This is a genomic window from Rhodococcus sp. 008, assembly GCF_001682295.1.
GTDB lineage: Bacteria > Actinomycetota > Actinomycetes > Mycobacteriales > Mycobacteriaceae > Rhodococcus_F > Rhodococcus_F qingshengii.
The window spans coordinates 2,175,819-2,233,489 of the sequence record NZ_CP012749.1 but is presented as its reverse complement, the minus strand read 5'-3'; the positions used below and the strand labels follow the sequence as shown (position 1 = coordinate 2,233,489).

51 protein-coding genes and 2 tRNA genes (2 of these 53 cut by a window edge) are annotated in these 57,671 nt (G+C 62.8%); 17 read left to right on the top strand and 36 right to left on the bottom strand.

The features are described 5' to 3' along the window. Nucleotides 1-478 carry the 3' portion of a lipoprotein LpqH gene (locus AOT96_RS10510; protein WP_064113885.1) on the top strand. Its footprint begins 50 nt before the window's first position, so 478 of the gene's 528 nt are visible here — the last part of the coding sequence; its start codon lies off the left edge, out of view; its stop codon occupies nucleotides 476-478. 31 nt (nucleotides 479-509) lie between these two features. Here the strand turns inward: AOT96_RS10510 and AOT96_RS10505 are convergent, their stop codons facing one another. Beyond that, a complete protein-coding gene (locus AOT96_RS10505) occupies nucleotides 510-1,454 on the bottom strand; it encodes a rhomboid family intramembrane serine protease (protein WP_065351693.1) in 945 nt (314 codons plus the stop codon). 17 nt (nucleotides 1,455-1,471) lie between these two features. Further along, nucleotides 1,472-1,999 (bottom strand): peptidylprolyl isomerase, encoded by a 528-nt coding sequence (locus AOT96_RS10500; RefSeq protein ID WP_007729190.1) that lies wholly within the window; start codon nucleotides 1,997-1,999, stop codon nucleotides 1,472-1,474. A 90-nt stretch (nucleotides 2,000-2,089) separates the two neighbouring features. Between AOT96_RS10500 and AOT96_RS10495 the strand changes: the two genes are divergently transcribed. After that, nucleotides 2,090-2,542, top strand: coding sequence for a hypothetical protein (locus AOT96_RS10495; RefSeq protein ID WP_042453366.1), 453 nt, complete (start codon nucleotides 2,090-2,092; stop codon nucleotides 2,540-2,542). Nucleotides 2,543-2,599: 57 nt separating this feature from the next. Here AOT96_RS10495 and AOT96_RS10490 read toward each other — a convergent pair whose 3' ends face one another. From AOT96_RS10490 to dnaA, 16 genes are all read right to left on the bottom strand, one after another. Beyond that, a complete protein-coding gene (locus AOT96_RS10490) occupies nucleotides 2,600-3,877 on the bottom strand; it encodes a lipase family protein (RefSeq protein WP_065351692.1) in 1,278 nt (425 codons plus the stop codon). A gap of 127 nt (nucleotides 3,878-4,004) precedes the next feature. Then, the gene (locus tag AOT96_RS10485; protein ID WP_007729186.1) at nucleotides 4,005-5,669 is read right to left on the bottom strand and encodes an alpha/beta hydrolase; all 1,665 of its coding nucleotides are present in this window, start codon (nucleotides 5,667-5,669) and stop codon (nucleotides 4,005-4,007) included. Between the two features lie 29 nt (nucleotides 5,670-5,698). Then, nucleotides 5,699-6,841: a baeRF11 domain-containing protein gene (locus tag AOT96_RS10480; protein ID WP_065351691.1), complete on the bottom strand. Its 1,143-nt coding sequence runs from the start codon at nucleotides 6,839-6,841 to the stop codon at nucleotides 5,699-5,701. 262 nt (nucleotides 6,842-7,103) lie between these two features. Then, nucleotides 7,104-7,176: transfer RNA gene (locus AOT96_RS10475), tRNA-Ala, on the bottom strand. Between the two features lie 176 nt (nucleotides 7,177-7,352). Beyond that, a tRNA-Ile gene (locus tag AOT96_RS10470) sits at nucleotides 7,353-7,426 on the bottom strand. Between the two features lie 75 nt (nucleotides 7,427-7,501). After that, complete coding sequence (locus AOT96_RS10465) at nucleotides 7,502-8,896, bottom strand: DUF3566 domain-containing protein (protein ID WP_065351690.1); 1,395 nt, start codon at nucleotides 8,894-8,896, stop codon at nucleotides 7,502-7,504. Further along, a complete protein-coding gene (gene gyrA / locus AOT96_RS10460; protein WP_047272672.1) occupies nucleotides 8,896-11,427 on the bottom strand; it encodes a DNA gyrase subunit A in 2,532 nt (843 codons plus the stop codon). Before gyrA ends, AOT96_RS10465 begins: the two co-directional genes overlap by 1 nt. 86 nt (nucleotides 11,428-11,513) lie before the next feature. Beyond that, the gene (gene gyrB / locus AOT96_RS10455) at nucleotides 11,514-13,550 is read right to left on the bottom strand and encodes a DNA topoisomerase (ATP-hydrolyzing) subunit B (RefSeq protein WP_003942515.1); all 2,037 of its coding nucleotides are present in this window, start codon (nucleotides 13,548-13,550) and stop codon (nucleotides 11,514-11,516) included. Nucleotides 13,551-13,747: 197 nt separating this feature from the next. Further along, a complete protein-coding gene (locus tag AOT96_RS10450; RefSeq protein ID WP_047272671.1) occupies nucleotides 13,748-14,671 on the bottom strand; it encodes an alpha/beta fold hydrolase in 924 nt (307 codons plus the stop codon). 28 nt (nucleotides 14,672-14,699) lie between these two features. Beyond that, nucleotides 14,700-15,821 (bottom strand): PDR/VanB family oxidoreductase, encoded by a 1,122-nt coding sequence (locus AOT96_RS10445; RefSeq protein WP_065352815.1) that lies wholly within the window; start codon nucleotides 15,819-15,821, stop codon nucleotides 14,700-14,702. Next, the gene (locus AOT96_RS10440) at nucleotides 15,821-16,732 is read right to left on the bottom strand and encodes a metal-dependent hydrolase (RefSeq protein WP_007729174.1); all 912 of its coding nucleotides are present in this window, start codon (nucleotides 16,730-16,732) and stop codon (nucleotides 15,821-15,823) included. The genes AOT96_RS10445 and AOT96_RS10440 overlap by 1 nt, the downstream gene beginning before the upstream one ends. A 124-nt stretch (nucleotides 16,733-16,856) precedes the next feature. Further along, complete coding sequence (locus AOT96_RS10435) at nucleotides 16,857-17,402, bottom strand: DUF721 family protein (protein ID WP_003942471.1); 546 nt, start codon at nucleotides 17,400-17,402, stop codon at nucleotides 16,857-16,859. Further along, nucleotides 17,395-18,624 (bottom strand): DNA replication/repair protein RecF, encoded by a 1,230-nt coding sequence (recF, locus tag AOT96_RS10430; protein ID WP_065351689.1) that lies wholly within the window; start codon nucleotides 18,622-18,624, stop codon nucleotides 17,395-17,397. The genes AOT96_RS10435 and recF overlap by 8 nt, the downstream gene beginning before the upstream one ends. After that, entirely contained in the window at nucleotides 18,625-19,533 is a 909-nt protein-coding gene (gene gnd / locus AOT96_RS10425; RefSeq protein WP_065351688.1) for a phosphogluconate dehydrogenase (NAD(+)-dependent, decarboxylating), read from the bottom strand. 44 nt (nucleotides 19,534-19,577) lie between these two features. Then, nucleotides 19,578-20,762, bottom strand: a complete 1,185-nt coding sequence (gene dnaN / locus AOT96_RS10420; RefSeq protein WP_007729165.1) for a DNA polymerase III subunit beta — start codon at nucleotides 20,760-20,762, stop codon at nucleotides 19,578-19,580. 584 nt (nucleotides 20,763-21,346) lie between these two features. After that, complete coding sequence (gene dnaA, locus AOT96_RS10415) at nucleotides 21,347-22,909, bottom strand: chromosomal replication initiator protein DnaA (RefSeq protein WP_003942491.1); 1,563 nt, start codon at nucleotides 22,907-22,909, stop codon at nucleotides 21,347-21,349. Between the two features lie 780 nt (nucleotides 22,910-23,689). On the opposite strand from dnaA, the gene rpmH reads away from it, so the two are divergent. The 6 genes from rpmH (at nucleotide 23,690) to AOT96_RS10395 (ending at nucleotide 27,421) form a co-directional block, all read left to right on the top strand. Further along, on the top strand, nucleotides 23,690-23,833 hold the full coding sequence (gene rpmH / locus AOT96_RS34610) for a 50S ribosomal protein L34 (protein WP_003942540.1): 144 nt from the start codon (nucleotides 23,690-23,692) through the stop codon (nucleotides 23,831-23,833). A gap of 26 nt (nucleotides 23,834-23,859) precedes the next feature. Beyond that, a complete protein-coding gene (gene rnpA / locus AOT96_RS10410) occupies nucleotides 23,860-24,240 on the top strand; it encodes a ribonuclease P protein component (RefSeq protein WP_019746209.1) in 381 nt (126 codons plus the stop codon). Then, nucleotides 24,237-24,617 carry a membrane protein insertion efficiency factor YidD gene (yidD, locus tag AOT96_RS34605; RefSeq protein WP_007729147.1) on the top strand — a complete coding sequence of 127 codons (381 nt, stop codon included), beginning with the start codon at nucleotides 24,237-24,239 and terminating at the stop codon, nucleotides 24,615-24,617. Before rnpA ends, yidD begins: the two co-directional genes overlap by 4 nt. 4 nt (nucleotides 24,618-24,621) lie before the next feature. Next, nucleotides 24,622-25,728, top strand: coding sequence for a membrane protein insertase YidC (gene yidC / locus AOT96_RS10405; protein WP_003942570.1), 1,107 nt, complete (start codon nucleotides 24,622-24,624; stop codon nucleotides 25,726-25,728). 20 nt (nucleotides 25,729-25,748) lie between these two features. Next, nucleotides 25,749-26,312 (top strand): Jag family protein, encoded by a 564-nt coding sequence (locus AOT96_RS10400; RefSeq protein WP_003942504.1) that lies wholly within the window; start codon nucleotides 25,749-25,751, stop codon nucleotides 26,310-26,312. Between the two features lie 233 nt (nucleotides 26,313-26,545). Beyond that, nucleotides 26,546-27,421 (top strand): GNAT family N-acetyltransferase, encoded by an 876-nt coding sequence (locus AOT96_RS10395; RefSeq protein ID WP_065352814.1) that lies wholly within the window; start codon nucleotides 26,546-26,548, stop codon nucleotides 27,419-27,421. A gap of 586 nt (nucleotides 27,422-28,007) precedes the next feature. Here AOT96_RS10395 and AOT96_RS10390 read toward each other — a convergent pair. Then, nucleotides 28,008-28,406 (bottom strand): hypothetical protein, encoded by a 399-nt coding sequence (locus AOT96_RS10390; RefSeq protein ID WP_065351687.1) that lies wholly within the window; start codon nucleotides 28,404-28,406, stop codon nucleotides 28,008-28,010. A gap of 576 nt (nucleotides 28,407-28,982) precedes the next feature. Here AOT96_RS10390 and rsmG point away from each other — a divergent pair. The 4 genes from rsmG (at nucleotide 28,983) to AOT96_RS10370 (ending at nucleotide 32,727) form a co-directional block, all read left to right on the top strand. Beyond that, the gene (gene rsmG, locus AOT96_RS10385) at nucleotides 28,983-29,663 is read left to right on the top strand and encodes a 16S rRNA (guanine(527)-N(7))-methyltransferase RsmG (RefSeq protein WP_039973059.1); all 681 of its coding nucleotides are present in this window, start codon (nucleotides 28,983-28,985) and stop codon (nucleotides 29,661-29,663) included. Nucleotides 29,664-29,744: 81 nt separating this feature from the next. Further along, nucleotides 29,745-30,746 (top strand): ParA family protein, encoded by a 1,002-nt coding sequence (locus AOT96_RS10380; RefSeq protein WP_003942510.1) that lies wholly within the window; start codon nucleotides 29,745-29,747, stop codon nucleotides 30,744-30,746. A 1-nt stretch (nucleotide 30,747) separates the two neighbouring features. After that, nucleotides 30,748-31,788: a ParB/RepB/Spo0J family partition protein gene (locus AOT96_RS10375; protein ID WP_003942563.1), complete on the top strand. Its 1,041-nt coding sequence runs from the start codon at nucleotides 30,748-30,750 to the stop codon at nucleotides 31,786-31,788. 255 nt (nucleotides 31,789-32,043) lie between these two features. Further along, nucleotides 32,044-32,727, top strand: coding sequence for a hypothetical protein (locus tag AOT96_RS10370; RefSeq protein WP_007729135.1), 684 nt, complete (start codon nucleotides 32,044-32,046; stop codon nucleotides 32,725-32,727). A 20-nt stretch (nucleotides 32,728-32,747) separates the two neighbouring features. Here AOT96_RS10370 and AOT96_RS10365 read toward each other — a convergent pair whose 3' ends face one another. The 4 genes from AOT96_RS10365 to nox all read right to left on the bottom strand — a co-directional run bounded on the left by AOT96_RS10365 (nucleotide 32,748) and on the right by nox (nucleotide 36,779). After that, nucleotides 32,748-33,938, bottom strand: coding sequence for an N-acetylmuramoyl-L-alanine amidase (locus AOT96_RS10365; protein ID WP_003942558.1), 1,191 nt, complete (start codon nucleotides 33,936-33,938; stop codon nucleotides 32,748-32,750). A gap of 128 nt (nucleotides 33,939-34,066) precedes the next feature. Then, the gene (gene trxA / locus AOT96_RS10360) at nucleotides 34,067-34,390 is read right to left on the bottom strand and encodes a thioredoxin (protein WP_003942530.1); all 324 of its coding nucleotides are present in this window, start codon (nucleotides 34,388-34,390) and stop codon (nucleotides 34,067-34,069) included. 38 nt (nucleotides 34,391-34,428) lie between these two features. Then, nucleotides 34,429-35,436 carry a thioredoxin-disulfide reductase gene (gene trxB, locus AOT96_RS10355; protein ID WP_003942521.1) on the bottom strand — a complete coding sequence of 336 codons (1,008 nt, stop codon included), beginning with the start codon at nucleotides 35,434-35,436 and terminating at the stop codon, nucleotides 34,429-34,431. Between the two features lie 131 nt (nucleotides 35,437-35,567). Continuing rightward, a complete protein-coding gene (gene nox / locus AOT96_RS10350; RefSeq protein WP_007729131.1) occupies nucleotides 35,568-36,779 on the bottom strand; it encodes a 4,4'-dithiodibutanoate disulfide reductase in 1,212 nt (403 codons plus the stop codon). 98 nt (nucleotides 36,780-36,877) lie between these two features. On the opposite strand from nox, the gene AOT96_RS10345 reads away from it, so the two are divergent. Continuing rightward, the gene (locus tag AOT96_RS10345; RefSeq protein WP_042920755.1) at nucleotides 36,878-37,444 is read left to right on the top strand and encodes a helix-turn-helix domain-containing protein; all 567 of its coding nucleotides are present in this window, start codon (nucleotides 36,878-36,880) and stop codon (nucleotides 37,442-37,444) included. Nucleotides 37,445-37,453: 9 nt separating this feature from the next. Here the strand turns inward: AOT96_RS10345 and AOT96_RS10340 are convergent, their stop codons facing one another. The 5 genes from AOT96_RS10340 to AOT96_RS10320 are packed head-to-tail and all read right to left on the bottom strand — an operon-like array spanning nucleotide 37,454 to nucleotide 45,840. Next, the gene (locus AOT96_RS10340; RefSeq protein ID WP_058227427.1) at nucleotides 37,454-38,170 is read right to left on the bottom strand and encodes a hypothetical protein; all 717 of its coding nucleotides are present in this window, start codon (nucleotides 38,168-38,170) and stop codon (nucleotides 37,454-37,456) included. A gap of 53 nt (nucleotides 38,171-38,223) precedes the next feature. Further along, nucleotides 38,224-38,850, bottom strand: coding sequence for an RNA polymerase sigma factor SigM (gene sigM / locus AOT96_RS10335; RefSeq protein WP_074447119.1), 627 nt, complete (start codon nucleotides 38,848-38,850; stop codon nucleotides 38,224-38,226). A gap of 47 nt (nucleotides 38,851-38,897) precedes the next feature. Continuing rightward, nucleotides 38,898-42,920 carry a lipid II flippase MurJ gene (locus AOT96_RS10330; protein ID WP_065351686.1) on the bottom strand — a complete coding sequence of 1,341 codons (4,023 nt, stop codon included), beginning with the start codon at nucleotides 42,918-42,920 and terminating at the stop codon, nucleotides 38,898-38,900. Then, nucleotides 42,917-45,271 carry a DUF6049 family protein gene (locus AOT96_RS10325; RefSeq protein ID WP_058037556.1) on the bottom strand — a complete coding sequence of 785 codons (2,355 nt, stop codon included), beginning with the start codon at nucleotides 45,269-45,271 and terminating at the stop codon, nucleotides 42,917-42,919. The genes AOT96_RS10330 and AOT96_RS10325 overlap by 4 nt, the downstream gene beginning before the upstream one ends. Then, nucleotides 45,268-45,840 carry an NUDIX hydrolase gene (locus AOT96_RS10320; protein WP_030537486.1) on the bottom strand — a complete coding sequence of 191 codons (573 nt, stop codon included), beginning with the start codon at nucleotides 45,838-45,840 and terminating at the stop codon, nucleotides 45,268-45,270. Before AOT96_RS10320 ends, AOT96_RS10325 begins: the two co-directional genes overlap by 4 nt. 111 nt (nucleotides 45,841-45,951) lie before the next feature. On the opposite strand from AOT96_RS10320, the gene AOT96_RS10315 reads away from it, so the two are divergent. Continuing rightward, nucleotides 45,952-47,403, top strand: a complete 1,452-nt coding sequence (locus tag AOT96_RS10315; RefSeq protein ID WP_003942535.1) for a CCA tRNA nucleotidyltransferase — start codon at nucleotides 45,952-45,954, stop codon at nucleotides 47,401-47,403. Here AOT96_RS10315 and AOT96_RS10310 read toward each other — a convergent pair. From AOT96_RS10310 to AOT96_RS10295, 4 genes are read right to left on the bottom strand one after another with little or no spacing between them, the layout of a single operon-like run. Next, nucleotides 47,387-48,694 carry an MFS transporter gene (locus tag AOT96_RS10310; RefSeq protein WP_065351685.1) on the bottom strand — a complete coding sequence of 436 codons (1,308 nt, stop codon included), beginning with the start codon at nucleotides 48,692-48,694 and terminating at the stop codon, nucleotides 47,387-47,389. The two genes, AOT96_RS10315 and AOT96_RS10310, sit on opposite strands and share 17 nt — an antisense overlap. A 23-nt stretch (nucleotides 48,695-48,717) precedes the next feature. After that, nucleotides 48,718-50,355, bottom strand: coding sequence for an acyl-CoA dehydrogenase family protein (locus AOT96_RS10305; protein WP_065351684.1), 1,638 nt, complete (start codon nucleotides 50,353-50,355; stop codon nucleotides 48,718-48,720). Further along, on the bottom strand, nucleotides 50,339-50,962 hold the full coding sequence (locus AOT96_RS10300; RefSeq protein WP_042924289.1) for a TetR/AcrR family transcriptional regulator: 624 nt from the start codon (nucleotides 50,960-50,962) through the stop codon (nucleotides 50,339-50,341). The genes AOT96_RS10305 and AOT96_RS10300 overlap by 17 nt, the downstream gene beginning before the upstream one ends. Before the next feature lie 54 nt (nucleotides 50,963-51,016). After that, nucleotides 51,017-51,958 carry an NAD-dependent epimerase/dehydratase family protein gene (locus AOT96_RS10295; RefSeq protein WP_054827742.1) on the bottom strand — a complete coding sequence of 314 codons (942 nt, stop codon included), beginning with the start codon at nucleotides 51,956-51,958 and terminating at the stop codon, nucleotides 51,017-51,019. A 134-nt stretch (nucleotides 51,959-52,092) separates the two neighbouring features. Here AOT96_RS10295 and AOT96_RS10290 point away from each other — a divergent pair, with 134 nt between their 5' ends. Together AOT96_RS10290 and AOT96_RS10285 are read left to right on the top strand one after the other, a co-directional pair. Then, nucleotides 52,093-52,788: a TetR/AcrR family transcriptional regulator gene (locus AOT96_RS10290; RefSeq protein WP_003942494.1), complete on the top strand. Its 696-nt coding sequence runs from the start codon at nucleotides 52,093-52,095 to the stop codon at nucleotides 52,786-52,788. Nucleotides 52,789-52,841: 53 nt separating this feature from the next. Next, entirely contained in the window at nucleotides 52,842-53,447 is a 606-nt protein-coding gene (locus AOT96_RS10285) for a YqgE/AlgH family protein (protein ID WP_003942572.1), read from the top strand. 266 nt (nucleotides 53,448-53,713) lie between these two features. On the opposite strand, the gene AOT96_RS10275 is transcribed toward AOT96_RS10285, so the two are convergent. Beyond that, on the bottom strand, nucleotides 53,714-54,694 hold the full coding sequence (locus AOT96_RS10275) for a bile acid:sodium symporter family protein (protein ID WP_003942582.1): 981 nt from the start codon (nucleotides 54,692-54,694) through the stop codon (nucleotides 53,714-53,716). Between the two features lie 4 nt (nucleotides 54,695-54,698). Further along, on the bottom strand, nucleotides 54,699-55,868 hold the full coding sequence (locus AOT96_RS10270) for an MFS transporter (protein WP_065351682.1): 1,170 nt from the start codon (nucleotides 55,866-55,868) through the stop codon (nucleotides 54,699-54,701). Between the two features lie 162 nt (nucleotides 55,869-56,030). Between AOT96_RS10270 and AOT96_RS10265 the strand changes: the two genes are divergently transcribed. Beyond that, entirely contained in the window at nucleotides 56,031-56,726 is a 696-nt protein-coding gene (locus AOT96_RS10265; RefSeq protein WP_007729102.1) for a FadR/GntR family transcriptional regulator, read from the top strand. Here AOT96_RS10265 and AOT96_RS10260 read toward each other — a convergent pair. Next, a complete protein-coding gene (locus AOT96_RS10260) occupies nucleotides 56,695-57,654 on the bottom strand; it encodes a DUF1648 domain-containing protein (protein WP_231917427.1) in 960 nt (319 codons plus the stop codon). The two genes, AOT96_RS10265 and AOT96_RS10260, sit on opposite strands and share 32 nt — an antisense overlap. Before the next feature lie 5 nt (nucleotides 57,655-57,659). Then, a protein-coding gene (locus tag AOT96_RS10255; RefSeq protein ID WP_065351680.1) for an SdpI family protein crosses the window boundary here: on the bottom strand, nucleotides 57,660-57,671 show its final stretch. The gene runs 480 nt beyond the window's last position; 12 of the gene's 492 nt are visible here — the last part of the coding sequence; its start codon lies beyond the right edge, outside the window; the stop codon is at nucleotides 57,660-57,662.

The following is a 57,671-nucleotide window of genomic DNA, read 5'->3' as shown; positions in this document are numbered from 1 at the left end:
CGCTGCCACCCTCGCGGCGGTCGCTCTATTCGCCTCCGCCTGCGGCAGCGACTCCGACAAGACCAACTCCGACAAGAGCGCTGCCGGCGCCTCGTCCGCTACATCCTCGGCCACCGTCGGCGGGAAGACGCTCGACGCCAAATTCGAGACGAAGTGCGCAAAGGACGGCGGCACGACAGTTATGACACTGCTCGACGCGGAAAATGCCACCTACGGCATGTTGACCGTCTCAGCCATCGTCGATGAATCGGGCACGGTTCAGACTGCTGGAATCGCCGGAAGCGAGGGTGGATCGAACGGTCTGCCGTACACCGCCGGATACGCACCGGGACTGCCCGGCGGATCTGCCAGTGCCAAGCAGAACGGCAATACCTTCGTGGTGACGGGCGAGGGAATCGGCGCCCGGGACAAGGGCAACCCGACGGAGACGTCGAGCTTCGAGATCACGTTCGCCTGCGAGTCCATCATCGGCGGCTGAGCCATAGAACGGCTGGGCCCTAGGATTCTTGCTAGCTGATTCCCAACTGTTCGCGCAGTTGGACGACGCGGAGCACGATGACTCCCAACGTCACCACAGTGACGGCACCAAAAGCGATCCAGCCGATCCGCACTGCTTTCACGCGGTTCTCACCGGCGCCCAACCACTGTGGGGCGTACAGGAATGCAGCGGCCGTTGCGGCACCTGCCACCAGACCTCCCGCGTGACCCCAGAACGAGATCCCGGGCAGCGAAATGCTGATGATCACATTGATCGCGATCACCGAGATGATCGGGACCGGGCTTCGACGCAAACGCAATAGAAGGACGGCCTGTGCGCCCATGATGCCGAAGATCGCACCCGACGCCCCAGCAGTCCAGGACAGGGCCGTGAGCGAAGAGAACACCGGCTGGAATGCCATCACCGAGGCGGAACCGCCGAGAAGCGAAACCAGGTAGATGCCGATGTACCTCGAGCGGCCCATCACGATTTCGGTGTCGCGGCCCAGGATGTAGAGGGCGTACATATTGACCGCGAGGTGCAAGATGCCGAAGTGCAAGAACCCGGAGCCGATGAGCCGGAACCAGTCACCGCTGGCGACGAGCCCCGGATTGAGTGCCCAGTTCGCGAAGATCGACGAGCCGACCTGATTGTTCATGATGCTTCGCGACTGCGCGAAGGTGGCGAGGAACGCCAGGACGTTGAGCCCCATCAAGGTGTACGTCACGACCGGGACCGCACGGGTGGGGCTCACGGTGTTTCCGGCGACGCCCCGAACGGGGCGGACATCACGCTGACCGGCAGCTACACAGTCAACACATTGGTATCCCACCGCCGCCTCGCGGAGACAGTCCGGGCACGCCGGTCGTCCACAACGATTGCAGGAAAGTGCGGTAGGTCGATCTGGATGGCGGACGCACCGCGGTTGGGGCGGGATGCCCTCACTCGCACCGCCGCCCCAACCGGGGTTCGTCATCTGCTTGTTTTACCTGTTCAGGAGATGGTGATGCTGTTGATCACGACGGGCTCGACCGGACGATCGCCACGATCGACGGCGGTGGAGGAGATAGCGTCGACAACCTTCTTGGAATCGTCGTCGAGAACCTCACCGAAGATGGTGTGGCGACGGTTCAGGTGCGGCGTCGGGCCGGTGGTGATGAAGAACTGCGAGCCGTTGGTTCCCGGGCCTGCGTTGGCCATGGCCAGCAGGTAGGAGCGGTCGAACTGCAGTTCCGGGTGGAACTCGTCACCGAACTTGTAGCCCGGGCCGCCGGTGCCGGTTCCGGTGGGGTCGCCACCCTGGATCATGAAGCCGTCGATGACGCGGTGGAAGATGGCACCGTCGTAGAACGGGCCGGTCTTGGTGCCGGCGGCGTTTGCGGTGGTGTACTCCTTCGAGCCGTCGGCGAGGCCGACGAAGTTTTCGACGGTCTTCGGCGCATGGTTGCCGAACAGAGCGATCTTGATGTCGCCGCGGTTCGTGTGCAGCGTTGCGGTTGCGGTCTGATGAGTTGAAGTCACACCACCATCGTGCCATTGCCGGCGTTCTCGCGGATGTCGCCCCGCAAAAGTCTCCCTGTCCTCGCCCCACTGTTATGGCACAGTGAAGTCATGACACGAGTGACCGAGTCCCTCAGCACGCAGTTGCCCGACACCTTCGATCACGCGCGCGCCCGCGTCGAGGACACCTTCGACGAGACTGCCGCCTACCTCGAAGAGACAGCGGCTCGCATCAAGGAGTCCGAGGCAGCCGACAACGCTCGCCGTATCGCCGCGGTGGTCGCGACGTCGGTCGCTCGCGGCGCTGGGCAGGTCGGGTTGTTCCTGGGCCGTCAGGGCAAAGTCCTCGCCAAGAAGGGCGTCGAGCGCGCAAAGGCTATCCCCACGAAGTCCGCGGAACGCACCGAGAAGCCTCGCGGCCGCAAGCGCGTCACGGTGTTCGTCATCGCCGGTGTCGCGGTGATCGGTGGCGCGGTGTTCTTCAAGAGCCGCCGACGCGAGCATCCGCCGGTCGCTTCCGCACCCCCTCGCCTCGAGGAGAACTCGGCCGAGAAGACCGCTTAGTCGACATACGAAAAGCCCCGGAACAGATTGTGTTCCGGGGCTTTTCGATGTTCACATTCAGCAGTTGGACGGTGCCGGGACGTTGTTGAAGCGATCGATCATGTATCCGATGGATTCGGGGGTACCCACCAGGTACGGCGTCGCGTGATTGATTGCCAGTCCCGGAATGATCGGGGGCAGTTCGTTGACGGAGAACTGCACCGTTGCACCCTTGCCGCACCAGTCTCGCGCCAGTTGCTGTCCCTGGCCGAACGGAACGATGTCATCGGAGCGGCCATGCTGAATGAGCACGGGCGACTCCGGCGTCAGCTTGCCGATCTTCTGCTCGTCGAGGATCGCCTGCGCCATGGGCAGACGGGCCAGAACCGCGGACAGTGATTCACCGGAATTGGTGAAGCTCGACGACTGCTGAAAGCCGAACTGCAATCCACTTTCGGCGACGCACTGGTTCTTGGTGGCGGCCAAAATCTGTCGGCCACGATCGTTGATCTCGGCGTCGAGCAGCGGCTGAACCTCGGGGTACTGCGCAAGGATCCCGTTGAGCGCGTAGCCGATCACTCCGGTGAGAAACGTGCCGTCGACCTGCTGCAGCGTCGCCGCCAGATCGGCGGGCGGTGCACCTGCGTAGGTGCCCTTGAGATCAAGCTCGGGAGCGTACGACGGCTTCAATTCCGTTGCGGCAGCGGCAGCTCCTCCACCTTGCGAGTAACCCCACAGTCCGACGGGGCCGTCGGCGGGAATGCTCGTGTTCGGGAGTTGCTGAGCGGCTCGCACCGAGTCCAGAACGGCGTGCGCTTCGGCTTCACGGTTGACGTAGGTGTGATCGCCCGGAGTTCCGAGGCCCTCGTAATCGGTGACGACGACGGCAATGCCGTTGAGCAGCAACGTGTTCACCCAGATGGACTCGTAGCCGACCATGACGTCCGTCGGGAACTGGTACTCGATACCGGTGTTGAACAGCTTGGACGGTGCGCATTGATCGCCCTGCCCATGCGTTCCCACCGCTGCGGCAACCAGTGGACGCGCCCCCTGCCCGGTCCACGGGTTCGACGGTTCGAGATAGGTGCCCGTCACGGCAACGGGGGCGCCCTTGGCGTCCTCGCTTCGGTACATGATCTTGGTGGCGGTTGCCGGCCACGCACCGTTCGATCCGGGCACGCTCAGCAGCAGTGGTGACGGCTCACTCTTGATGAGATCTCCGTTGGCACCTGCCGGAAGCTCCGACGGCGGCGTGTAGAAATCCGCCGGCTCCGCCGTTGCGGCAGGGGCCGTCACAGCACCCATGACCAGTGCCGCGACGGAGACCCCGGCCGCCCACCATGCTCTGCTCTTCACGTTTCGATCTCCCCACGTTCGCCTGCGCTGTGGCTTGGCACACAGCGAACGCAGAGTAACACATACCTCACGTAACACTTTTTGGTGAGGTTTTTGCCTTAACAGGCTGAATTACAACCGTTTACGACTACTTCGTGGGCTCCAGATTGGTGGTCAGCAGCGCACGAAGCTTGTCGGTATCAGCCGAGGTCCAGGCCTCGGGGTGCAGGATCTTGGCCCACATGTCCGCTGCATCCTCGCCGTAATTGTGACCGTGCCCGGACGGGACGTCAGCCGAGAAGACCATGTCGAGGGTTACCTGCCAGAAGGTCACGAGAGGAACCCATGTCATTCCCGGATCCACGTCGCGACCCAGCGGTTCCTTGAGCCAATCCGGCTTGTTGAGCAGCAGGTCGAAGGACCACCACGTGATCGGGTCGCTGGCGTGCTGCCAGTACACGATGCGATCGTCGTCCCAGTCCGACTTCAGCTCCAGATCTTCCGGATCACCGGCAAACCGAATTGCCTGGCCACCGTCGATCACCGGCAGAATCTCCGGTGAGCCCGAGTCACGACTGTCCGTGATTTCCTGCCACTGAGCAGTGAAGTTGGGGGTTCCGACCCACAGTGCGCCGTCGACGCGCGTCATCATGTCCTGGGCGCCGGCGAATGCGGCCTGGCCACCGTAGGAGCCGAGGCTCTCACCGAAGACAACCAGTTCGGGACGCGTCTCCACGGGCAGGTCGATCCACTTGGCGTAGACCGCGTTGAAGAGTGCCCGCCCGGCGATCATCGGCGTCTCGCGGTCTGCGATGAAGGCCAACGGACTCGGAAGGAACGAGTACTGCATCGACGCGATCGCCGTGTCCCCGCCCTCGACGTACTCGAACGCCGACGCGACGTCCTCGTTCACCCAACCGCGGCCGGTGGTCGTGACAACTGCGAGGGTTCCGCGGTCGAATCCGCCGGTGCGCTCCAACTCGTCGACGACCCGCTGTGCGACACCGTTGATCGAGTCCGAGGATTCACGTCCGGCATACACCCGGATCGGTTGCTTCGCTTCACGTCCGGTCAATGCAGAGATCTCGGCTGCAGTGGGACCGCTACCCATGAAGGTGCGCCCCTCCTGACCGAGAGAATCCCAAGCCTCGGCGGACATCGGCGAACCGCTCCGCTCTGCAATCATGGGCTGTTCGATGCCGTCCGGTGTTTCGTGATCCGCACCGGAGAAACTCCAGTTCGCGAATGCGATCAGCCCGTTGTACAGCGCACCGTTCACGATGAAGATGCCGAGGGCGAAGATGACGATCAAGCTGCCGACCTTCGCCGCCTCGAGGGGAACGAACCGAAGTGCGACGGCGGTGAGCTTGTTGGTGGTGAAACGAAGACCACGGCCTGCCTCGAGCAGGATGAACCAGATTCCGAGCGAAATCATCAGCACCAGAAGATAATTCGCCTGATTGGTGCGTGGAGCTTCCACGAGATCGCGAACGATCTGCTGCCACCACGAACCGAGGACCAAGAACGTCGGCACCAGAATGACGGCCGCGACCAACAGGATTCGCCAGCCGATCTTCTTGGTGCGATCCGACCACTGCGGTTCGACGCCGCACTTGCGGATCATCCAGGCGACCGTCACGCCGACGCCGTATCCCATCGCGAGCGAGATGCCCGTCGCAACGCCCTGCAGGTACCACGCGCGCGGCAACAGGGACGGACTCATCGACCAGGTGAAGAAGACCAGAGCAAAGGCAAGCCCGACCGGGTGCAGCGTCTTGCAGTAGAGGCGCAGCCGTTCCCACACACGTTTCATGCCGGAATCGTATGCGCCCCGTGCCCGAATCAGGTCACGAAGCGCACACGCGTCCAGTCTGTTTTCGGGGCGAAGCGCAAAATCGCGGCAACTGCGCCGCCGCCCGGAATGTCCTCCGCGCGAACAGCGAGCACCCGTGCACCCGTCAGGAGCGCACGACGAGCGATCTCGTCGACGACCCCGTAGGTGCTTCCGTTGGTCGACTCACCGGTCGTGAGAGCGCCCGTCTGGGGATCGAGACTTCCGGGTACGACGGAATCGATGTCGATGAAAACGGTGTCGACCTGTCCGTACGTCGCGGCTGTTGCCACGTCGGCGACGTCGGTTTGAGTGCGACCTTGTTCCGTGCGCACATTGAAGGTGTCCCGCACCGCCGCCAGCTGCTCGGCATGGAAGTCGTCGAGCGCCGGACGCGAACCGTCCGCCACTTCCTGCGTCGACAAGGCTTCCGGGTTTCCCTCGACGGTTTTGTCGACCAGGTGGCGGTACGAATTCACGGAGCGATACACCGACGCGATGGGTTCCGCAGCGGCCAGAATCAAGGGGACGTCACGGCCGGCGAGCACACCGCGGACCTCGTGATCGACTGCGCGGGCGTACTGATTGACGCGCAACTTTCGGCTGTCCGACCCCGACAACCGACCCGCTTCAGTTCGGCTGTTGATCGACGACTTGCCCGCGTGATCCGCAGCATTCTTCGGCATTCCCTGAACACGAACCTCGTGGGCCGGTTGATCGGCGGCGATCTCGATCAGTCGCACCGAACCCTCTGCCAGAGCGAGAACAAACGCCGTCTGGGGGAACGTCACCGAACGGAGCAGCGGCTTGAGATGAAACCGATCGCTGACCGTTTCGAGCGCCTGCAGACGGTTGGGGAGGCGGAAGGTCACCAGACGCTCCGGCGTCGCGTACGTGACCAATGAGCGCGACTGGAAGCGCCAGAAATCGTCGTCGTCGTCGAGCTCTGCGTATTCGGCCTCGAACTGCTTGCGCTCGGCCGGATCCTCCACCGATGCGAGTGCCGAGCGGACCTGGTCCTTGAAGGCTATGCGCGCTTTGTCGTAATCCTGCGGCGCATCTTCAGTCGGAGTAACGATGGTGATGCAGGTGGGCCCCTCCACCTCCGCGAGTGCGGCAATTTCACCGTGGCTGGGAATGTCGTTGTGAAGCACTACGAACCTCCTGAAATTGGGTTCTCCTCACGCTACGCCCGGCTGGTTATGACCACTAGACTTTCCGGAGAATTCGGGACGAACGGTCCATAGTGGGCGCGGTTCTGGCCACCCCACTCCGAGCGAACGGCATGTTCATCGCCTTCAGTGCGCCGAAAGTACCGTTCGCTCAAGAAGGGGAGGCCACGAGTCGGGCACCGGCTGGTCGGACATCGGCATACAAAAACACCCTCCCGGATCCCGGGAGGGTGTTTTCTTACTGTGGAGCCTAGGAGATTCGAACTCCTGACATCTGCCTTGCAAAGGCAGCGCTCTACCAACTGAGCTAAGGCCCCGTTCGGTTTTCTGACCGGAGTCAGAGTACCTAGGTTCTATCCTGTTTCCAAATCGTGCCAAACCTTGTCTCCGCGCTGACTTTTGATCAGCTTGGTGACCCCGAGAGCTACCAGAATTCCGGCCCCGACAAGCAGGAAAACCTTCATTCCAGCAACCCTTCTTCGGCACATGGGAGTGGGCCTAGGAGGACTTGAACCTCCGACCTCTTCATTATCAGTAAAGCGCTCTAACCACCTGAGCTATAGGCCCCTGAACCGATTCCAAAGATTACCCCACCGGGCCGCTGACACCAAAACGGGCCCGGCGGAGCAATGTTCTCGCAGGTCAGTCGCGGTCGGCGAGAGTTACCTCTACGCCGCCAACCAGGTCGCTGCAGAGGTTGTAGATGAACGATCCGATCGTGACGAGTGCCGTGAAAAGCACCATGTTCGCGATACCGATCAGCGCGGCGTAGCCGAACACCTGGCCGGCCGTCACCAGACCGTCGGAGCCGCCGTCGGCAACGATGTCGGTGAACGCGTTGTTCAGGCGATCCCAGACGCCCATGCCGTCGAGAACCACGTAGAGCAGTCCGACGGCCACCATCCACACGAAGAACAGCGACACCGAGATCACGGATGTGATCTTGAGCGTGGACCACGGGTCGATACGACGGATCTGGACCGTTGCGCGCAGCGGCGCACCGTCCACGACCGAAGCCGATACGGCGTGAGTTTTCTCACCCTTCACCGCAGCAGGCAACGGATGCTTGGCCTCGGAGAGGTCAGGCATGTCCTTCGGTAGATCCTTGCGATCGATGTGCCGAGTGGGCCCGTCGATCGCAGCAGCTTTTGCTTTCGGATTTGCGACCGTGGGATTGGCGACTGTGGCATTTGCAGCCTTGGGATTTGCGCCCGAGGGTGTAACAGCCTTGGCTGCTGCCGCGCCGGCGACACCACCGGTAGCTGCGGCCGCCGCGGTTCCCGTCACGACGGGACGCGCCGAAGGGTTGCCGGCAGGGCGACCTGCCTGTGCACCGGCGGCAGGACGACCCGCTTGGGGCTGTCCCTTCGGCGCACCACCCTGCGCGGGGTTTTTGGCCGGACCACCCTGCGCCGGACCACCCTGCGCCGGGCCGGCCGCTGCAGGACGCTGCGGACCCGCAGGCGGCTTACCCCCGGCAGGAGCTGCCGGTCGACCCGCAGGAGCACCAGCGCCGGCTGGGCGCGTGATGTTGGTCTGCGGCTGACTTTGCGGAGCCTGATTCTGCGGTGGCTGAGCCTTCGACGCCGGGGCCTTGGACGCCGGGTTCTGAGCAGCGGGGTTCTGAGCTGGCTGCCCCTGCGGCTGACCCGACGGCTGGGGTCCGCGTTGCCACGGCGGCGCCTGGCTGCCACGAGCCTGATTGGCAACCGGTTGCGGCGGAGCCTGACCGTCACCCTTTGCCGAAGTTACCGGCGCAGCCGGAGCCACTGAAGGAGCGGAAGGAGCTTGACCCTTGGCCGCACCCGCGGCGTCGGAAGCCCCACCCGCCGGCTTCTGAGCCGACGGGCCGCGAGGCGGCTCCGGTGTCTTGGGCGCCGGAGCTGCCTCAGAAGCTTTGGGTCCGCCGTCCGCTGGAGCTGCAGGTTTCGAGGTCTGCGGCCCCGCCGGAGCAGTTACCTGCTCCGGCTTCGGTGGCGTCGAACCTGAAGTGCTTTCGCTCTTCTGGTCACTGCCCGGCTGGTTGGGAGTGCTCACTAGGACTCCTTAGCTCCATCGGCATTGTCTGCGTTGTCGGTGGTCTCTGCAGCGAGCTCTTCGGGCTCGTCGGCGTTGCGCGCAATCGCGAGCAGTGTGTCGCCTTCGCCGAGGTTCATCAGACGCACGCCCTTGGTCTGGCGTCCCGCCTTACGAACCTGCTTGGCAGCCGTCCTGATGACGCCGCCGCCCGAGGTGATCGCGTACAGCTCGTCGTCGTCGTCGACGATGAGCGCACCGACCAGAGTGCCACGTTTCTTGTCGTACTGAATCGTGAGCACGCCCTTGCCGCCGCGACCCTGCACCGGGTAGTCCTCCATGCCGGTTCGCTTGGAGTAACCGCCCGACGTGGCGACCAGGAGGAACGTTCCTTCACGAACGACGTTGAGCGAGAGCAGCTCGTCGTCACCGTTGAAACGCATGCCCTGGACACCGGAAGTGGCGCGGCCCATCGGACGCAGTGCCTCGTCGGTGGCCGAGAAGCGGATCGACTGGCCCTGTGCCGAGACGAGAAGCAGGTCGTCTTCGGCGGAGCAGAGGACAGCGCCGACCAGTTCGTCTTCACCGCGCAGGTTGATGGCGACGATGCCACCGCTGCGGTTGGAGTCGAAGTCGGTGAGCTTGGACTTCTTGACCAGACCGTTGCGAGTGGCGAGCACCAGGTAGGGCGCGTCTTCGTAGGTCTTGATCTGGATGACGGACTGGATGCGCTCGTCCGGCTGGAATGCCAGCAGGTTGGCAACGTGCTGACCGCGAGCTGTACGGCTCGCCTCGGGCAGTTCGTAAGCCTTCGCGCGGTAGACGCGGCCCTTCGTGGTGAAGAACAGCAGCCAGTCGTGCGTCGACGTGACGAAGAAGTGCGAGACGATGTCGTCCTGCTTGAGGCCGGCACCCTGAACACCCTTGCCGCCGCGCTTCTGCGAGCGGTACAGGTCGGTCTTGGTGCGCTTGGCGTAACCGGTCTCGGTGATCGTGACGACGACGTCTTCGCGGGCGATCAGATCCTCGTCGTTGACGTCTCCGTCGGCGGCGATGATGCGGGTACGACGGTCGTCGCCGTACTTGTCGACGATTTCCTTGAGCTCGTCACGAACGATCGCGCGCTGACGCTCCGGGCGAGCCAGAATGTCTTCGAGGTCCGCGATTTCGAGTTCGATCTCGGCCAACTCGTCGACGATCTTCTGACGCTCGAGGGCGGCCAGACGACGCAGCTGCATGCCGAGGATGGCGTCGGCCTGGATCTCGTCGACGTCGAGGAGTTCCATCAATCCGGCGCGAGCGATGTCGACGGTCTGCGACGCACGGATCAAGGCGATGACCTCGTCCAGAGCGTCGAGGGCCTTGACCAGACCGCGCAGGATGTGGGCGCGCTCCTGTGCCTTGCGAAGCAGGTACCTGGTACGACGAACGATGACCTCGAGCTGATGCGCCGTGTACAGACGGATCATCTGGTCGAGGCGCAGCGTGCGCGGCACTCCGTCGACGATGGAGAGCATGTTGCAGCCGAAGCTGGTCTGCAGCTGGGTGTGCTTGTAAAGGTTGTTCAGCACGACCTTGGCAACGGCGTCACGCTTGACGGTGACGACGATGCGCATGCCGACGCGGTCCGAGGACTCGTCGTGGATGTCGGAGATGCCACCGATCTTGGCGTCACGAACCTGCTCCGCGATGGAGGTGATCAGGTTGTCCGGGTTGACCTGGTAGGGCAGCTCGGTGATGACGATCGTGGTGCGGCCCTTGGCATCTTCTTCGATCTCGACGACGCCGCGCATACGAACGGAGCCACGGCCGGTGGTGTAGGCGTCCTGGATGCCCTGTCCACCGACGATGAGCCCGTGCGTGGGGAAGTCGGGTCCCTTGATGCGCTCCATGACGGCCGCGAGGGTGGCTTCCTCGTCCGCTTCGAAGTTGTCGAGCGCCCAGTAGATGGCCTCGGCAACTTCACGCAGGTTGTGCGGCGGAATGTTGGTGGCCATACCGACGGCGATGCCGTTGGAACCGTTGATCAGCAGGTTCGGGATACGGCTGGGCAGAACCGTCGGTTCCTGCGTCTTGCCGTCGTAGTTCGGGGTGAAATCGACTGTCTCGTGGTCGATTTCGCGCAGCATTTCCATCGCGAGCGGCGTGAGCCTGCACTCGGTGTAACGCATGGCGGCTGCGCCGTCGTTGCCGCGGGAGCCGAAGTTTCCCTGACCGTCGACTAGCGGGTAACGCAGCGACCACGGCTGGGCCATACGAACCAACGTGTCGTAGATCGAGGAGTCGCCGTGGGGGTGGTAGTTACCCATGGTCTCGGCGACCGGTCGGGCAGACTTCACGTATCCGCGGTCGGGGCGATATCCGTTGTCGTACATCGCGTAGAGCACGCGGCGGTGCACCGGCTTGAGTCCGTCGCGGACATCCGGCAGAGCGCGACCGACGATGACGCTCATGGCGTAGTCGATGTAGCTGTTCTGCATTTCCTGCTGGATGTCGACCGGTTCGATCCGGTCGTGTTGCGGACCGTCCGGTGGCAACGTGGTGTCGGTCATGAGCTCACTTTCTTAAAAGAGGGGGCAAGCCCCTGTGCGCGGAAAAGGAGTCCGGGGACTCCTCAACCGCTCACAGGGCCGCAGGCCTACACGTCGAGGAAACGAACGTCCCGGGCATTGCGGGTGATGAAGCTGCGTCGTGCTTCGACGTCTTCGCCCATCAGCACGCTGAACAGCTCGTCGGCAGCAGCCGCGTCGTCGAGCGTGACGAGACGCAGAACGCGCACCGTCGGGTCCATCGTGGTTTCCCACAGCTCCTTGGCGTTCATCTCGCCGAGGCCTTTGTAGCGCTGGATGCCGTCGTCCTTGTTGATCTTCTTGCCGGACTCGAGGCCGGCCTTGACCATCGCGTCGCGCTCGCGGTCGGAGTACGCGAATTCCGGCTGCGCACCCTTCTGCCACTTGAGCTTGTACAGCGGCGGCTGCGCGAGGTAGACCTTGCCGTGCTCGACGAGCGGCCGCATGAAGCGGAACAGCAGCGTGAGCAGCAGCGTTGCGATGTGCTGACCGTCGACGTCGGCGTCGGCCATGAGCACGATCTTGTGATAGCGCAGCTTGGCGATGTCGAACTCGTCGTGAATGCCCGTGCCGAACGCGGTGATGATCGACTGGACTTCGGTGTTCTTGAGGACGCGATCGATACGCGCCTTCTCGACGTTGATGATCTTTCCGCGAAGCGGGAGGATCGCCTGGTACATCGAGTCTCGGCCGGACTTGGCCGAGCCGCCTGCGGAGTCGCCCTCCACGATGTAGATCTCGGACTTCTCCGGATCGTTGGAGCGGCAATCGGCGAGCTTGCCTGGCAGGCCACCGAGGTCGGTCGCACTCTTACGACGGACCAGCTCACGCGCCTTACGTGCGGCAACGCGGGCCTGCGCCGACGAAACAGCCTTGTTCACAATGGTTTTCGCGTCGGCGGGGTTCGCCTCGAACCAGTGCGCGAGGTGCTCGTTGCACGCCTTCTGCACGAAGGACTTGACCTCGGTATTGCCGAGCTTGGTCTTGGTCTGACCCTCGAACTGGGGTTCACCGACCTTCACCGAGATGATGGCCGCGAGTCCTTCACGGATGTCGTCACCGGTGAGCTTGGGATCTTTGTCCTTGAGCAGCTTCTTCTCGAGCGCGTACTTGTTGACCGTTGCGGTCAGTGCGGCGCGGAAGCCCTCTTCGTGGGTACCACCCTCGTGGGTGTTGATCGTGTTGGCGAAGGTGTGCACGGACTCCGAGTAGCCGGAGTTCCACTGCATTGCGACCTCGAGCTCGTGGCCGGTGCCCTTGGCGGTGAATCCGACGACCGAGTTGTGGATCGGGGTCTTGCTCTTGTTGATGTGCCGGACGTAGTCCTCGAGTCCACCGGGGTAGTGGTAGATACGGGTCTTGGACTTACGCGGCGCTGCCTGAGCAGCTTCTTCGGCTTCTTCGGCAGCAGACTTGGGAGCCTCGGCCACCTCGGCAGCTTCGTCGTCGATGACCTCGGCGCGCTCGTCGGTCAGCGTGATGGTCAGGCCCTTGTTGAGGAAGGCCATTTCCTGCAGACGACGCGCAACGGTCTCGAAGTTGTAGCGGGTGGTCTCGAAGATCTCGGGATCGGCCCAGAAACTGACGGTGGTGCCGGTTTCCTTCGTCGGGTCGCCCTGTACGAGCTCTCCCGGCTTGGAATCGGTGTACGTCTGCTGCCACCGGTAGCCGTCGACCTTGATGTCGACGTCGAGCCGGGTCGAGAGCGCGTTGACCACCGAGATGCCGACGCCGTGCAGACCACCGGAGACGGCGTAGGAGTCGGAGTCGAACTTGCCGCCGGCGTGCAGCTGGGTCAGCACGACCTCGACGGTGGGTACTCCGGAGGCGTGCATGCCGACCGGGATGCCACGGCCGTCGTCGATGACGCGGATTCCGCCGTCTTCGAGGAGGGTGACCTCGACCTTGGTGGCGTGTCCGGCCATCGCCTCGTCGACCGAGTTGTCGACGACCTCCCAAATGAGGTGGTGCAGACCGCGTTCACCGGTGGAACCGATGTACATGCCTGGACGCTTACGTACCGCCTCGAGTCCTTCGAGGACGGTGATGGACGACGCGTTGTAGTCCTTGCTGGAAGTGCTTGTATCTGACTTCTGGGCAGCCACGGGTGGGTAGCTCTCCTTCTCCGTCAATACTCGAGCGCAGCCGTCAGCAAGCCCTTGCGGGTGTCGTCGGAGCGGGTTCGAGAATGTTGCCGCTAGTTACCGTTGACCATCTTACTGGTAAGCACCGACTAGAAGCGGCCAATGACACCCCTGGCTGCGCCGCAGACGAATTTTTACGATCCCCGGAAGGTGAAACGCTAGGAACTTTGCTTCTCCGAGCGACGCTCTCTCAGGCTCGCGATAAATGCCCGCGCATGTTCGGCAACCTCGCCCGGATGTGAAAACGGCGACCAGTGTCCCGCGGCAATTTCACGTCGCTGCAGGTCGGAGACCCATTTTTCGGTGTCTTCGTATCCCACCGGACGAACGGCTTTGTCGTACTTGTTCAGAATGAGCTGAACAGGCACGTCCGTGTACCGATCCCGTGGCTTGCCGAGCGACGGCCGGATGTTCGCGCGGTAAAGCTTCAGTCCGTTCACCATGTCGTCGGCAATGGTGGGCGCGGTGTTGACCACACGGGGGTCCAGACCGTCGAAGAAACCCAGAAACGCCGGCCAGTGCTTGGAGAACCACAGACGCAACGGAAGGGTGCACAGCCCGGGAATCTGGAACAGAACGGTGTAGGCCGACGCAATTCCCTGCGCCGCCGGGCCGAGGAAACGACGCTTGGACGCGCTCGCCCGGATCCACATGCCGAGATGATCGAGATTGGGGCCCGAGATGGACGAGAACGACGCGATCTTCTCTTCGGCACCCGGCTCGCAGACCGCTTCCCACGTTTCGACGGATCCCCAGTCGTGCGCGAGGACGTGCACCGGCTTGCCCGGGCTGACCGCGTCGATGACGGCAAAAAGATCGCCGGCCAGTGCGCTCAGTTGGTAGTCCTGCACCCTCGAGGGGATTGTGCTCTCACCGGCCCCGCGGCTGTCGTAGCTGACGACGCGGAAGTCGTCTGCCAGCAAAGGCACGATGCGGTTCCACAATTCATGGGTGTCGGGCCAACCATGCACCAGGACGATGGTCTCGCCGTCTGCCTTGCCCTGCTCGAACACGGCCAGGCTGACGGAACCGTTGGTCACGCGACGCGCGGTCACGGCATGGACAGGAGAGTGCTTCGACATTGTCGAACCCTTCGGAGTCGGGAAATATCTAGAGATCGAGAACGAGACGTACACCGTCGGAACGGGATACGCAGATGAGCATCTCCGTTTCCTGTTCGGTGTCGGTCAGACGCCTTTCGCGGTGATCGGGTTTACCCGCGAGCACCTTCACACGACAGGTTCCGCAGAAACCCTGCTGACACGAGTACCCGACACCGGGCAATGTCTTCTTGATGACGTCGAGCGCGGACTCGTCGGCGGGCACGGTGAGCACCTGTCCCGAATTGACAAGCTGCACTTCGAATTCCTTGCCGTCGATCACCGGCGGAGCCCCGAACCGCTCGAAATGCAAAGCGGTGGAGGGTGTATCGCGGAAACCGCGGCGGACGGCATCGAGCATCGGCGTCGGGCCACAGCAGTACACGGCGCCGCCGACCGGCGCTCGTCCGAGAAGGTCTGTGGTGGTGGGCAATCCGAACTCGTCGTCCGGGCGCACGAAGACACGCTCGGGTTCCCAGGTTGCGATCTCGTCGAGGAACGGCATGGATTCACGAGAGCGGCCCGAGTACACGAAGTACCAGTCCATCCCCAATTCTCTTGCCGCACGGACCATTGCGATGATCGGTGTGATACCGATGCCGCCGGCGACGAACAACGCGCTGCCTTCTCCGACAAACGGGAAGCCGTTGCGTGGTCCGCGTACCGTGACGTGCTCACCGGGCTGGAGAGCGTGCATCTCGATGGAACCGCCACCGCCGTCGGGGATCCGGCGCACCGCGACGCTGTACCCCGTGCGATCGGCAGGGTCGCCGCACAGCGAATACTGACGCCGCAGACCCGAAGGTAGATGGAAGTCCAGGTGCGAACCCGGATGCCACGGCGGAATCGGTGAGCCGTCCGCGGATTCGAAGCGCAGGCGAACGACGTTCTCGTCAGTCGCCACCACCTCACGCGTACTGACCACCATGTTCATGGCCGTGTCGGGGTTGTGGCCAGCGATCTCGGGGTTGTAGTCGTAGGCCGTCAACACCCGAAGGTACTTGTCCGCCAACAACTCCGTGATGCGCATGGCACGGTCGGGACGGTTCTTTCCGGACAAATCGGGTGGCGCCGGAAAACGCGGCAACCCGTCGTGCCCGGAGATGACGTCCTTGACCCTCGAGAGTGAAATCACCGTGCAGCCGCCTGAGCTGCGGGTGACGACGCCAGGTACTGCACCGCCTGGGCGGTCGAGCCCTCGTTACTGGGGTGATAGGACTTGCTGAAGTACGTCGACATCCGCTTGACCAGCTCGAACGACGTGGGAACTGTGCCACGCTTTCCGGCCGCGATGAAATCGGACAGGTGGGGGCGTCGACGGCTGGGAGCCTGAGCGGCAAGCTCGGGATCGTTGCGCATCAAGAACCGGGTACCGCGAATCCACAGCCACACGATTGCGGGCGTGACGAGGATCTGGGTACGGATCCGGCGGGTCTCACGCTTGTCGAAGTAGCGCATGACGTCGTACGCGACGGCTCGGTGTTCGACTTCTTCGGCGCCGTGCCAGCGAAGGAGATCAAGCATGGTCGGGTGCATGCCGGCTTTGTCCAGCCCCTTGGCGTTGAGCACCCAGTCGCCGAGGAAAGCAGTGATGTGTTCGATGGCCGCGATGATCGCCAAACGCTCCACCAGGTGATTCTCGGCGCGCAGACCCGTCATCGGGCGCGGTCCGAGCAGTTTCGAGAATGCCCACTCCATCTGCTGGGTGTACGGCGTCGGATCGAGGCCGTTTTCCTTGAGATGGACCAGGACACCCGAGTGCGCGTTGGAGTGCATCGCCTCTTGGCCGATGAATCCGACGACGTCTTCACGGAGTTTCTCGTCCTCGATCAGAGGAAGAGCTTCCTTGAAGGTCTCGACAAACCATTCCTCACCGGCGGGGAGGAGAAGGTGAAGCACGTTGAGAACGTGTGTGCTGAACGGATCGCCCGGAATCCAGTGCATGGGCAGATCGGACCAGTCGAACTCGACATTGCGAGCCTGCAACAGGATGTGATCCGGCTCGGCGAACGACGAAGCGGGTGTCGATATCTTCTGCGACATCTAGCTACTCCTTCATGCCTGCCGATCGGTGGGGAACGACAGCCTTGTGACACAGTTCACTCACTAGCGAGTTTTAACTGTAACACGAAGTAATAGGTAGAACCAGGGCCTGGTTGAGTTTTCCTCAGCCGTACGTATCGCGAGGTCCGCGGCCTTTCACATGCCTTTCTCCCTTGCGCCAGCTAGGCGCACTCGGACCGGTGATCCGCAGTGTCTTCACGACGCCGTCACCGACGGCAGCAGCGATCTTGGCCAGAATCTGGGACTGCATCATGCGCAACTGGGTAGCCCACGCCGTCGACTCGGCGGAGATGCTGAGAACACCTTCTTTCAGAGAGATCGGCTCGGCGTGCGCGGAGATGTCTTCTCCGACGACCTGCGGCCACCGACCGAGGACCGTGCCCTCGGACACCTTGGGGGACCACCCACGCGATTTAGAGATAGCGCTGGTGAGAGCGCCGAACGGCTGAGGGTCCCGCGCATCCGGGCCGGGGCCGGACCAACCGCTGCGTCGACGCGGTCGGCCACTTCCGTATTTGGGCGACGAGCGCCCCTGCCCGACGGCCTTACCGTTGGCTTTGGCTGTCGCGCGTGCCTCCTCGAGGGCACGGCGCGCCAGATCGATCCCCTTGAGCTCGGGCTCCGGGGCCGCGCTGCTGTCTTCAGTCATCGAACTCGACCTCCTGATCTGCCGAGCCTACGGGCACTATCCGGGATATCCGACCGTCTCCGGTATCGGAGGCTTCGACGCCGAACTTGGCCGCCTCGAGTTCGTCCGGTACATCCTCGGGAACGGCGGCCGTGATCAGCACCTGTTCGGCGGTGGCTGCAACGGTGGCGAGCGCACGACGCCGACGACGGTCCAATTCCGCGAAGACATCGTCGAGCATCAGGACCGGGTCGCTGCCGTCGGCGCGCAACAGGGCAAAACCTGCCAGCCGCAGCGAAAGCGCAAAAGACCACGATTCACCATGGCTTGCAAAGCCTTTCGCCGGGCTGTCACCGAGAATCAGCTCCAGATCGTCCCGATGCGGACCGACCAGACACACTCCGCGATCGATTTCCTTCGACCTCATCTGTGCCAACTCGAGATGGAATCTCTCCTCGAGGTACGCAACGTCGTCGATACCGGAAATCCTTGCAGGGTCGGTGAATTCGGGATCCAACGAGGACCCCAGACTGCTCTTGTATCGAATCGACGCCGGCCGAGATTCGGGTGCGATGGAACGATACGACTCCGCCAGATGCGGCGCCAGATCATGGACCAACTCGAGGCGCCCGGCCAACAATTGTGCGCCGTGAGCGGCCAGATGCCCGTCCCACACCTCGAGGGTGGAGAGGACGTTGTCGGACTCGCCACCACGAGAACCGCGACGCAAAGCCGCACCGGCAGTTTTGAGTAGGGCTGAGCGCTGACGCAGAACTTTGTCGTAATCCGCACGGACAGCAGCCATTCGGGGTATCCGGGACGTCAACAACTCGTCGAGATAGCGTCGACGATCGCCAGGATCTCCGCGAACCAACGACAGATCTTCCGGCGCGAACATCACCGACTGCAAAATCCCCAACACTTCGCGTGGGCGACGCGTCGGAGACTGATTTATCCTGGCGCGGTTGGACTTTCCCTCGATCAGTTCGACGTCGATGGTCAGTTCGCGTCCGTTGTTGACCACCGTTGCACCGGCAAAAGCACTGGCGGAACCGCTGCGGATCATCGGTGCGTCCGTGGACACTCGATGAGACGACAGCGTCGACAGATACCCGAGTGACTCGATGACGTTGGTTTTACCGTGCCCGTTCGAACCGAGGAAAACGGTTGTTCCCGGTGTGAGGTCAAGCGTCAGCGAATCCCAGGATCGGAAGTCCCGCAGCGAAAATCTACGAACGAACACTTAGCTTCCAGAAGCCGAATTCTTGGGCGAAGCGCTCTTGACCGCGTGACCGCCGAACTGATTGCGCAAGGCGGACACAGCCTTCATGGCCGGTGAATCATCCTGTCGTGAAGCAAATCTCGCGAACAGAGCAGCGGAGATGACGGGAGCGGGCACAGCGTGCTTGATAGCTTCCTCGACCGTCCAGCGGCCCTCGCCGGAATCCTCGGTATAGCCCGTGATCTGCGCAAGCTCCGGATCTTCCTCGAGGGCGTCGACAAGCAGATCGAGCAACCACGAACGTACGACGGTCCCCTTCGACCAAGCTCGAAGCACACCGGGAACGTCCGCGATCAGGCTTTCCGCCTCGAGGAGCTCGTACCCCTCGGCATACGCCTGCATCAGGCCGTATTCGATGCCGTTGTGCACCATCTTCGCGTAATGACCAGCACCGACGGGACCGGCGTGGACAAAGCCGTCTGCAGCCTCACCGTCGGGGCGAAGGGCGTCGAAGATCGGCATTGCCTTCTCGACGTCGGGCTCGGATCCGCCCACCATCAGGCCGTATCCGTTCTCACGGCCCCAGATGCCACCGGAGACACCGCAGTCGAGGAAACCGATCCCACGGGCACCCAGAAGCTCGGCATGGACAGCATCGTCGGTGTAACGCGAGTTCCCACCGTCGATGACCAGATCGCCACCCTCGAGGGCATCCGCCAGCTCGGCAATGGTGCTCTGGGTGATGTCACCGGCCGGAACCATCACCCAGACGACTCGAGGTCCCTCGAGGGAAGCAGCGAGTTCGGCAAGTGACCCGACATCGGTGACTTCCGGTCGAGGGTCGTATCCGATCACCTCGAGGCCATGCGCGCGCAAGCGCTCACGCATGTTGAAGCCCATCTTGCCGAGACCTACGAGTCCGATCTTCATACTGTTCTCCCTGGTCAGGCGCGAACTGAAGTGCGGGGTTCCACTCAGCCCGGAAGGCGAACCGGCATCAGCAGGTACGTGTACTCGCTCGAGGGCGCAGCGAAGTTACCGGACTCGTCTGCCGTGGGCTCTTCCTCGGCCGCGGGGCGAAGAACAGCCGGACGGCTGGGAGTGGTGAAGCCGAACAGAACGTTTTCGCTGTGAAGCGAATTCAACCCGTCGATGAGGTAACCGGGGTTGAACGCAATGGTGAGTGCTTCGCCCTGGAACGACGCGTTGAGCGTCTCTTCCGCGCGGCCGGCGTCGTCGCCACCCGCAGAGAGGAGCAGGCCGTCAGCGGAGAACTGCATGCGAACCTGTGCGCCACGCTCGGCGACGAGTGCTACACGCTTGATGGCCTCGATGAGAGGCGTGACCTCGACCGTTGCCATCGCGGTGTGCTGAGCGGGCAGCAACTGACGGAACTTCGGGAACTCGGCGTCGAGGAGGCGCGTCGTGGTGCGGCGTCCGTCGTTGACGATTCCGAGGAGTCCGTCGTTTCCGATGGTCGTACCGGAGCCGAGAGCCAACTCGACCGGCGAATTTGCATTGCCGGCAAGCGTTTTCGCGGACTCGGACAAAGTCTTGGCCGGGATGAGAACAGCAGCCTGGACGTCGGGATTGGCCGGAGTCCACTCGAGTTCACGTACGGCGAGACGGAAGCGGTCGGTAGCGGCGAGGACGATCGAATTCTGTTCGATCTCGACACGGATACCCGTGAGCATCGGAAGGGTGTCGTCCTTGCCGGCTGCAACAGCTACCTGGCTGATGGCTTCGGAGAACAGGTCGACGGGAATGGACCCGGACTGCTGCGGAAGCGTCGGAAGCTGGGGGTAGTCCTCGACCGGCATCGTGGGCAGGGAGAACTTGGCGCTTCCGCACGAGATGAGCACGCGAGTGCCCTCGAGGGTCACATCGACCGGCTTGTTGGGAAGCGACTTGGTGATATCTGCGAGGAGGCGACCGGAGACGAGTGCCTGACCTGCAGTTGTGACATCTGCCGAGACGCGGACCTGCGCGGATACCTCGTAGTCGAACCCGGAAACGGTGAGGCCGGCTTCGGTTGCGTCGAGAAGAACTCCGCCGAGAACCGGCACGGGCGGCCTCGAGGGCAGGCTACGAGCAACCCACGCTACTGAATCAGCGAACTCTTCCCGGGAAACGCGAAACTTCAGGCTTCCAAGCTCCATCGCCGGGTTATTCCTCTCGGTAGGCATGTTCGTCTGCTGCGGATCTGCATCAGCTCACTTGAAGTCTGACACAGACCAAGCGATGCCCACCGTATGCCCTCGAGGGCGCAAGTGGAAAGCCGAAGCCGCGGCGAGCGCAGCCTGAGGCGAGGTTCTCAACAGGAGTTGTCCCCAGAACTATTTTCAAAGAGCTTTTCCTAGGAAATTCTCAGTAGTAGTAATAAGTCCTGTGCAATCTGTGGAGCAACGGTTGTCGACGCTGGTAGGTCCCCTCGAGGGCCTGTGCACTTCTCGAGGACAGACTCGAGGACCAATCGACCCCCTCTGTGCACTCTCTGAAAGTTTTCGGATTCCTCCTCGAGAACTCCACAGACTTTCGGAGTTATCAACACACTTATCCACAGATGTGAATACTTTTCACAAGAAACGAAGAGTTTGTTCTCATCGGCGTGTCTGACTCCGGCGTGTCGTCCCTCGAGGTGGACAACCGCCCTCGAGGGGACCGCACGTGGAACCCTTCGAATACACCGATGCCGCTCGAGGGAACCTCTGCCTCGAGCGGCATCGATCGAAATAAGTGCAGGTCAACGCTTGGAGCGCTGCTTGATCCTTGCGGTCAACTCCTGAACCTGGTCGTACACCTTGCGGCGTTCCGTCATTTCCTTACGGATCTTCTTGTCGGCGTACATGACCGTCGTGTGGTCACGGCCGAACGTCTGACCGATCTTCGGCAAGGACAAATCAGTGAGCTCACGGCACAAATACATCGAGATCTGGCGGGCCTGAGCGAGTGGCCGGGCCTTACCCGGCCCACACAGGTCGTCGATCGACATGTTGAAGTATTCGGCCGTCACCGCCATGATCGTCGCCGCGTTGATCTCGAGGCTCGACGAATCGGGCATCAGATCGCGCAGGACCACCTCGGCCAACGTCAGATCCAACGGCTGGCGGTTGAGCGAGGCAAAAGCGGTGACGCGGATCAACGCGCCCTCGAGTTCACGAATGTTGCGCTCGATACGGCTGGCGATCAACTCGAGGACGTCGTGCGGGACCTCGAGGCGATCCATCCTCGCCTTCTTGCTCAGAATCGCGATACGCGTCTCGAGCTCAGGCGGCTGAACGTCGGTGATCAGGCCCCATTCGAAGCGCGTCCGCAGACGCTCCTCGAGGGTTGCCAACTGTTTGGGCGGACGGTCCGAGGAAACGACGATCTGCTTGTTCGCGTTGTGCAAGGTGTTGAAGGTATGGAAGAACTCCTCCTGAATACCTTCCTTGCCTTCGATGAACTGGATGTCGTCGACCAGCAGGACATCCGTTTCCCGGTAGCGACGCTTGAACGCGACCTTGCGGTCGTCACGAAGACTGTTGATGAAGTCGTTGGTGAATTCTTCGGTCGAGACGTACTTGACCCGCATGCCGGGGAACAGTCGCTGTGCGTAGTGGCCGGCGGCGTGAAGAAGGTGCGTCTTGCCCAGGCCCGAAGCTCCCCAGATGAACAAGGGGTTGTAGGCACGCGCCGGCGCCTCCGCGATCGCGACGGCAGCGGCATGAGCGAATCGGTTGGACGATCCGATCACAAAAGTGTCGAAGGTGTACTTCGCGTTGAGGCTGTTGGCGCCGGACCCCGAAGCAGAAGGAGTAGCGGGCGGCTTCGTGAAGTACGACGGCCACGATTCGTGAACGCTCGCGAGTGCTTCGCGGTCGTCGTCGACTTCTTCGGTCTCGGCAGTCTCGGAGTCCGAAGGTTCGCCGTCGCCTTCGGTGAATCTGCGCCGACGGTATGCGCCCGATGAGTTGACCGACTCGAACTGACGGCTGCCCGTGCGCTCCTCGACCGGTTCGGCGGGTGCGTCGGCATCGTCTTCGAGTGCAATGCGGACACCGAGTCCCTCGACCTGGCCACCGAGATGGCGTCCGAGTGCCTGCAGGATCGGCTCGCGCAGATCGCGCTCGATCGTCTCTTGAGCAAATGGCGATGGAACCGAGAGGAGTGCAAAACCCTGAGCAAGTGTGAGAGGCCTCACCAGACGGACAAATGCCTTCTGCTTGCTGCTCAAAGCCGGAAGATTACTTCCGGGGTCATCACTCGTGAGTTCTGCAACCACGTCGACCCAGACCCGTGCGAGCGCGTTGGGATCGTCGTTCACGTGGTTCCTTCCCGTGTTTCGCCGACAGTGGGTGTGCTGCAGCTGCCGAGCGTATGGCTGCGGCGTCGAATGATTCGGTGGATTACCACCCGGGGTGAGAACCCCGTAACAGGCTACGAATATGCCACCTGGGCTGTGTTTCCACACAATTATCCACAGATGTGGACAAACCTGCACTGAGTCGGTTTTTTCGTCAACCAAATTCGTCAAAGTGATCGAGAAATTGATCTACCTGCAACTTTGTCGGAACTCGAGGTGTTCGCCACTTGGTGTCGGGGATGCGTCAACACTCACAGCCCTGTGGATGAATGTGGAAACTCGGGATTCGGGGTCGCGTCCGGCGCTCGTGCCCGTATGTGCTGATGAGGCCTTGTCGAGAGCATGCGCCGGTGGAACTGTCCGGGTTGCCTTCGGGTCACCTGCAGTCCGTAGCGAAACTGTTGCCAAGGTCACACTTGCCGCCTCGCTCGAGGTCACGGCCGTATGCACACTGTGAATGGAATCTGCGGAATGATGTAAGTATCGGCGTGTCGCCGTGGTTGCCGCGGGAGGGCTCCGAATCGGGCTGGTTTGACCTTGGCAACGGTGGTAAGTAACCTCGAACGGTCACCCGCTGGTGGTGATCGCTTCGTGCTGGCTACATATGTCAGGTCGGATCGGTCTTCCAAGCCACAACGAGTGAAGTTGATTGTTCTGTACCTGTTGGATCCAAAGGCGCCGTAAGGCGTCGATCACTGAATGACGCCGGGAGGCGTCAATGAACTTCGAGGAGTGTTGACCGTGGCCAAGGGCAAGCGGACGTTCCAGCCGAATAATCGCCGCCGCGCGCGTGTTCACGGCTTCCGTCTTCGTATGCGTACCCGTGCGGGTCGTGCAATCGTTTCGGCGCGTCGCCGTAAGGGCCGCGATTCCCTCACCGCCTGATCTGATTTCGAGTTCAGGAGCTCGGGGTGTTGCCTGAGCCGTCTCGGTTGCGTCGCCACGCGGATTTCTCCGTGGCGGTGCGACGCGGGCGTCGTATGGGAAGACGCGACCTTGTCGTGCACGCGTTCGATCGCGAGCAAGTAGAGGCGCTGGTAGTAACAAATCACGGTCCCCGTTTCGGGCTGATCGTGAGCAAGGCTGTCGGGCCGGCGGTGATTCGACATCGAGTCGCACGCCGGCTTCGTCATATCTGTGCAGATTTCGTCGGGCAGGTTTCGCCGGAGACGGACGTGGTTATCCGCGCACTTCCGGGTGCAGCTACCGCCAGTTCAGCCGAACTGGCCAAGCAGTTGCGCGGGGGCCTGACCAAAATGAACCTATTGGTGTCGGTAAGTGAAGAGCCATGAGTACTCCGCTCTCTGAGCAGATCGAGACTCCCAGAGCCTCCCGTGTCATCACGGTGTTGAAGGCTGTGCGTCGCGCTCCCGCCACTGTTCTCATCTTCTGTATCGAGTTGTACCGGACGTATGTGTCGCCCTTGAGGATGCCGACCTGCCGGTTCACCCCCACCTGCAGTGAATACGCGGTCGAAGCGCTGCGCACTCACGGGGCGATCAAAGGCCTTTTCTTGACTGTGGTGCGGTTGGCGAAGTGTGCCCCCTGGCATTCTGGAGGGTGGGACCCTGTCCCTGCCCGTCGTGACCGTGATGCGGGTAGCCGCCATAGCTGTCCGGAAGCACGCGCAGCGTGTCACAGTCCGACGGACGAACAGAGGAGTACTTAGAGCCGTGCTCAATTTCATCTACTATCCGGTATCCGCGATTCTGTGGGTCTGGCACAAGGTCTTCGGGTTCATTCTCGGCCCGGACAACGGAATAGCCTGGGCGCTTTCCGTGGTGTTCCTGGTGTTCACCTTGCGTGCGGTTCTGTACAAGCCGTTCGTGAAGCAGGTCCGCACGACGCGTCAGATGCAGGAACTGCAGCCACAGATCAAGGCATTGCAGAAGAAGTATTCGGGCGACCGTCAGCGCCAGGCCGTCGAGATGCAGAAGCTCCAGAAGGAGCACGGATTCAACCCGATCATGGGCTGTCTCCCGGTCTTGGCTCAGGCTCCGGTGTTCATCGGTCTGTTCCACGTCCTGCGCTCGTTCAACCGCACCGGCACCGGCATGGGCCAGCTGGGCATGAGCGCCGAGGACAACCTCAACACCCCGAACTACGTCTTCTCGGCCACTGACGTCCAGTCGTTCCTGGATGCTCGTCTGTTCGGCGCGCCCATCTCGGCCGCGATCACGACGCCGGTTGCGCAGCTTCAGGCCTACGTCACCGAGAACGTTCCCGAGCTTCCGTCACGGCTGAACATCATCCTCGTGGCCGCTCCGCTGATGATCATCGCCAGCATCGCGACGCACTTCAACTCACGCGCTTCTGTTGCCCGTCAGAGCGAAGCAGCTGCCGCGAACCCGCAGTCCGCGATCATGAACAAGCTCGCCCTGTACGTCTTCCCGCTCGGTGTTCTGGTCGGTGGACCGTTCCTTCCGATCGCGATCCTCCTGTACTGGGTGTCGAACAACATCTGGACCTACGGTCAGCAGCACCTCGTCTTCCGCAAGATCGACGCGGAAGAAGAAGCCAAGAAGCAGGAAGCGATCACTCGCCGCAACGACAATGCGCCCAAGCCCGGTGCCCGTCCCGATCCCAGCAAGAAGAAGGGATCTCCGGCTGCGCTGAAGACCGCGGATTCAGCCGACGACGACGGTGACGCCCCGGAAGTTTCGCTCAAGAAGCCACAGCCGAAGCCCTCGGGTTCCAGTGGTGGTTCCACGTCGAAACCGAAACAGAACCGGCCACAGAGCAACCGCGGCAACTCCCCCAAGCGCAATAAACGGCGCTGATCCAGGAAAGAGAACGACCAATGTCCAGTGAAGCTGACATCGTTGTGGATGGAGAGAACGCAGACGTGAGCACCGAGACCACTGCGCCGGTTACCGATGTGGATGTAGACATCGACGATTCCGATGACGACCTGATCGAAGAGGGCGAGATCGCCGGCGACTACCTCGAGCAGTTGCTCGACGTTCTCGATTTCGACGGAGACATCGACCTTGACGTCGAGGGCGATCGGGCGATCGTCAGCATCGACGGCGGCGACGACCTGACCAAGCTTGTGGGACGTAAGGGTGAGGTTCTGGATGCTCTCCAAGAGCTGACTCGTCTGGCTGTTCAACAGTCGACCGGCGAGCGCAGCCGCTTGATGCTCGACATCGCCGGATGGCGGGCGGGCCGCCGCGAGGCACTCAGTGCTCTCGGTGCGGAAGCTGCACAGCGTGTTCTCGAGACCGGCGAACGCGAAGAGCTTGCTCCGATGACGCCGTTCGAACGCAAGATCGTGCACGACGCCGTCGCCAAGGTCGCCGGTGTTTCCAGCGAGAGCGAAGGCGCTGAGCCGTCTCGTCGAGTGGTTGTCCTCAAGGACTGACACTCCCCCCTGATCGAATGCGGGCCCCGGATTTTCCGGGGCCCGCTTTTGTGTCCGAGAGTGTTTCACGTGAAACCGAATCCGGCGGCACGGTGAAGGTCAGGTGCCTATCGTTGTCGACACGGCCTATCTCTATTTCGGAACCTGTCGTCAATGAAGCGTCGTGAAGGGAAGCAATCTTGCTGATACGACCCGCGACACGGGCCGAGCTGGAAGAGCCCGTGGGGTTCGCGATGAACGATCCGGTCGAGTTCGTCGACGCTGACTCGCTCCGGGAAGAGGTGGCGGCCGGACGGCTTCGTCCGGAATGGAGTTGGTTCGCCGTTGACGGCGCCAGGATCGTCGCGCGTGCCCTGTGGTGGGGGCGTGAGGACAGTGAGCGTCCGCTCGCCCTTGATTTCCTGCACGTGCTGGCTGACGTGCCGGATCGTGCTGCGCTTGCCGCCGAACTCATGTCGCGGGCGCACACCGAGTTCCATGCGAAACCTGAGTATGTGCTGGTCGTGCCGACCGCCGGGCAGGACGCGAATTCCGCCGTCGCAGACGCCGTGTCCTGGCGTCGTGAGGCGGCCCAGGCGGCCGGACTGACCGAGATCATCGAGCGGCTGCGTTTCGAGTGGACGCCTGCGGCCGGTGTGCCCGCCCTCTCCGAGCGTCTGACTTTCCGTCCCGCCACCGATGAGGAGTTCCTTGCGGTGTTCCAGCGGGTCGCTGTCGGCAGCCTGGACGTCGCCACGCAACGAGGCATCGCGGCTGCGGACATCGTCAGCCAGGCCCGGGATGATCTCGAGTTCTACCGGTCGTGCCCCGGCGAACGATCGTGGTGGCGGCTGGCGGAGACAGTGGACGGGACGTTGGTTGGCTTCGCGATCCCGTCCGCGACGCCCTACGACCGCAACGTCGGATACCTCGGAGTAGTGCCCGAGCTACGCGGGTGCAGCTACGTGGACGACATCCTCTGCGAGATCACCCACTTTCACGCAGCCGATGGCGCCAATCGCATCACCGCGACCACGGACGTACCCAACACACCCATGGCCGCGGCGTTCAAGCGGGCGAACTACCAGGTGACCGAGGTCAGGATGGTGTTCGAGGCCCCGGCGGGCTGATCCGGGCCTCAACCGGAGGTTCGCTGCCGTCGTGCCGGCGCGGGCCTTTCTGTCCAGCTTGTCCGACGGTGTACGGGGTGACGCGGAGACCGCTTTGTACCAGGGGGTAAAGGTGGCCAGGTTCCAACTCGGCCCACATATCCTGCTGCAACGGTGTCGTACGAAAATGGAGGTCTCCAGATCCGGTCACCCGGTCGAGGAAGTGCCACCATCGGTTGCGCGCGCACGGCCGACTTGGCGCATTCGGCGGTACGCTCGGTCACTTGCATCGTCACCGCAGCCACGGGGAAGTCGGAACAGAGGAGGTCGGCAGCGACCGAAACTTCGATCCCGAACGTCTCTCACAGGCGGGCGGCGATTCTTGAGAGCCGTCATGCTCAGCTTCATGATTGCCTTCTTGGCTGTCGGCGGGGCACTGTGCATGTTCGGATATTCGATCGACAACATGCCGTACTACATGTGAGCCCCTCCCCTCCCCCAGTGGGAATAGTCGGCCCTTCGTTTCACGTGAAACCGGATCGATGGTTGTCGCCCCGAGCCCTCGATCTCCATCCCAGATTGGTAGTGGACGCCTATTGGATGGCGATCACGACCCAATGGCTTCTGGTGTGCCATCGTCAGCGCGAACCCCAACCTGACGGATGCGGCCGTGAACCAACTTCAGCCCGTCACCGTTTGCTTGCTCGATCATCGCGATCTGTGGGGCTTCGGCGCCTAGATCGGATCGTCTTCGGATATTTCGAATGTCGCGAACGGTTCGTCGTGCGCCGGAGTCGACGAACCGTTCCGGAGATGCCAACTGGCGGATCTCGTGTTCAAGTCCCACCCAGTGTCGAGCCGGCATGGAACGACGGTGCAGTTCGATGAAGAAATTTATGTGGTGCGGATTGCTCAATGCATCTGCGACGGAGTCGAGGGCGAGCCCAATGCTGCGGAGTGCGTTCACCAACAGTCCAGCGGAGAGGGTGAACTCTCCGATGCGCATCCTGTGGAGCGAAGCTTCTTGGATTGATTCGCGGTTTGTGATGCCAAGTCTCCGGTGTCCCGCAACAGGGGTGTCAAGCCGACTCATGTATGGCTCGCAACAACCGGCGATGAGATACCGAAGCTGTCCGAGATCTGGAATCGAAGTCTGTTTTCCGAGTCGACCTACAGAGAGGATCTGACTGACCGAGTCCGTTCTGCAGTCCGACGTCGGCGATCTTTTGCAACGACTTTTTCATCGAAAATTGGTCTTTTTGGGTCAGAATTCCATCCATGTAACTACCCATGGCAGTTTCGTCACTGTGATGATACTAAGAATTGCGCTCCTATCTGCATTCGATCGCCCGGCTATGTTTCACGTGAAACGCGTCAGAATTGGAAGATTTTTCAGCGCAATGTTTCACGTGGAACGCGAACCCCTCCCCTCCCCCGCTTGAATTTTGGGCCGAATACTTCCCAAAGAATGAGCGAGTCGGCAGACTCACAGCGAGTCGGTGTGCAGAAGCGAACACATGTCGGCTCCAGAGCGGATAATGATTTCGGTCTTGATTGTTGATTTCGCGGTTTACGCGGGAGGATGTTTCACGTGGAACAGAATGGTGCGGCGTCGGTTGACTGGGACGAACAAGAGACTGCGCGCGCAGTGTTCGGTGACAGATATGAGATCGCGGAACGGTATTACCAATCCCTGGCGACGGATGGTGTCGAGCGCGGGCTCATTGGTCCCCGTGAAGTCCCTCGACTGTGGGAGCGTCACCTTCTCAATTGCGCCGTCATCGGTGAGTTGATTGCCGAAGGCGAGTCGGTTGTGGACGTTGGAAGCGGCGCCGGCCTACCCGGTATCCCTCTCGCAATCGCCCGCCCGGACTTGAAGGTGACTCTGGTCGAACCGTTGCTTCGACGCTCGGTGTACCTCGCGGAGTTCATCGAGTCCAACGGATTGGACGTCTTGGTTGTCCGAGGGCGAGCCGAGGAATCGGGTGTTGTGAAGGAAGCGGGCGGCGCGGATGTAGTCACCTCGCGAGCTGTGGCGCCTCTCGAGAAGCTCGCACGTTGGTCCCTCCCACTCATTCACGAGCACGGCCGGATGTTGGCACTCAAGGGTTCGAGCGCCTCCGAGGAGATCGAGCGAGACCGTACGGCGCTCACCAAGTTGGGCGCAGGTAAGTTGGAAATACTCGAATGCGGAGCCAAGATTCTCCGCACCCCCACTGTTGTGGTGAAGGCCGAACGTCTCCCGAAGCGCCGCCAGCGTTGATGATTTACACGCATGCAATCGAGAGCAATGTACAGATGATGAGAGCACCTAGTGATCGATTCCCAATCGAAGGAGCAGTCAATGTCGGGTCGATCTGAATCCGCCGTTTCACGTGAAACACCGAAGCAGCACACGAGTGCGGGTGCGGATCAGATCGTCAACGACGACGACAATTTCACCGCCCCCTACGCGGCGATCTCCTCGGAGGAGACCCCCATCGGGGCGGCCGCGCATCGAGCGAGCCAAGTGCTTCATCCCCATTCGGTGACGCTGCCGAAGCCGGCGTTCCGCCGCGTGATCACCATCGCGAACCAGAAGGGTGGCGTCGGCAAGACGACGACCACGGTGAACCTTGCGTCGGCGCTCGCTCTTCAAGGGCTCACTGTCCTTGTGGTCGATTTGGACCCTCAGGGCAACGCCAGCACCGCTCTGGGCGTCGTCCATACCTCGGGCACCCCGTCGAGCTACGAGCTGCTCATAGGCGAAGTGAAGGCCCCGGAGGCGATCCAGACCAGCCCGCACAGTGAGCGCCTTCTCTGCATTCCGGCAACGATCGATCTGGCGGGCGCCGAGATCGAATTGGTCTCCATGGTTGCCCGCGAGAATCGACTCAAAGGCGCGCTCAACGACAAGGTGCTCGCAGAGCTTGACGTCGACTTCGTCCTCATCGACTGCCCGCCCTCGCTGGGACTGCTGACCGTCAACGCGATGGTCGCTGCCAAGGAAGTTCTGATCCCGATCCAGTGCGAGTACTACGCCCTCGAGGGGGTCGGTCAGTTGCTCCGCAACATCGAACTCGTCCAGGCTCATCTCAACCCGGATCTGCATGTCTCCACCGTCCTTCTGACGATGTACGACGGGCGCACCAAGCTGGCCGACCAGGTCGCCGAAGAAGTACGCAAGCACTTCGGTGAGGCCGTTCTGCGCGCTGTGATTCCGCGCAGCGTGAAGGTGTCCGAGGCTCCTGGATACGGGATGACAGTTCTCGACTACGACCCGGGTTCACGTGGCGCCATGAGTTACCTCGACGCCGGCCGTGAACTTGCCGCCCGCTCTGCCACCACGACGACCCAGGAGCAGTGAGATGAGTCAAGCACGCAAAGGTGGATTGGGCCGCGGCTTGGCTGCTCTCATCCCCACTGGGCCGGCCACGGCGCCGGGTCTGGGATCGGCTGCAGCGGACGTCGTAATCGGCGTCGACAAGCGCAACCCCTCCCCTCCCCCACCGACCAAAGCGGCCCCGAAAACGCCGAAAGCCACCAAGGCGTCGGCTGCGAAGGCTCCGGTGGAAGCTGAGCCGGAGACCGAACTCGAGCCGACCGGCGCGGTCTATCTCGAGATCGAACCGAGCCTGATCGAGACGAACCCGAAGCAGCCTCGCAGCGTTTTCGACGAGGAAGCACTCGCGGAGTTGGTTCACTCGATCCGCGAGTTCGGCTTGATGCAGCCGATCGTGGTCCGTCGTCACGGTGACAAGTACCAACTTGTCATGGGTGAGCGTCGCTGGCGCGCGAGCCAGGAAGCCGGGCTGGAGAAGATTCCGGCGATCATTCGTGAAACAGATGACGACTCGATGCTGCGCGACGCGCTCCTCGAGAACATCCATCGAGTGCAGTTGAACCCCCTCGAGGAGGCAGCGGCGTATCAGCAGCTGCTCGAGGAGTTCGAAGTCACCCACGAAGAATTGGCCAATCGGATCGGACGTTCGCGTCCCGTCGTGACCAACATGATTCGTCTGCTGAAGCTGCCGGTGGCGGTTCAGCGTCGCGTTGCGGCCGGTGTACTTTCGGCCGGCCATGCTCGCGCACTGCTGTCCCTCGAGGCGGGTGCCGACGCTCAGGAGGTCATGGCGGCGCGCATCGTCGCGGAAGGAATGTCTGTTCGCGCGACGGAGGAAGCAGTCACTCTGGCCAACCGGGCGGATAATGAGATCGCTCCCCCACAGAAGCGCAAGCCCATCGTGATGCCGGGTCTGCAGGATGTGGCCGAGCGGTTGTCGGACTCGTTCGACACTCGGGTGACTGTCAGTCTGGGCAAGCGGAAGGGAAAGATTGTGGTCGAATTCGGCTCGGTCGACGACCTACAACGCATCGTCGGAATGATGGAAGCGCAGAAATCGACGTAGTGAACTCGGATGCCCGTTTGGTGACGTAATGACGATGACCGGTCACACCACCTATTTTCGTCACTGTGACGAATTTAGGTGGTCCGACCTTCTCGAAATCTTGAACCGGGACGAAAGATGTTGAACAGCAATACATTAGAGCGATCAACTCTCGCGCCACTGCCGACTCGGTACAGCTGGCCTATCCTGGAGAAGAAAAAAGCGGCGGGCGAACATCAAAACCGCTTCGGGGACCTACGGAGAGTGAGTTAGTCAGTGTCGACTCACGTCATCACCTCTCTCACACTCGACAGCCTCGATCAGCTTTCCGCCCATGCGCGCCGATGCGTGTTCTGGGAGATGGACCCGGGCGCGCTTCATGACGCCCGAGGATTCTGTGATCAGGAATTCGAGAAGGAAGCCTGGCTGTCGATGGTCATGCTCGAGTGGGGTTCGTGCGGACAGGTCGCCGTCCGCGACGGAAAGCCGCTCGGCAGTGCGTTGTACGCCCCTCCCCGCATGATCCCGCGCGCGCAACTGTTTCCCACCAGCCCGGTCAGCTCGGACGCAGTGCTTCTCACAAGCCTTCGCCTCGAGCCCTCGGGCATAGAGGAAGAACTAGGGCCGAGCCTGCTGGCCGCTGTCGTGACAGATCTGGTCCGACGAGGAGTTCGTGCGCTCGAGGCATTCGGTATCCGTAGCGACGACTTGGGACCTGCTTCCGACGTGGCCAGTGCAACGGCTGCTCTGGAATGTTCACCCGCGGAATGCATGATCAGTGCCGAGTTCCTCGAGGATTACGGTTTCGAGGTCGTGGCACCGCACCATCGTTATCCGCGCCTTCGTCTCGAACTCAATCGAGATCACGAATGGAAAGTCGACGTCGAAGAAGCCCTCGACCGTCTATTGAAGGCCGCAGCTCTCGAAATGGTGGAGATCAGCGAACTCGCCAGAGTGTGAGCAGGTGCCGACCGCAGGATCTACGAAATGCGGTCGGCTACCGAAAGTTCTTCTGCGAGAAGCTCGGCGAAGGTGAAGGTGCCGGTCGGCTGATCGTCTTGACCCAGCAGGTACAGCCGCTTGACCGAGATCAAGATGGCTTCGGCGATGGTGTCACGCATCCGCGGATTCGTCAGTACCGCAACGTCGGACGCGTTGGACAGGTAGCCGAGATCGATCTGTACCGTCGGCATGTTGGTCAGGCGCAACAACTCCCACGTTCGACCGTGAGTTCTGCAGTCCCGCAACGGAGTTCGCGCAACGATCTCGCGCTGAACGAAACCGGTCAACACCTGCCCGATCATCGAGACCGAACCGTGCGAATTTCCGAAGTGGAAGCTCGCGACGCCGTTCGCCGACGGGCTCGAGTTGCTGTCGCAGCGCAGGGAGATCATCAGATCGGCGTCGAATGCGTTGGACGTCAGCGCGCGCTCGGCCTCGCTCGGATCGGCGTTGTGCGGGCGGGAGAGGAAGGTTTCCATCCCGGTTGCTGCCATCCGCCCCTCGAGGCGCATAGCCAGATCCCACAGGATGTCGGCTTCGGAGATGCCGTTGACGATAGTGCCGGTGGACGGACCACCGAGGCCTGGATCGATGACGATGCGCTTGCCGCCCAGTTGCGGGCCCTTGCGCCGCACCAGTTCCTCTTCGCTGATCGCATGTGGGGAACCACCGGTGACGCGGGTTCCCAGAAGTTCCAGCGAACGGAGTGTCTGCGGTCCGCAGATACCGTCGGCGGCAATCCCGATTTCACGCTGGAAAGACGAGAGAGATTCGTGGGTCTGCGGGCCGAAGAAACCGTCGACCCGACCTGCGTAGAAGCCGAGGTCCTGCAATTTGGCCTGCAGAGCTGCGACGTCGTCGCCGTACAGCGGCGCAGAAAGCTGGTAAATCAACGTACGGGCGCCCAGGCGGTACGAGGCCTCGCGAAGTGACCGATAGGTGGCCGGGCCCACGATGCCGTCGACAAGGAGCCCACGCTGCTGCTGGAAGGCGCGAACGGCGCTGTCGAGTTGATGATCGAAGATGGCGTCGGGTGCAACCCAGTGGGCACCGTCGGCGCTTTCACGTCGAATACCGGAAGTTCCGTGATGGAGGTATCCCAGCTTCGTCAATGTGCCCCGAATCTCGGCGACGGCCGGGCCGTGATCGCCGTGTCGGAGTCTGTGCATGCGTGAAAGCCTCTCGGATCGGTTAACGAATTCGATCGATGTGCCTGGTCGTAGACCCGATCAGGCACATCGATCGATTATCTCAGAAATTCTGTGGATTGCGAGAATCCACGATGCTCATCCAGCCGTCAGAGAACGTCTGCGAGGTCCTTGAGCAGTGCGGCCTTGCCCTTGGCGCCGACGATCGTCTTGATCGGCTTGCCGTCCTTGAACAGGATCATCGTCGGGATCGACATGACCTGGAAATCGCGGGCGGCCGCCGGGTTGGCGTCGATGTCGAGCTTTGCGACGGTCAGCTTCTCGCTGTTCTCGCCGGCGATCTCCTCGAGTACCGGGGCGACCATCTTGCACGGGCCGCACCAGGTTGCCCAGAAATCGACCAGAACGGGCTTGTCGCTGCCCAGGACGTCCTGCTTGAAGGAATCGTCGGTGATGGTGACGGTATTCGACACTGTTACTCCTCGAGGGTTGGGTTCGACAGCTTGGTGAATCAGGGAGCGCCGACGACGTCGACCGTGTGGCCGGCTGCGTCGAGCGTGTTGGCGGTGATGTCGCCGCGGTCGGCCAGCCAGCGTTCGGCGTCGATTGCTGCGGAGCATCCGGTGCCGGCAGCGGTGATCGCCTGACGGTACGTGTGATCGACCAGGTCACCGGCAGCGAAGACGCCGTCGACGGAGGTCGCGGTGGAACCGGGAGCGACGCGCACGTATCCGGCGTCGTCGAGATCGACCTGGCCCTTGACGAGCTCACTGCGCGGGTCGTGGCCGATGGCGACGAACATGCCGGTGATCTCGAGTGTGGAGGTCTCACCCGTGACGGTGTCACGAACGACGAGCCCGGTGACGCTGTTCTCGCCGAGGACCTCGACGGGCTCCGCGTTGGTCAGGAAGCGGATCTTCTCGTTGGCCTTGGCGCGCTCGAGCATGATCCGTGAGGCGCGGAATTCCTCGCGGCGGTGCACCAGGGTGACCGAGCGAGCGAAGCGGGTCAGGAAGGTTGCCTCTTCCATCGCGGAGTCGCCGCCGCCGACCACGACGATGTCCTGGTCACGGAAGAAGAAGCCGTCGCAGGTGGCGCAGGCGCTGACACCGCGGCCGAGGAGGCGTTCTTCACCGGGAATGCCGAGGTAACGGGCTGCCGCGCCCATGGCGAGGATGATCGCGTGCGCGGCGTACGTTTCGCCGTTCGCGACGACCGTCTTGATCGGGCCGCTGAGATCGATCTCTTCGACGTCCTCGGTGCGGATGTCGGTATCGAAGCGAAGTGCCTGCTCACGCATCTGTTCCATCAGGTCGGGGCCCATGATTCCTTCGCGGAATCCGGGGAAGTTCTCGACCTCGGTGGTGGTCATGAGGGCGCCACCGAACTGGGTTCCCTCGAACAGCAGGGGCTGGAGCTCAGCGCGCGCGGTGTAGACACCAGCGGTGTATCCGGCCGGTCCGGAACCGACAATGATGACGTCATGGACCGCGGGCGTGTTTTCCAGCTGGGTGGTCATGCGAGCCTTCCAATAGTGAGTGCAGACCCTCCGCTTCTTGGAGAGCCGTACCGATCAACACCAGGATAAGGGGTGTTGTTCCCGCACTCCGCTGGAAAGTGGCTCACAGCCGGCAGCTCACAGCGCGGGACTCACGGGGCGGGGCGCGGTGCCTCCCGAACCACAAGCGCGTCCCGAACCACACAGCGCGTGCCGGTGTAGATGGTGGGCATGCACTTGTTGCAGTGGATACACAACCCCTCGTCGACGCTCTCGGCTTGGAATTTGTTGACCAGTTGTGGGTCCCTGAGGAGCGCACGCGCCATGGCGACGAATTCGAATCCTTCATCCAGTGCGTGCTCGATGGTGTCGACGCGGTTGATGCCGCCGAGCAGGATCAGTGGCATCCTCAGCGCCTGTCGGAACTGACGGGCGAAGGGCAGGAAGAAGCCCTCCTCGAACGGGTACGTCGGAAAGAGTTTGGGACCGTAGAACTTCAGCCCGTACCCGACGAGTTTGGGTTGGGAGGCGACAAACTCAGCCAGTGGGACCTCACCGCGGAAGAAGTACATTCCGTTGAGAAGTGAACTGCCACCGGTCAATTGCATCGCGTCCAGATGGCCGTCGGCTTCGAGGATCTGGGCGATCGGCAGGCTCTGGTCGAGCCACAGACCTTTCGGCACCCCATCGGACATGTTGAATTTCGCGGTGACCGCCACGCTGGATCCAGCGGCGCGTCGCACCGCTTCGACGACTCGACGCGGATACTCGGCGCGCTTGGCGACGCTGCCACCGTATCGATCGTGGCGCTTGTTCAGATTGGGGCTCATGAACGAACTGAGGAGGTAGTTGTGGCCGAGATGGACCTCGATGGCGTCGAATCCTGCGTCCACGGCGACGCGAGCGGTCCGTTCGAAGTCGGAGACGACACCGTCGAGTTCGGCGAGTGTCGCGCCCTTGACGAGGCCCATCGCGGGCGGACTCAGCCGGGTCGACGGCGCCAGAGTCTTCGTCTTGTTGGAGAGCGTGTTGGCGACCAGTCCCGCGTGGCCGATCTGCGCCGCAGCAAGTGCGCCTTCGGCGTGGACGGCGTCGGTCAGTCTGCGTAGTCCCGGCAGCGCGCGCTCGTCCATGACAAGGGTGTCGCGGTGGACTCGTCCACCTGGTGAGACGGCGCAGTAGGCGACAGTGGTCATCGCGGCCCCGCCGCGGGCCACCTCGGCGTGGAAGTTGATCAGATCGTCCGAGACCGCTCCCCGGGGCATGACGCCTTCGAACGTTGCAGCTTTGACGATGCGGTTGCGCAAGGTCAGAGGGCCGAGACGTGCGGGTTCGAATATCGACGGTGTGGGCGCTGTGGTCATTTTCAACTTCCTGCGGCGGCCTGATCTTTACGATGCCAGTGGACTCGTAACTACGACGATATAGCGCCTACTCCCAATCTGTCCGACAATTCGACACGATGAATGCCACAGGATCAGGTCGCCCACGAGACCCACGCATCGACGACACAGTCCTCGAGGTCACCCGAGCGATGCTCCTCGAGGTCGGTTGGGATCAACTCAGTCTCCGGGCGATCGCGGCACGGGCAGGGGTCAGCCGAGCCTCGATGTCGCGGCGATGGCCGTCGAAGGCACATCTTGTTCTCGGGTCGATCCTGGGGGCGACACCGGACCTGACACCGTTCGAGGGCACCGATCGCGACGGCTGGATCCGTTGGGTGGTGGAGGGAAGTGCTCAGCTCTTCTCCCGTCCCGAGGTTCGCGCCGCGTCGCCAGGATTGCTGGCGGCCCTGCGCGACCACGACGACCTGCGCAACGAATTATGGCGCGGGTTCAGTGGACCGAGTACGCAACTATTCCTTCAGAACGCCGAAGATCCTGAATCGGCACTGCTCGATGCCAAGGCTGTGCTGGTATTGGCGGCCGGGGCAGCGATGTTTTCGAGTCTGATAGCGGTCGAGGATGATACGGACGCATTGCGTGGGAGAATCCTCGAACTCTTACTCCCGGCGGCATCGCCGCGCTGACCGTCGACGTCAGCCGATGTTCTTGACCGACAACGTATTCGGATTCCCGTCGCTGCAGTTGATGCCGACAGTCAGTGCAGTGATCTGACGCGGCTGCGATCCCGTGAAGAGTAGGACTATCGCCGGCGCCCCGTCGATGCGAATCTCGCCGGAACCGAGCAAAGGCCGGCCCTCGTCGATGCCGTTGGCGCGTAGGCATCCGGCAAGTTTGGATGGATCATCCAGTGGTCCAAGGTTTTTGGATCCGACGAGTGGGAGCAGAGACGCCGAATCCGGATCGTCGACAGCAGACGTCGCCGGTGTGCTCGGTTGAGCGACAACACTTTCGGCAGGTTCGGAATCTCGGGTTCCGACAACAACGATCACGAAGGCTACCAACACGGCTGCTGCGGCACCGAGAACCCACGCTTGTGGGCGCCGCCGGAACGGCACGACAGCTGCCTCAGCTGGCGGCTCCAGCTGTTCTGACTGTAGATCCAGTGCCGAATTGATTCGCTCGGCAAGCGAATTCGGAATCCGTTCGTGAGTGGCCTTGCTCGAGTTCAGTGTCGCGAGTGATGCCGTGACGCCGTCAAGGGCGGTGACAAATGCATGGGCGTCAGGGTCTGCGTGTACCACCGGCCACAGAGCCGCACTGGTTTCGGAATCGAGAACCCCGGCGTGAAGATCTGCGAGTAGGTCTTCCGAAAACGGAGGCGACGGAACGCGAACAGACGGATCTGTCATGAACCCTCCCTCGGCAGTCGGTGCGGACCCTTACAAGATAGGACGCGGCCGGTTCACGAATGGTTCCCGCCTTCGCGAAAGTCCTCCAACTGGGCGGCGAGACGCTTGCGCGCGCGGGCGCAGCGACTCTTCACGGTCCCTACGGGTACTCCCAACCTCTCGGCGGCCTCGGCCACCGGATACCCCTCGACATCGACGGCGACGACGGCAGCACGCTGCTCAGGGGGCAGCGATGCCAGTGCCTGTTCGACGGTCAGGCTCATGTCCACTCCTGCCGCGTAATCGCGGTGATCGCGGGGTTCCTCCGCATTCTCGGAAGACAGAGAAAACGCGGCCCGCGATTTGTTGCGTCGGATCCGGTCGAGGCAGGCATTGACCACGATGGTGTGGAGCCAGCTGCGCACCGCCGCGTCACCGCGAAACTTCGCCGCCTTGCGGTGCGCGGAGAGCAGGCCTTCCTGGAGTGCGTCGGCCGCGTCCTCGTCCGAGTAGCTCGTACGCCGGGCAACGTGCCATAGATGATCCTGATGCCTGGTCAGTAGTTCACGGAACGCATGCCGATCGCCCTCGACATGAGCAGTCAACAATTCGAAATCCGTCGCCTCGAGATTCTTGTTCTCGAAACTTCTGGATTCGAATTTTCCGGCTCCGCCCCCGGTGCCCCCCCGATAACTGTGCACGGGCGGATATTAGCCCAGTCGGTAGGTTTCAGAAGGGCCAAGGGCGATCACTTTGCGGCAGTGAATGCAATCTCCGAGATGGATGTCTGGTTTTGTCCGGATTCGGTGCTGAGCTGCGTAATCCAAACCAGGACATACTGACCCGAGCCGTCCGACGTGACTGGAATGTCGGTCACGCCGTTCTTCAGGACACCCGATCCGATTTCCTTGGTCTGATCCAGCGAAGTATTCGCAGAAGGGGCAGAACGGATTTCAACGACGGTTCCCGGCGAATCAGACGTGATCGCAACGTTCTTCAGGTTGGCGGCATCGGCAAGCGTCACCATCAGGCCGACACCGTTCTTCAGCGACGGGAACGGCTGGAAGTACGAATCCGACGACCATGCGGTGGCCGGATTGCCGTCGATGGCGTTCTTCGCTGTTGCCGGCTGATCCGGCGTTCCCTGGGGTGAGAACACCGTTACGGCCGAGGAAGCTACCGGAACGGTTGCTGCCGCCGGTGCGGGCGCCGGTGAATTGTTCTCGGGCGCAGTGGCTTCGGTGGTCAGTCCGAAACTCTGCTCGCTGAGCGGGGTGTCGTTACTGCCACCCGAGAGGAAGCTCGCTACCCACACCACAAGGAGAATCAGGACGATCACGGTGAAGACACCGAGCGCCGTCAGTGCCGCGAGCATCCGCGTCGACTTCTTCTTCTCGGCCTCGATGGCTTCGGGGTCGTTCAGTGCATGACCCGACGCACCCTGTTCGCGGTGGCCGAGACGAAGTGCCGGAATCATTTCCGTCTTGTCGTTGACGACGGACGCCTGATCGAGGATGTGCTGCACGGTGGCAGCAGTGCGGATTCCACTCTCCGACTGCAACGCTCGAACTGCAACGGCCGAGATGTCGAACGGAACCTCCGGACGGACGACCCGAGGCTCGACGATGTTCCCGTCGGCGCCGCGACCGGCGGGAAGCAAACCACCGACGGGACCGGCGGACGGATCGGCGAGCGGCCAGCGCGCCGTGATGAGCGAGTACAGCATGGCGCCGAGACCGCGGACGTCGCTGGTGGAATCGGCGTCGGCAAGCGTCGCCGGGAACGCCAGTACGGCGTCACCGTTGATGCTGATGCGAACGCGGTCCGGGTGATCGATGGACAGCGCACCGCCGGTGCGGTGAGCAGCTTCGGCAGCCGCCGCGAGGGCGCGGATGGCGCGGGCTGCACCGATCGGCGACGGCGTCGTCTCGGCCATCTCACGCAGCGAGCGGCCGGGAGTCCATTCGGCGACGACGATGCCGCCCGAGCTTCCGCGGACGACGTCGAGGACGCGAGCCAGACCGGGCGAGTTGATTCGTCCCAGGCGCAGAGTGCGTGAGAGAACTGCCTGCGGTCCGGACTGGCTGTCGTCGTCACCGCGCTGATCGGCGTCGACGAACGTCAGGGCTACTTCACGGTCGAGCTTGACGTCGAGAGCTTCCCAGAACTGCAGTCCGCGGGTTCCGCCGTGCGGCGCGAGCAGACGGTAGCGTCCGCCGGCGACAGATGCGCCCGGGATGAGCTTGGGTCCACGTGGCATCGGTCGCTGGGCCGGTCGTGATGCGGATCCGGCGGAAGGTGTGCGAGGTGCAGCGGGCGGTGGTGTCTGAGCGGCAGCCGTCTTCTGAGATTCGGGTGCCTTCTTGTCCGGAGCAGGCGTCTTCGGCGCGGGTGTCTTCGAGACAGGTGCTGAAGGTGTCTTCGACACGGGCGCCGAAGGTGTCTTGGACACACTGACCGGAGGTACCGGCGGAGCGGCCTTCTGCACCGGCGGCTGCGGCTTCTGACCCTGCGGGCTTTGGCCCTGCTGCGGTCGCTGTGCGGGCTGCTGTGGCTTCTGACCCTGCTGTGGCTTCTGGCCGGCAGATGCGGAGGAACTCGTGGATGCAGGTGTGCCCGACGATGCCGTTGACTTCTGTTCGGACGCTTTCACGGCAGAAGTCCCGGCACTCTTGTTGCCGGAAACGTTGTCGTCGCTCACCCTCGCTCCTTCTCCATCGATAGCCCGTCCCCGAATACGCGCGGGTTGCGATCCTGTACGCCCATGACCAGGGTACGGGAGCGCACCCGGTCGTTCTTGCTCGTTTGATTCCGTTCTGATTGCAGGAATCAGCTCGGTGACGTCGTCGTCGGTGTTGTTACGTGTGTCCGGTTCGGCGCGACCTGTCAGTGAACGAATCTTGCGGGAGACCGCAACCGTTACCGACAGGACTTCCGGAACCTTCTTGAAGTAGAGAATTGTGAAGGTGATCGCGAGCATCAGGATGCCGCCGACGGCGACGCGAACCATCGAGCCGGGTCCGCCGAAACGCTCGGTGAGTTGATCGAATCCGAGGACGCGGTCGACCGCGAGCATGGTCAGCGAACCGGCCAGCGAGGCGAGTACGACGGACCAGACTGTCTTGCCCACGTTGGCCATCTGCAGGTTTCCGAGGCTGCGGTGCAGGAGATACCCGCCGATGACGGCGCCGGTGATGTATCCGAGACCGTTGGCCGCACCGAGCAGGATCACGACCTGATCGCTGTTGGATGCGATGACCGGAGCGAGCGCCGAGAAAGCGATTTTCACTGCAGTGATGCCGAGAACGATCCACGTCGGCGTCCAGGCTTGTTCGCGGGCGTAGAACACTCGAAGTTGGATCAGGACCAGCGCGTACGGAATCAACGTGAATGCCGACCAGCTCACGGCGGTGCCGAGTCGTTCGGCCTGTTCGGGTCCGAAGCGGCCGTAACCGTAGAGCGCTTCACCGACCTGCGGACCCATGAAGGTCAGGAACATGATGATCGGAACCAGCGTGATCATGGTCAGACGCGTTGCGACCGAAAGATCGTCCACGACGGCCGGGGTGTCGTCGGCAGCAGCGTTGCGGCTCAGGCGCGGCATGATCGCCGTCAGAACCGTCACTCCGAGCACGCCGTACGGGAGTTGCAGGAGCAACCAGGCCTGGCTGTAGATGGCAGGGCCGGCTTCGTCGGCATGTGAGGAAATCTTGGTCGCGAAGATCATGCCCATCTGGCTGATCAGGACGTACAAGACGATGGCGACGGCCATGCCGCCGAACTGGCGCAGGCGGTCGTCGAGACCCCACAGCGGCTTGAGCGAGATCTTCTCGCGGCGAAGCGCGGGGATCAGGCTGGCTGCCTGCACGATGACGCCGATGGTGATGCCGATGCCGAGGGTGAGCAGCTTTGCATCGCCCATCGAGACCGGATCAAGCGAGATCTCACCCGGAGTCAGGCGATAGACCACGAGCACCACGAGGACGACGACATTGTTGAGTACGGGAGCCCAGGCTCCGGGCTTGAAGATCTGTCTGGTGTTCAGAAACGCTGTGAACAGCGCCGACAGCCCGTAGAACAGGATCGCCGGCAGAAGCAGATAAGACAGCGCCGTGGTCAGGTCGGTGCTGACCTTGCCGTCTTCGGACAGGAAGACGTATTTGGTGAGTACGGGTGCTGCCAGGGTCGCGAGCAGCGCGGCCATGCCGAGTAGAACGAGCGACGCCGTGAAGAGGCGTCGGACAAACGCTTCGCCGTGATCGGCGTCCTCTCGCTCGGCGCGAACCAGCACGGGGACGACGATGGCGGTCAGCACGGCGCCGAGAACCAGTTCCGCGATCATGTTCGGAATCTGGCTGGCGACGGTGAACGAGCTGGCGATGGCCGGACCGAGGACCATCAGGATCATCAACTGCTTGGCGAATCCCGTGATACGGCTCGTCAGCGTCGCGATCGCGATGGAACCCGTTGCCGCGAGGAGTCGAGAGTTCGTCTCCTTGCGTTCCCCGACCTGGACATGGGCGTCGGTGTCGAACTCGTCCGACGTGGTCGTCTGCCGGTCGGCGAATTCCATCTCGGCTTCGCGGTACCGGGGGTAGTCGCGGATCACCGGGATGGTCATGGTGGGTGCGTCGTCGAAACGTGCGTCCGGGTTGACCGGCTGGATCGGGTAACCGCGCTCCCACGGTGGCATCCGAGGATGCGAGCGGGTCGTGGCACTCTTGCGGGTGATCGCCGAGCGGCGACCCTCCTCGGGTGGATTCCCGGTCATGAGCGTTCGTACCCTTCATCTGCTGGGTCCGGCTGACCCTTGAATCGATGCCACAGCCGTCGCCCTGCCAGGAACAGCAGCAACCCTCCCGCTGTCGCCGTCACGGCGGCCAGGGGACGACCGTACGCATTCGACCGTACGGTCACGCTGGTCGGCGTACCCAATTGGCGGCCATCTGTCGTGGTCAGCGAGAAGTTGACTTCCAGCTTGCGAGAATCGTTCATTTCCGCGGGCACAGTCAACTGTCGGCTACCTCGCGGCGGAAGCTGTTTGGGACCGATGTCACTGATCTGCATCTCGGGTGGGGCTTCCACACGCAGGTCGACGTTGATGGCGATGGGCAGCTCGTTGCGCGCCACCAGCAGGAGCGGACTCTGCCCCGACGCGAGGGTGTAGACGCCGCCCGGAGACACCACACTGACGGCCCGGTACATCCCGTCGACGGCTTCGGTGACGTTGTCGGCGCGGATGGTCGCAGCGCGCTCCGCCCGATTGACCGAAGCGGAGTCGACGTTGCGGCGATCGGCCAGGGTCATCGAGCGGAGCAGATCTTCGCGGAGCGGCGCCGTGAATCCCCGGGGGGTGAGCGAAGCCGCCGGATCGTCCACGAGCGAAGCTTCGAGCCCGTCGATACGCGGAAGTTGGGTGGTTGCGGTCTCGACGACGGACGTTTGCGGACCGTCCTGGGTAGCCCGGTCCGGGTAGTCGAGAGTGGCGGCGTCCGTCGCGCCCGGTTGCCTGCCGAGCAGTGCCGGCAGGGCCTGAGGTGAGGCGAGCCCGGACCGGATGAGGGTCGCGAGCATCGAGAGCACCGCCGTGGCGTCGTTGCTGTCGGCGGTCCACAGTTGCGGCGGCGCGAAGATCTGATTGCGCGGCAGCGACGTCGGCGTCAGCGCGGCCCAGGCCATCGCCCCCAGCGCGTCCTGACGTCGGGCGCTGCGCGATTCGATGTCGATGGTCGGCGCGGTGTCGTCGGGGATGTACGACGGGACCTGCGGCTCCGAGCCGGTGGCGGCCAGCGCCGCTGCCGCCGAGGTGTCGAAGGCAAGCGCGTCGAGTGAGCCGGTTATCCGCGACGACAGCTGCGGAGCTGCCGAGTCGACGGAAGTGTCAGCCACCATCGCTGTGGTGGGATTCACGCTCAGCACCTCTGCGGTGGCCGAGTCGAGGACACCCGAATCCGGCCAGACGAAATCTCGCAGTGAGGTCACGCCGAGGATGTTGTCGACGATGTCCGCCGGCCGTGTGAGCGCGGTAGCCGTCAACTCCGGATTGGCCACCGAGGTGACCGCGGCGAGATCGGACTGCGCGAACGGAACCGCCGTCGTGCACATCGAGGACGCGAGGGTCTTCACCCGGCCGAGCCACTGGTTGGCGGCGTCGCTGCCGCGGCCTTCGTGCGACGGCCCGGTGGGGTCGGACGAGTTGTCGGCCACGAGGTATCCGCGAGTCATGTTCTCGACGGTGATCAGAAGGTCGGGGTCGATTGCCAGGCAGAGCGCATCCGTGACGCGTCGATCGGTATCGCTCTCGGGCTTGGTGGCGTTCTCCACCGCATCGACCAACGCGTCCAGACGGCCGCCGTCGGAAAGTTCGGTGGCAAGTTCGTCGTCGATCAGGCGTACGGGCTCGTTGACCGCGCCGGGGATTCCGCCGACGAGTCGTGGCGCGTCGGCCAGCGGCCACATGAGCGTGACGCCGATCGGGGCGGACGTGTCGGGGGGAACGACCGCCGTGGCGGACGAACTGGGGGTTCCGGCTGTGGCGTTCGATTCGGCTGCGGCCGGCACACCGAGGACGGGGAGCAGGAAGCGTGCGTCGTCGAGTCGGGCGGCACCGCCGTATTCCGGGGTGCCGTTCACGTTGACGAGCATCGGGTAGACGCCCGGTTCGGTGATGTCGAGAGACAACCCGGTAGTGCTCCGCAACGGCAAGGTGAGCGTGAACTGCTTGGACTGGCCGGTGTCGAGGGTGGTGGCAACGGTGTCGAATTCGCCGACCGTGTCGAAAACGGCCTGGTCGAAGTCGAGTGCTGCGCGCACGTCCGAACTGGAGTCGATCGCGGGAGCGCGTTGCAGCCTCACTCCGACGTCCTCGACGGGACGGTCACCGACGTTCTTCACCGTCCCCTTGACCACGACGTTGCGGTCGCTGGTGGTCGTCACCGTGGTCGGTGCGGTGGAGTCGATGGTCAGCTGCAGAAATTTGGCATCGTTGGTGTTTCGCGCCGGGGCGCGCTCACTGGGCTGGCTGGACGGCGCTGCCCATGCGACGGCCGTCGTTGCAGGCCCGAAACCGACAGCGGCCATCACCAGAGCGGCCACACCGGCCCGCCGCAGAGCCATTCTCATCCGGCGTCCGGTTCCTTCGGGCGCTGTTCTTGCCGTATTTCCGTTCGCGGCATCTCGGCGATCATCTGGGACGCGAGTTCTGCGAGTTTGCGCTCGTCGGCGTATGCGAGGCGCGAGTGCAATTCCGTCAGCGGCACCCAAGCGACTTCGGTGACCTCGATGTCCTCGTCGGAGAGTTCACCGCCGAGAAAGCGGAGGAGATAGTGGTGCACGGTCTTGTGGACGCGTCGACCTTCGGTCACGAACCAGTAGTCGATGCTGCCCAGCGGTGCCAGGACGGTTCCCTGGATACCGGTTTCTTCTTCGACCTCACGCATCGCGGTCTGCTCGGCGGTCTCACCCTGCTCGATATGGCCCTTGGGTAGCGACCAGAGCAGGCGTCCGCGGCGGTCGGTTCGGCCGATCAGTGCAGCGCAGAGGCGTTCGGGAGGTCCGCCCCAGCCGTCGACGACCAAGCCGCCCGCAGAAGTTTCACGGACGGTTCGCATCAAAGGTTTATCGGGGTTGCCGACGGCAGGTCGACGCCGCGGGTTGCGGCGACTCCTGTTTGTTCGTTCGGCACCAGACACCTCATCGATACTAGTTGGCGTTGCAGCGTTGCCCGGTAACCCGCGCAAAGCGGTCTATCGCGTTCGTATGCGCGTTCTGCTATTTGCGCACCTTAAGTAAGCTCCTTTCACGTGACTGTCCCTACCTCCGACGCTGATCGCCGCCTACGACTGCTTGCCGACGCCACTGCAACGCTCGGCACGTTGTCCGACGTGTTGAACCCGCTCGGTGAGCGTTTTGCTGCGGCCGGTCACGAGCTGTTCCTGGTGGGTGGCAGTGTTCGCGACGCGATCCTCGGCCGCTTCAGTGGCGATCTGGACTTCACGACGGACGCCAGGCCGGAGAAGGTTCAGGCTCTGCTCAAGGGCTGGGTGGACAAGCAGTGGGACACCGGCATCGAGTTCGGGACCATCAGCGCCATCAAGCACGGCCAGGAGATCGAGATCACGACCTTCCGGGCCGACGCTTACGATCGCGTCTCTCGTAATCCGATAGTCGAGTACGGCACGACGTTGGCCGACGATCTGGTGCGCCGCGATTTCACCGTCAACGCGATGGCGATGAAGATCGGCGCGGACGGTTCCTACACGTTTGTCGATCCGCTGAACGGCATGGACGCGCTGTTGGCCGGAGAGCTCGATACGCCGTCGGCGCCGGAAAACTCGTTCAACGACGATCCGCTGCGGATGCTGCGTGCTGCCCGGTTCGTCTCGCAGCTTGGTTTCACGTTGAACAATCGTGTTTTCGAGGCCATCAAGGAGATGGCGTCGCAGATCGAGCGGATCACCGCCGAGCGTGTGCAGGTGGAGCTGAACAAACTGATGCTGGGCATGTACCCGGTGGACGGCATCAACATGATGGTCGACTCCGGACTGGCTGCATACGTGCTGCCCGAGGTTCCGCAGATGAAGCTCGAGATCGACGAGCATCACCAGCACAAGGACGTCTACCAGCACTCCCTCACGGTGCTCCAGCAGGCGATCGATCTCGAAGAAGGCGATCCGGACCTTGTATTGCGTTGGGCAGCACTGCTTCACGACATCGGAAAGCCGGATACCAAGCGTAACGAGCCTGGCGGTGGGGTCAGCTTCCACCACCACGAGGTGGTCGGCGCCAAGTTGGTGCGCAAGCGCATGCGGGCACTGAAGTTCTCGAAGCAGATGGTCGACGACGTCTCACAGCTCGTGTTCCTGCACTTGCGTTTTCACGGCTACGGCAAGGGACAGTGGACCGACTCGGCGGTGCGGCGGTACGTCACCGACGCGGGCGAGCTGCTCCCCCGCTTGCACAAGCTCGTGCGGGCCGACTGCACCACACGCAACAAGCGTCGCGCCGCGCAGCTGCAGGCCACGTACGACGACATCGAAGAGCGGATCGCGCGCATCGCCGAGCAGGAAGACCTTGCTCGGGTGCGTCCGGACCTCGACGGCAACGCCATCATGGAGCTGCTCAACATCCCGGCCGGCCCGCAGGTGGGCAAGGCATGGACGTTCCTCAAGGAACTACGTCTGGATCGCGGCCCGCTCGAGCGTGACGAGGCCGAGGCCGAACTGCTGAAGTGGTGGGCTACCCAGCAGGGCTAGTTTCTCGTTTCTTGCGGTTGATCAGCACCGCTGACAATCCGGCGGCATAGACACCCGCACCGGCAACGGCCAGGCCGACGCTCTTGCCGTCGGGTGCGATCACCGTCGACGCTGCCGCGATCGCACCGATGAACGCGACGTTGAACACGGTGTCCTGCAGGGCGAATACCTGACCACGACGGTCGTCGTCGATGTCGATCTGCATGGCCGCGTCGCCGCTGAGTTTCACGGACTGGCCGGCGATGCCGAGCAGGAAAGCGGCAATCAGCAGCGACCCCTGAGTCAGCGTGGTCACGAAGACGAGCTGGACGAGAACCGCGCACACCAGGGCGTAGGTGATCGTCCGTGAGCGACCGATCCGCGGGATGAGGAACGGTGTGATCAATGCCGCGATCAGCATTCCGATTGCCGTGGCGCCGACGGCGACACCGAATCCGGCCATCCCTCCGGGTAATTGGGAGCCGTTCGAGGTGTCGCGTAGGACCAGCACCATGATGAGGGTGTTGATGCCGAAGCAGATGCGGTGCGCTCCGATTCCGATCATCGCCGTGGTGACGCCGGGCGCCTCCCAGACAGAGGTTGCCCCGGTGCGCAGTCCGGCCGTCACCGAACGGACGGCACTGGCGCGGACCACTTCGTCGGCGACCGGACCAAGTGAGCGGGCCGTGAACCTGGCCGCGGCGAGGGCCGCGATCACCGATCCCAGTGCTGCGATGGCCACGGCGGCGCCTGACGCTCGATCCCCCGCGCCGATCATGCCGATGATCGCCACCGCTGCCGAAGCACCAAGAGCGGCTACCACCGAACCAGCCGTTGTGAGAACGGAATTGGTTGCCACCAGCCACGATTGTCGGACGACCTTCGGCAGGGCTGCGGATACGCCTGCCCCGACGAAGCGACTGACTCCGATTGCAGCAAGCGCACAGGTCAACAACAGAGTGTCACCGCCGCCGGCGACCAGCAGCACCGCAGTGGTCAGGATGAAGAGCCCGCGGAGCACGCTCGCCCACAGGAGCACCAGGCGGCGGTCCCAACGATCCAGCAGAGCGCCGGCAAAGGGGCCGATCACCGAATAAGGAAGGAGCAGTACGGCAAAGCCGGCCGCTATCGCCACCGGATCGGTTTCGCGTTCCGGGTTGAAGAGGATTGCGCCGCCGAGCGCGGCCTGGAACATTCCGTCGCCGAACTGGCTGGAAAAGCGGACGAGCGCCAGCCTTCCGAGGCCGGGTGATTCACGCAGGGTGTGCAGTACGCGCTGCCAGGCCTCGCGGCGGTTCGAGGCTCGGTTCATAAGCGGAAACTGTAGTGGGTGGGTCAGGCGCCGATCTTGACGGTGGCCCGCTCGAGGATCGGCGCGACGTCGACGCCCCTCGGCAGCGTTCCGAACACACTCCCCCAGCTGTTTCCGAGCCGACTCGCGCAGAACGCGTCGGCCACCGCGGGGTGCCCGTAGCGGAGCAACAGCGAGGCCTGCAGAGCGAGCGCCATGTCGCCGACGATCTTTCGTGCCCGGTATTCGATGTCGTCGAAATCGCCGAATGCCACCTGGAGATCCCGCACGGCCTGATCGAAGTGGCCGTCCACTCCACTGGCTCGTTTCAGCTCGTCGAAGAACACCTGCAGTGTTTCGGGTTGCTTGGCCATCGCCCGCAGTGTGTCGAGCGCCGCGACGTTGCCGGAACCCTCCCACACCGAAAGCAGCGGAGCCTCGCGATAGAGGCGCGGCATCCGGGATTCCTCCACGTATCCGTTTCCGCCCAGACACTCGAGTGCCTCGGCAGCGTGGATCGGTCCGCGCTTGCAGACGAAGTACTTACTCACGGCCAACGAAATGCGTCGTAGTGCGCTGGCGTGGGCATCGCCTGCGGTTGCGCGGTCGGTCAGAGCGGCCAGCCACATCGCGACGGTGGTCGACGCTTCCGATTCCACCGCCAGATCTGCCAGAACGTTTCGCATCAAGGGTTGGTCGATCAAGTTGGCGCCGAAAGCACTTCGATGATTCGCGTGGTGAACTGCCTGCATGGTGCCGACGCGCATGCCGGTGGCCGTGCCGATCGTGCAGTCCAACCGGGTCATGTTGACCATCTCGATGATGGTGCGCACGCCCCGGCCTTCCTCGCCGACCATCCATGCGAGAGCGTCGCGGTACTCGACCTCACTACTCGCGTTGGAATGATTGCCCAACTTGTCCTTCAGACGCTGCAGGAACATGTTGTTGAGCGAGCCGTCCGGCAGGACCCGAGGCAGGAAGAAGCACGACAGACCACCCGGTGCCTGGGCGAGGACGAGGAACAAGTCCGACATCGGCGCGGAGGTGAACCACTTGTGGCCCGTCAGCAGGTAGCTGCCGTCGGATTGTGGCACTGCCCTTGTGGTTCCGGCACGAACATCCGAACCGCCCTGTTTTTCCGTCATCGACATACCGGCGATCAATCCGGGTTTGGTGAGGGGAGCTTTCAGCGCCGAATCGTAGTGCCGCGTGGTCAGGAGGGGTTCGTACTGCGCGGCCAGATCCGCGTTGTGCCGCAGCGCGGGGATCACGGCGTACGTCATGGAGATGGGACAGCCGTGGCCGGCATCGGTTTGACCCCACACGGCCATCTTCGCGGCGCGGACGAGGTGTGCGTGTCGATTCGGGTCAACCCACGGAGCGCCGTGCAGTCCCAATTCCACTGCGGTGCTCATGAGTTGGTGATAGGCGGGGTCGTAACGGACCTCGTCGATGCGGTTGCCGTAGCGGTCGTGGGTTCTCAGAACAGGTGGGTGCTCCTCGGCCAGATCGCCCCACTCCTGGGCCTGAGCACTGCCGGCGCGGATCCCGACGCGATGAACCCCCTCGAGTGCGTCCGATGCTCCTTCGCGGTGTAGTGCCTCGAGGATCGGCGCGTATTCGGCTGCGTCGTAATCGATCAGGGGCGGAACCTGATTGGTGACTTCATGCGTGGGTGTCATCGAAGCTCCCTAACGATCGAAGGGTGAAGGCGAGAATGGCGTCGATCGCAGCGGGATCGGTGGTGCCGCCGCGCAGTGGAAGGATCAGGGCCTCGCCGATTGCCCCGACGATGCACGCTGCCGTCAGAGTGGCGTCCTGTGGCGGTATCTCACCGGATTCGACTGCTGAGCGAATTGCGGTGGCCAGGCAATCGCGGAACGATTCGCGAAACATCAACCGCTGTTCGTCGACGAGAGGATCTACCGGTTCCACCAGCAGTGCATAGGCGAGAACCGGTGCGCGCATGGCACGTTCGGCGAAGGTCCGAACCGACGCTGATACAGCGGAGCGGTGGTTGCCTTCCAGATGTCGGGCGCTGTCTCCGGCGTCCCGAGCTGCGGATACCTCACGGCTGCAGACTGATTGGAACACTTCGGCGAACAATTCGCCCTTGCCGTCGAAATGTCGATACAGCGTCCCGGTGCCGACGCCGGCGTTCTTGGCCACCGCGGCGATGGAACATCCCGCATAGCCGTGGGTTGCCACTGCCGTCGTGGCGGCCTCGAGCAGCCGGGCGCGTTGTGCGTCCAATCTTTCCTGTACTGCCGGAGTGCGGCGATAGGCCATGTGAAGAAGTGAACACCCGTTCCGTTCTTGCGTCAAGAGCCCCCACCTGCAGGTTCAGGCAGCAGCGGCGCGAGCCTGTTCCTCGCGCCACCACGCGACGGTCGCTTCGGCGGCCTGATCGAGCGGCGTCGGCGAGAGTCCGAGCAGCACTTCGCTGGCACTCGAGTCCATGACGAACGGCTTGGTGAACTGGTAGTTCATCTCCGCGAGTTCGCGGCTGTCGGTGTTGATCTTGCCGACGGCGTCGAGCACCCAGGCGGGCAGGACACCCACCTTGGCGGGGGATGCCTCGGCGGCGCGGGCGAAGGCCTCGGCGATCTTGCGCTGAGTGAGCGCGGGGCCGGTGGGTGCGTGGAGGACGGAGTTCCAAAGTTCGGGGTTGTGTGCCGCCGCGATCATCGCTGCTGCGAGATCGGGGATGTAGGTGAAGGAGTGCGGCTGATCTGCGGAACCGATGACACGAATCTTCTTACCTGCCATGACTTTCGGAACCATGCGCTCGCCGGCGTGGGCAGTGCGGACGCGGGGACCGAAGAAGTCCGAGGCCACGACGCTGACGGTGGGTGTTGCAGAGGCCTCGCGAGCACGCAGCAGCGCGGTGCGCACTCCGCGCTTGCCACCGGTGGCGTTGCGTGGATCGGATTCGGTCATCAGGGTGTCGGAGTTGTAGGCGTAGAGGCTTTCGGGGAAGACCACGACGGCACCGATGGATGCGGCCGCGTCGAGCACAACCTTCTCGGCCGCCGGGAGTTCGCGCTCCCAATCGGCTGCGTTGTAGGCGGCGTGGATGCAGTGGTAGATGGCCGTGGCGCCCTCGCTGACCGAGCGCAGGGCCTCGGAATCCGAGACGTCGACGCGTCGGCGGTCGATCAGCGGGTGTTCGGGTCCGCTGCCGGACCTGGTCAGGAGACGGACGTTGATTCCCTGCTCGGCGAGCTGTAGCGCGACGGCGGATCCGACAGGTCCTGCTCCGGTGACGATTTCGAGGTTCGACATGGTGTGCTCCTTCTCGTTTCAGGTGAACTGAGAGCACTGCTCTCGTTTTCAAGAATGCACCTGCACCCGAGCGCTGTCAAGAGCAGTGCTCTCTTTTGTTGATACTGCTCTCGGGAATGGGGCAAGATGGACTCATGGTTGGAACTCCCCGTGAGCGGGCGCGCGAACAGACGCTGCAGGACATCACCCGTATCGGACGCGAGCATCTCGCTGCCGTCGGCGCTGCCGCTTTGTCCCTGCGCGCCGTCGCGCGTGACCTGGGAGTCGTGTCCTCAGCGGTATACCGCTATGTCGCCAGTCGGGACGAACTGCTGACCTTGCTGGTGGTCGACGGGTACACGGAACTGGGCGCGGAAGTGGACGCCGCCGTGAATGCCGTTGCAGCAGAGGATTTTCGCGGACAGTTCATTGCTCTCGGGCGCGCCGTTCGCAGCTGGGCGATCCGGGAGCCGGCCCGCTACGGTCTGTTGTTCGGCAGCCCCGTCCCCGGCTACGACGCTCCGGGCGAGCAGACCACCGGCCCCGGCACCCTCGTCGTGACCCGGCTGATCGGGATCATCGACGCCGCCCATCGCGCGGGTTCACTGACGGTGCGAGAGGGTCCGGGCCTGAGTGACACGTTGGCAGCGGACCTCGAGGGAGTGCGGAATGAACTGGGTACCGACCTGCCGCCGGATGCCGCGGTGCGCGCAACTCTCGTCTGGGTATCGCTGTTCGGTTCGGTGAACTTCGAGGTGTTCGGGCAGTACGGAAGCGATACGTTCACCGACGCGAGCGAGATTTTCGAGCGGCATTTGGCACTACTTGCCGATGTGGCGGGTCTGACCTGAACACGCTTGTGTCTCGTTCCTCCGCGCGCAGTTGTCGGTGAGATGATGTTCTTGTGGCGCACGCAGAAGAACCCGAGGATCGAATGGCCTGGATAGAACCGGAGGTTCGTCCGGGCAGTTTGTTGGTGTCGTCGACCGATCTCACGGAACCCGCATTTCGCCGCACCGTCATCTACATGATCGAGCACAACGACGCCGGGAGCCTGGGCGTCGTCGTCAATCGGCCGAGTGAGACGGCCGTGCAGAACGTGTTGCCGCAGTGGTCACCGCTGACCGCGCATCCTTCGGCCCTGTACATCGGTGGACCAGTCAAGCGTGACTCGGCGCTTTGCCTGGGCATCGCTCGCAACGGTGCGCGGATCGACGGCGTCGCCGGCCTGCGGCGGGTGGACGGCAAGGTAGTCATGGTGGATCTGGACTCGGACCCGGAGGTCATTGCTCCTCTGGTCGAAGGGATCCGCATTTTTGCCGGGTACTCGGGTTGGACTCTGGGCCAGCTGGATTCGGAGCTCGAGCGTGAAGACTGGATGGTGATCAGCTCGCTGCCGTCGGATGTGCTGACGCCGCCCCGAGTCGATGTCTGGGCACGGGTGCTACGACGCCAGCCGCTACCCGTGGCGATGCTGGCCAGCCACCCCATCGAGGTGGAACGAAACTGACTTGTCGGAGGTCGATGATATTCCTGTGTCATCGTTTTCGAGAGAGGTGGCAGTAATGCTCGCTGAGCGTCAGATCCAGTGCGCGGATTGTGTTTCGGATGTCGATCACTGCCACGATTCTTTGCTGCGGCATGCCGACGGGTCACTCGAATGCACCGGCGTGAACTGCGTCGACTTGGCATCGGTCCGCCATGCGCTGTCCATCGATTGTGCTGAACTGCAGGGCGGTTGCGGCTGCGTCGACGCGACCCGAGGCGAGTTGCTCGCTAGCTGACGCTGACCGGATCCCGATTCGCGAAGCGTTGCGCCATCGCAGCACAGACGATCAGTTGGATCTGATGGAAGATCATCAGCGGCAACACGATCAGGCCGACGGGCTGGCCCGCGAACAGTACAGCCGCCATCGGTAGGCCCGTTGCCAAGGACTTCTTCGACCCGCAGAAGATGATGACGATCTGATCGGGAAGATCGAACCCGAGCTTGCGCCCCGCGAGAGTGGTCACGCCGAGAACCAGCGCGAGAATCAGGCAGCACACGATTGTGAGGATCACGATCTGCCAGATCGTGATGGTGCTCCAGATCCCCTCTTTCATGCTTTCGCTGAAGGCGGCGAAGACAACGAGGAGGATCGATCCGCGATCGACGTACTTGGTGGGTTCGGCGTACTTCTGCAGCCATCCGATCACCAGCGGGCGGATCAGCTGACCGACGATGAACGGGATCAGCAACTGCACGACGATGTCGAGGATCGACGAGAAGTCGACCGTCGCCTGGCCGGTGGTGTTCATCAGCAGAACCACCAGCAGCGGTGTGACGAAGACGCCGATCAGGTTGGAGAACGACGCACTGACGATCGCGCCCGCGACGTTCCCCTTGGCGATCGAGGTGAACGCGATCGAAGACTGAACCGTCGACGGAACCAGGCACATGTAGAGGATGCCGGTGTAGAGCTCGTCGCTGATCAGCGTCGGTGACAGGAATCGCAGTGCTAGGCCGATCAGTGGGAACAGCACGAACGTCGCGGCGAGGACGACGGTGTGCAGTCGCCAGTGCTTGACGCCCTTCCAGGCTTCCTGCGGCGAGAGCCGTGCGCCGTAGAGCAGGAACAAGAAGCCGATGGCGATCTTGGTGGCCCAGTTCAGAATGCTCTCCGCGGTACCCGATACCGGGAACACACTTCCGAGCACGCCGGCGATGATGATGCCGAGGATGAACCCGTCGATGTAGAACCTACTGAGAAACTTCACCTGGCTAAGGATAACGGCGAGCTTCAGCGGGCTCTCGAGCCCCACGAAGGTTGAAGCCCATCACCGCCAGGCACAGCAGCGTCCCGATGATCGACAGCTCGATGATGGCCGTCTGCATTCCCTGGAGGGTGATGGCGATACCCGCGATGATCGACGGGATCGCCAGTCCCGCGTAGCTGACGGTGAAGAACGCGGCCAGAACTCCGCCGTGGCTCTCGCGGGCGTGGGTCCGGGCGGCGGCGTTGACGCGCTTCATGCCGCCGGCAAACGCCAGACCGTGCCCGGCGCCGACCACGACGGTGATGACGCCAAGCAGTGCCAGGCTCGGGACGAGGTCGACCACGAGGAGGCCGATCATTCCCAGAGCGAGGATTCCCAGGCCGGCGGTGACGGACGTGCGCGGGTCCATGCGGCTTCCGCCGAGTTGCGCGACCACCGAGCAGATCATCACCAGTGCGGCCGCCCCGCCGCCGAGTAGAAGGTTGTCGATGTTCAGCAGGCTGGTCATCCACGACGGGACCACCGACTGGAAGAGCCCGACCGCGCCCCACGACAGCGCGACGGCGAGCGAGCTGAGCCAGAAAGTCTCGCGAATGGCGGCGGGAACATGTGGCATCTGGAAGAACCGCTTCGGGCGTGTGACGTCCCCGATCCGCGGAAGTAGCAGCAACACGATCAGTGCCGGGATGAACGCGACGAGGAAGATCAGATACGGCAACCGCAGCGGTTGTGGAAGGTACTGGGCGATTGCACCGGACACGAGTGGTCCGAGCGCACCGCCCAACGCGCCCGTCACCGTCGATACGAGCGCTGCTCGTCGGTGATCGAACTTCGGTTCCTGCTCCACCAATGCGGCGCTGCCCGCCGCACTGGCCGCGCCCACCGCGATTCCCTGGGCAATCCGGCCGACGAACAACCACACCGTCGCGTCGGCAAATGCCAGAACGAGCGTGCCGACGACGCTCAGAGCGAGTGCAATAAGGAGCACGGTGCGTCGGCCGAGGGCGTCGGACAGCGGTCCGAAGAACAGCAATGCCGGAACGAGGCCGGCGACGTAGACGCCGTAGATCAGCGTCTGGATGGTGGGCGTGAATCCGAACTCGGTCCGGTACAGCCCGTAGACGGAGGTGGGCATGTTCGCGCCCAAGAGGATCACGGTGAGGACGTAGCCCACGCCGTAGAAGTGTCGATTGGTGCGGCGTGTGCGTTCTTCGGTGGCGACAGCTGTGGCGGACGTGGGAAGCCCCTCCTGAAGACAGAGTGCGAAAATACATGGGTCGTCCTACGTATCGTAGGTGAGTGGAATGATCGCCGCTAATGCTGTGAGGATGAGCCGATGACCGTTGTTCGCAAGGAATCCGCGTACGAGCAATCCCTCGACTGGATGCGCACGCAGATCTCCGACGGCGTCTGGACAGTGGGCAATCGTGTTCCGACCGAGCCGGAGCTGATGAGTGTTCTCGGCGTCGGCCGGAACACCGTGCGCGAAGCGATCAAGACATTGACCTCGACGGGAGTTCTCGAGATCCGTCGCGGATCAGGGACCTTCGTGCGCGCTCGGACCGACATCGGCGGACTGCTCGGCAAACACGCGTCCGTCGACGAGATGAAATACGTCTTCGAAGTGCGTCGTGCGCTCGAGATGGAAGCGGTCCGGTTGGCGTGTGAGCGTCGCAGCGACGACGACGTTCGGATACTTCGTGAACTGGCCGCCAAGCGTGATGTCCCAGCGGAGAACTTCGTCGACGTCGATCTCGCGTTTCACATTGCCGTTGTCGATGCCGCCCACAATCCCGTGCTGAAAGATCTGTTTGCCGGAATCCTCGAAACAGTTCGAGCCACCTACGAGGTGACCGAAGGGGTGCATCCGCCGTCGCTGACGTCTTCGCATCATCAGGGAGTTGCCGAAGCCATCGCCGAACGCGATGTCACCAAAGCCAGGGCTGCGGCGTGTGGGTATCTCGAGAAGACTCAGGAAGCGATCGGTTCAGGCTCGGCGGTTAGCGAGTCCGGGCGTCGGCCAATCGATTGAGTGACCCGGCGATGTCTTCGGCTTCGGGTGTCGTGATCGTGAGTCGGTCGCCACAAGCGAACGTGATGACCACCGCTGGCCCGGTGCGGGTGACGACGCCGTAGTTACGACGACCCTTGGTCTTGAGTCCCCAGCCGCCGAAGTCCGCGAACGGTTTGATCTCCGCGACGTCGGCTCCGACAACTTCCTCGATGCCGTAGGTCATCGCAGCCATCCCCATGTTGATCACGCGGATCTCCCGTTCGTCGACGATCACCCGGAAGCGAACCAGGCTGACGACGAGCAGTCCGAGTGCCCCGAAGATGAACAACGGCCAGAGTGACCGCATCGCCAACGCCATGATGACTCCGGGCGCCAGAGTGATCGCAGTGAGGATCACCGAGCCTTTGGTGCTGAATCCGACGTCGTCGGAGATGGGGAGAGGGCAGCTGCTTCGCGGCAACCCGGCCGAGGGTTCGATCGTGGCAAGAGTGCGGACGCGGTAGTCACGCAGGAACGAGGCGCCGATCCACCCCAGCACCCCGCCGACTGCAAAGCCGACACCGATAGACCACAGCGGGAGTGACGTCGTGGACGAATCGGTGACATCGAGTTGGGTGTAGAGCAAAGCGAAGTTCACTGTCGTGATGAGCCCGACCACGCTCAGCCCGACAACCAACATGAAGCGACGCATCATCAACATCGCGGGAGCAAGAGCAGCAATCGCACTCAGGCCGCCACCGAAGAGCAGTGTCAAAAGTGCAATGGTCCAGGCGTTGGCCGACGGGGTGGAGAAGCCGTCCGGCGAGGTGGTGGTCCAGTGAGTCGCGATCTGTTCCGGGAGGCGAGGCTCCCAAAGTTTTGTCAGGACGAAGCCGAAGACCGCACACAACAGCGGAACGACTAGCCCGAATACGACCCCGGCCGGGTCGACCACGCGATGTTTCACGTGAATCAATGAGCCGG

What these genes read in the sequence shown, in the direction of transcription:
- AOT96_RS10505 (WP_065351693.1), bottom strand. Translation starts at nt 1,454, where the DNA reads ATGACGAACCCCGGTTGGGGCGGCGGTGCGAGTGAGGGCATCCCGCCC.
- AOT96_RS10300 (WP_042924289.1), bottom strand. Translation starts at nt 50,962, where the DNA reads ATGGCCTATCGCCGCACTCCGGCAGTACAGGAAAGATTGGACGCACAA.
- AOT96_RS10450 (WP_047272671.1), bottom strand. Translation starts at nt 14,671, where the DNA reads ATGTCGAAGCACTCTCCTGTCCATGCCGTGACCGCGCGTCGCGTGACC.
- rsmG (WP_039973059.1), top strand. Translation starts at nt 28,983, where the DNA reads ATGTTTCACGTGGAACAGAATGGTGCGGCGTCGGTTGACTGGGACGAA.
- AOT96_RS10310 (WP_065351685.1), bottom strand. Translation starts at nt 48,694, where the DNA reads ATGAACCGAGCCTCGAACCGCCGCGAGGCCTGGCAGCGCGTACTGCAC.
- dnaN (WP_007729165.1), bottom strand. Translation starts at nt 20,762, where the DNA reads ATGGAGCTTGGAAGCCTGAAGTTTCGCGTTTCCCGGGAAGAGTTCGCT.
- trxB (WP_003942521.1), bottom strand. Translation starts at nt 35,436, where the DNA reads ATGACCACCCAGCTGGAAAACACGCCCGCGGTCCATGACGTCATCATT.
- AOT96_RS10485 (WP_007729186.1), bottom strand. Translation starts at nt 5,669, where the DNA reads ATGAAACGTGTGTGGGAACGGCTGCGCCTCTACTGCAAGACGCTGCAC.
- AOT96_RS10375 (WP_003942563.1), top strand. Translation starts at nt 30,748, where the DNA reads ATGAGTCAAGCACGCAAAGGTGGATTGGGCCGCGGCTTGGCTGCTCTC.
- AOT96_RS10295 (WP_054827742.1), bottom strand. Translation starts at nt 51,958, where the DNA reads ATGTCGAACCTCGAAATCGTCACCGGAGCAGGACCTGTCGGATCCGCC.
- AOT96_RS10290 (WP_003942494.1), top strand. Translation starts at nt 52,093, where the DNA reads ATGGTTGGAACTCCCCGTGAGCGGGCGCGCGAACAGACGCTGCAGGAC.
- AOT96_RS10345 (WP_042920755.1), top strand. Translation starts at nt 36,878, where the DNA reads ATGAATGCCACAGGATCAGGTCGCCCACGAGACCCACGCATCGACGAC.
- AOT96_RS10400 (WP_003942504.1), top strand. Translation starts at nt 25,749, where the DNA reads ATGTCCAGTGAAGCTGACATCGTTGTGGATGGAGAGAACGCAGACGTG.
- AOT96_RS10435 (WP_003942471.1), bottom strand. Translation starts at nt 17,402, where the DNA reads ATGACTGAAGACAGCAGCGCGGCCCCGGAGCCCGAGCTCAAGGGGATC.
- AOT96_RS10340 (WP_058227427.1), bottom strand. Translation starts at nt 38,170, where the DNA reads ATGACAGATCCGTCTGTTCGCGTTCCGTCGCCTCCGTTTTCGGAAGAC.
- AOT96_RS10325 (WP_058037556.1), bottom strand. Translation starts at nt 45,271, where the DNA reads ATGAGAATGGCTCTGCGGCGGGCCGGTGTGGCCGCTCTGGTGATGGCC.
- AOT96_RS10395 (WP_065352814.1), top strand. Translation starts at nt 26,546, where the DNA reads ATGAACGATCCGGTCGAGTTCGTCGACGCTGACTCGCTCCGGGAAGAG.
- yidD (WP_007729147.1), top strand. Translation starts at nt 24,237, where the DNA reads ATGAGTACTCCGCTCTCTGAGCAGATCGAGACTCCCAGAGCCTCCCGT.
- gnd (WP_065351688.1), bottom strand. Translation starts at nt 19,533, where the DNA reads ATGAAGATCGGACTCGTAGGTCTCGGCAAGATGGGCTTCAACATGCGT.
- nox (WP_007729131.1), bottom strand. Translation starts at nt 36,779, where the DNA reads ATGACCACAGCGCCCACACCGTCGATATTCGAACCCGCACGTCTCGGC.
- AOT96_RS10390 (WP_065351687.1), bottom strand. Translation starts at nt 28,406, where the DNA reads ATGCGCATCGGAGAGTTCACCCTCTCCGCTGGACTGTTGGTGAACGCA.
- AOT96_RS10495 (WP_042453366.1), top strand. Translation starts at nt 2,090, where the DNA reads ATGACACGAGTGACCGAGTCCCTCAGCACGCAGTTGCCCGACACCTTC.
- gyrA (WP_047272672.1), bottom strand. Translation starts at nt 11,427, where the DNA reads ATGACCGACACCACGTTGCCACCGGACGGTCCGCAACACGACCGGATC.
- AOT96_RS10265 (WP_007729102.1), top strand. Translation starts at nt 56,031, where the DNA reads ATGACCGTTGTTCGCAAGGAATCCGCGTACGAGCAATCCCTCGACTGG.
- AOT96_RS10380 (WP_003942510.1), top strand. Translation starts at nt 29,745, where the DNA reads ATGTCGGGTCGATCTGAATCCGCCGTTTCACGTGAAACACCGAAGCAG.
- AOT96_RS10440 (WP_007729174.1), bottom strand. Translation starts at nt 16,732, where the DNA reads ATGTCGCAGAAGATATCGACACCCGCTTCGTCGTTCGCCGAGCCGGAT.
- AOT96_RS10330 (WP_065351686.1), bottom strand. Translation starts at nt 42,920, where the DNA reads ATGACCGGGAATCCACCCGAGGAGGGTCGCCGCTCGGCGATCACCCGC.
- AOT96_RS10365 (WP_003942558.1), bottom strand. Translation starts at nt 33,938, where the DNA reads ATGCACAGACTCCGACACGGCGATCACGGCCCGGCCGTCGCCGAGATT.
- AOT96_RS10305 (WP_065351684.1), bottom strand. Translation starts at nt 50,355, where the DNA reads ATGACACCCACGCATGAAGTCACCAATCAGGTTCCGCCCCTGATCGAT.